Below are 53,380 nucleotides of genomic sequence, written 5' to 3' on the forward strand. Positions count from 1 at the left end.
AGCCGATTTCCGTCAGCCAGATCGGCTTGCTGCGCGGAACCCATGCCGTCGAACTACCGAGCTCCGCATAACCGACGCGCTCGTGATGCGCATTGCCCCACCAGTTCCAGAGATCCTTGACGCGATGGATCCACGGCTTGCCGATGCCATCGGTGATCGCGACGCGCGCCTGCGCATCGCGCGCGTTATCATCCGGATAGTACCAGTCATAGGCTTCGCCGCCCGCCACATTGCTGCGCAGATAGGCGCGGTCATAGATCGTGTCGGAGAGATCACGATCGAGATGATCGGCTTCATCGCGCCAGTCGGATAGTGGCGCATAGTAATCGATCCCGACTGCGTCGATCGCAGCCGAGGCCCAGAGCGGATCGAGCGGAAACCTGATCTCCGATGCATCCGCGCCAACAACATGCGCGCCATATTCGGTCCAGTCCGCGCCATAGGTCACCACCGTACCGCCCCCGACGATCGTCTTCACGTCGGTTGCGAGCGCAATCAGTTGAGCGACAGCGGGATAGACGCCGAGTGCCGAACGCACGCGCGTCAGGCCCGGCAGTTCCGAGCCGATCAGGAAGCCATCGACGCCGCCGGCAAGCGATACGAGCTGCGCATAATGCAGCACCATCCGGCGATAGTTCCAGACACCTCCGGCGAAGAAGTTGTCGACCTGCGCGCCGGCCGTTGCGGTGCCATCAGGCGAGCCCGGTCGTCCCGGCGCGGGATCGCAGGTGATGCGGCCGCGCCAGGGATAGGCCGGTTGCGAGCCCGCCCCGCTCCACGGATCTGGCAGGCCCTTGCCATCAGGCACATCCATCATCACGAACGGATAGAACGTGATCTTCAGCCCGCGCGCTCTCAGCTCGCCGATCAGATGCACGACGCTGTCATCCGACGGCGTACCGCCGAACGCCGCGCGTCCATCGATTTGCGACACCACATAGGCGGAGGGTCGTGTGACGCCAGCCACTGACCACGACAGCGGGCTGGTTTCCTTGGCGGGATTGTCGATGCCCGGCCGCACCACGCAGTAGTCGGCGCGCAGATCCGAACCGAACCACGCCACGACAATGGCGACACGTTGCAGGTTCGGGCACAGGCCCTGCAGATCGTCCAGCGCCGCCACCACATCGGACCGCGCCGAACCGTGATGGCGGTTCTCCGGTGCGGATTGTCCGGGACCGAGCAGTTGCACCACCGTGGACGGTTCATAGCCGAATTCGGTGGTGCCGGGGATCAGCGTCACCGCGCGTACCATCGCTTCGAGCAGACCGATCGGCCGGATGATCTCGAAAGACAGTTGCGGAATCCGGTTGCCGAAATTCGCCAGCGGCAGGTGCTCGAACACGACATAAGCCAGCCCGCGATAGGCCGGCGCGTTGCCCGCGCCCTCTTTGGCAACGATCAGCCCGTCCGGCATCTGGTCTTCGGTGCCGCGATAGACGCGAAAATTGATACCGTCGAGATCGAGCGGCTTGCCATCGGCCCAGATCCGCCCGACGCGGCCGATCACGCCGTCGCAAAGACCCACCGCAAAATTTGCGAAGTAACTATAGGTCGTCGTCGTTGTCGTCGGGCCGCCGCCCAGACCCTTGCCGCCGTCGGTCGGCACCGTCTCCGACGTCCCGACTTCCTCCAGTGGTGTTGCCCAGATCACCTGCCCGCTCAGCCGCGCACGGCCATAGACGCGCGGGACTGGCGCCCCTTCGGTCGACGCCATCACATCGAGATCGGCCAGTTGCGGACCGCTTGTGGTCTGATCGCCGGAACCGAATAGCGCGCTATCGATCGCACCGCCGAGCGCCGCGCCGGCGAGCTGGCCCGCGATCGCGCCGATCGGCCCGAACATCCCGCCGATGGCGCCGCCGGCCGTGGAGAGAACCAGTTGCGACATCAGCTCACTCCGGGAAAGCGAAACGCATAGGCCAGACGACGACGCCACCACGGTGTCAGCGCGACCTCGCACACGGCGGCGCCGTCATGGGCGTGAATCATCGTGCCCTCGCCGCTCGCAATCGCCGCATGTTTGGCAACGAAGCCGTCGCGCCAGCGAAACAGCAGGACATCGCCACATCCGAACCCATCGATTCCGATGGGCACGAGATGACGCAACGCCGCCTGTGCCAGTGCCTCCTCGCCCCGCGCCTCGGCCCAGTCCGGTGCATAAGGGGGCGGTGCTTCCGGCTCGCTGCCGATGCAATTGCGCCAGACGCCGCGCACGAGGCCGAGACAATCGCATCCGACGCCCTTGAGCGACGCCTGATGCTGATAGCGCGTGCCGATCCAGCTCCGCGACTCGGCAACAATGACAGAGGGCTTGAGCGTTGCGACCATGAGGTGAACTCCATGACGTCAGCGACTGCGCGACCGGCCACATTGCGGTCTGGTACGCGTGTTGCATCGACACATCTTGTGATGCTGCCTCATCCGATCGCATGACGCTCCGGCTTGCGCGTCCCTGCTAGCAGGACGCGCGATGCCCCGCTTCGCGGCGAGGCGCGATGCACGAGCAAGAGGAAACGAGATCGATGACACATGTTGGGAAGTGCTTCTGCGGCGCAGTCGAACTGGAAGCGGATGGTGCCCCGGAAGCGATGGGATATTGCCACTGCAGTTCATGCCGTTCGTGGTCCGGCGGGCCGGTCAATGCCTTCAGCCTGTGGAAGCCGAACGCCGTGCGGATCACCGCGGGCGCCAAGCATGTTGCAAGCTTCCAGAAGACACCGCTCAGCCAGCGCCAGTATTGTAGCAAATGCGGCGGACACCTGCTGACCAATCATCCGACGTTCGGTCTGGTCGATGTCTTTGCGGCGACCATCCCGACACTTCGTTTCGAACCCGGTGTCCACGTCAATTATGCCGAGACCGTACTGCCGATGAAGGACGGCCTGCCGAAGTTGAAGGACTTTCCGGCGGAGCTCGGCGGCTCCGGCGAAGCCGTCGCTGAATAGACATCACGCGCGAGGTCCCATGAACGATCACATGACTTGCAAAGTGAAGTGCAGACTGTTCGGGGCGGCGCTCATCGCCGCCCTCGCCGCGCTGACGCATGCGGCCGCGGCTCAGGTGCCGTCCGAGATTGCCGAGCCGGATGCCACCATCGTCGCGATCTATCACGCGGAGGGCGCGCAGGTGTATGAGTGCATGGCCGCCTCCGACGGCAAGCTCTCCTGGAATTTCCGCGAGCCGATCGGCACACTGCTGTCCAATGGACTGACCGTCGGCCGCCACTATGCGGGCCCGCATTGGCAACTCACCGATGGCAGCACGCTGGGCGGCAAAGCGGTTGGTCGCGCACCAGGTAAAACCGCGAGCGATATCCCGTGGCTCAAATTGACGGTGACTGACCGGCATGGCGACGGCAAGCTCGCAATGGTCGACGTGATCCAGCGCATCAACACCAAAGGCGGCGTTGCCGCCGGCCCCTGCGATGATGCCGGCCAGTTTCTCAGCGTGCCCTATTCGGCAGACTACGCGTTCCTGCACAAGGATTGAGTGTTCCGCATCGGTTGAATTTGGTTCAAGTGACGGCGCCGCAAGCGCCGTCATTTTGCTATCAAAGACCGATCGGTGCACGTCCGCGATTTTCGATTTATTCCGCGCATCATCCGGAAAATATTTCGCATGCAGAAACACAGCTTCTGCGCGTTCGGCAACGACATCGCCGCCGGAACCACATAGCTTTCCAATCACGCATCGTCGGCGTGCCGGCATAGGCACGCATGCAAAGGTGCATGCTCACCTTCCCGAGAGATAGTTGCAAATGACGTCAGTGACTCCGCTCTGGCCGATGGCCGCCCGGCTCGCATCGCCTGATCTCGCAGAAGGCGCAGAACAGCTCAGCGTCCTGATCGGCTGCATCTACGACACCGTCCTCGACTCGTCGTCCTGGACGAATGCGATCGAGCGCGCGATGCAATTCGTCGGCGGCGTCGGCGCCAGCCTCTATACCAAGAATGCAGCCATGCCGTCGGGGCATATTCTCCACGTGGTCGGCATTTCCGCGGACTATCAAAACTCCTATTTCGACAAATATGTTGCGCTCGATCCCACCACGACCGTGCAGTTCTTCGCAGAGCTCGATGAACCGATTGGGATCGAGGACATCCTGCCTTACGCGGAGTTCAGGGAAACCCGCTTCTACAAGGAATGGGTGCAGCCGCAGGGACTGGCGGATTGCATCAATTCGGTGCTCGACAAGTCCATCACCAATGTCGCCATGTTCGGCGTGTTCCGGCATGAGCGTGACGGCGTGGCCGATGAGCGCGCACGTCACCGGATGCGACTGATCGCGCCGCATATCCGCCGCGCCGTGATGATCGGACGCATGTTCGATCTGAAAGCCGCCGAGGCCGCGACGCTGGCGGATACGCTGGACGGGCTGAGCGTCGGCCTGTTCCTCGTCGATTCGGCTGCGCGCATCGTTCATGCCAACTTTGCCGGCCATGCCATGCTCGATACAGCGGACGTCCTGCGCGCCTCCTCCGGCCGCCTCAGTGCTCGCGACAGCCAGGCCGATCGCGCCTTGCGGGAGGCCCTCGCCGTCGCCGGTGAAGGCGACAGCGCGCTCGGCACGCGCGGAATCGCCATGCCGCTCGTCGGCAGCACTGGCGAACGATACGTCGCACATCTCCTGCCGCTGACATCGGGAGCACGGCGACAGGCCGGACTGGTCTATTCGGCCACGGCGGCTTTGTTCGTGCGCAAGGCGGATATCGACGCCACCTCGCCGCCCGAACTCATCGGCAAGACTTTCCAGCTCACACCGTCAGAGCTTCGCGTGCTGCTGGCGATCGTCCAGGTCGGCGGCGTGCCGGAGGTCGCTGCAGCGCTCGGCGTCGCCGAAACGACGATCAAGACGCATCTCAGCCGTCTGTTCTACAAAACCGGCACCCGGCGGCAGGCGGATCTGGTCAAGCTGTTCGCCGGCTATGCGACGCGCATGATCGGATGAGCGCCAGATAGTTTGCCGCGAGTATGTCGTATCGGGTCGCGAGACGCCGATAGCGCAAAACGGCGTGAGGCCTTGCTCGAAGGGCTGGCGACGCCGCGGTCACCAGACGATGCGGAAGCCGCCAGTGCCCTTGTAGCTGCGGTTCGCCGCCGCGTCCTCAAGGCTCGCGCTATAGGAGACCTCGCCGAACACAGCGTAGCGACCGTTGGCCCAGCTATAGGTGCCGCCGCCGCCGATGCTGCCCCACAGCCGGTCTTGCGCGCTGGCGAAGCCGGTGCCGGCGACATCGACACGGGTGCCCTCGAGGAACTCGTAGCGCAGGTTGCCGATGCCGTAGATATCCGAGCGCACGATGCCTGCGCCGTCGTTCCAGGTTTTCTGGTGGTTGAGCGCAAGGCCGGCGCGGCCGAGCAGGCTGTCGCCGTCGCGCAGCGACACCGGGGCGCCGAACCGATCGGTGAAGCGATCGAACTCGGCCTTCGAATAGGACAGCTGCGCCTGCGGCGTCAGCGACCAGCCGTTGCCGACAAAGAACCGCTTGCCGGTTTCAGCGCTGAAAGCATAGCCCACCCCTTCGTTGCCGTGGGTCATGCTGCCGGCCAGCACCGAAGAGAGATCGCTGCGGTAGAACATCGATTGCGCCTGGCCGTCGACATAGAAGCCGTTGTCGCCGAACCATGTCAGCGTGCCGCCGACACCCGAACCTTCGACGCGGATCCGGCCATTGCCGAAGGCCGATGCGATATTGGCGGTTGTCAGGCCATATTGCCCGGTGAGACCGACGATCAGCCTTCCGCGCTCGTTCTCCATCAGGAGACCGTCGAGGCCCGCCTGCACCTTCAACTGGTCGGCTTTATAGGTCGAGCCCGTGGTGGTGGAGGGCTGCAAATCGGATTGGCCGCCCTCGATGCGGCCCCAGAACGCCGTGGGCGCCGAAGAGCCATCGCCTGGTGCCGGTGCGACACCTGCGCGCGCCATGGCATCGCTGCCGCCCCAATAGCGATTGCCGACGCGCTGCTGCATGGTCGGCAATTCGTTCATGCCGAGCAGCACCTGCGCATAGTTTTCGTATAGCGGGACGCCCGGCTGATACAGCGGCATAGCCGACATCGGCGGCGGCGGATTGACCAGGCTGGAGCGCAGATACCAGTCGCCATCGGTCGGCGTGCTCACGCCGTTCTTCTGCAGCGTATAGGCATAGGCGCCGCCGACCACGGCCTGCTGGCCCTGGATCACATAATCGCCGAGCAGCGAGAACGCGCCGTTCGATGCGCCGGCGACATCGACGATCTTGATGCCTTCGACGGTCTGCGCGCCGCCGCCGCCGAGATTGTTGACGCGCAGCGACGATGAGCCCGACGTCGCTCCCTGCACCCGCAACAGGTCCGTCGGCGAGCTGTCGCCACCGAGCCTGCTGTTGAGCTGCACGGTGCCGCCATTGCCCACATAATTGCCGGCAACTGTCAGCGTGGTTCCCGGCGCGCCGCCGAGCATGACCATGCCGGCATTGTCGAGCGAGGCGAGCGTTTGATTGAAGCCGGCAAGGTTGAACGTGCCGCCGGAGGCGACGGTGAAGGCCGACGTCGTACCGAATATATTGGCGGCTCCGGCGCGCAGGGTGCCGCCGTTCACATTGGTCGCGCCGGTGTAAGTATTGGCGCCCGACAACGTCTGCGTGCCGCCGCTGACCGTCAGCCCGCCGGTGCCGGAGATGACGCCGGAGAACAGATCGTTCTTCGCATTGGTGATCGTCAGATCCTTCGTGCCCAGCGTAACGGCGCCGCTTCCCGCCAGGCTCTGGATGTTGGTGCCGGCCGCCGTGATACCCGAGACATTGAAAGCGCCGTCCGCGATGACCCTGCTGGAATTGGCGATGGCGCCGGCGCCTGACAGCGCGAGGCCGCTGCCGGCCACGATCCGCGTTTCGCCGGCATAGGTGCTGTTCGCCTGCAGGCCGAACACGGTGCCGCCGGTGATGGTCAACCCGCCGGTGCCGCTGAAACCGGACGTCGCGTCGGTGCCCACGGTGAAACCGTTGGTATTGATGGTCAGCCCGCCCGCGAGAAGGTTGAGCTCACCGGGATTGAATCCGTTGATGAAGGTCGCGCTGCTGGCCCCGGCGCGCAGAATGCCATTGTCGAAATTGGCCTGGCTCGCGCCAGGGCCGCCCCGAAAGAATGTGGTCTGCAGCGTGCCGCCGCCGCTGATGTTGACCGTGCCGGAAGACGAGACGCCGTTGCCCACGGTTATGCCGGCTGCCGCGACGACTTGGCCGCCGTTCTCGATGTTCAGCGTGCCGCTGCCTAGAAAGCCGAGAGACACAAGTCCGTTGACCAACCATTGCGACCCGGGTCCGGTGACAGTGAGGATGCCACCGCTTGTGGCGTTAAGTCCGAACCGCGCGATGCTGCTGGTGGTCAGGGTGCTGCCGTTCTGGATCGTCAGGTTGCCGAACGTTCCAGCCGTCGCGCTGCCGAGAACTAAAATCCCCGTCACCCCGATTGCCGGACCGCTGACGCCGAGGACGGTCGCATTTGGCGACGTCGTTACAATATTGAGCGTACCAGTGCCGATGGGAACGGTTCCGCCAGACCAGTTGCTCCCGACCGTCCAGTCATTGCTGGTGGTGCCGGTCCAACCCACGGTTTGGGCCGAGGCAGCCCCCGCGGACAGCGCCATCAGCGCCGCTGCCGACGCGCTCGTCAGGAGCAAGCGAAGCAATTCAGTTTGTTTGCGCGCGGCGGGGAGCCGAGCCCGTTCCGGACTCATACGCCGCGTGTCATCTGGTTGTCGTCGGATTGCTACTTCAACCACGCATTCGCGCATGATGCTCGTTCCAGTTTCGCTCGGGTCCGCAAGGTTCGAGGATGCGAATCTTGAGGCGTGCAATCCGCGAAGAATAGTTGCGACGGTAAATGAGCTAAATCAATCCGACAATAACTGGAGCGTGTTCTCGCTGACAAACATGCGGCGTGTGTCGCTCGCGCAACGAAAGACGCTTAACAAAGCCTTTCGAGATCGGCACGCGAAGCCGGTGATATCACCGATTGGCACATTGCATCATTCGCTGCGGAGCAGAATTTCGTTACTACCGAAGCACAGCGGACATTGGTCACGCCCGCACAGATCAAGCTCAATCTATCAGTGCGTGCGCTGGTTCGATGTCTCTCGCGTCAGAACGTGGCAACGCACGCAACAGACGAATGTGAAGTCGCATCAGCCGTTCGTAGGACGCTTGATATCACTGCGCCATCGATGATGAGCCACGACAAGCGCGCCTCTCATCCGGATGGACCACCGATGGCATTGCTCGAACGTCTGCTCTACGCCGCCGCGATCGCCTGTTTCGTGATCGTCCACTACATCGCCCTGCAACGAATCGATGCCGCCGCATCACATGCGACCCACCCGCCATCCGTCACCCTGCAGGGGACGGATTGATCGTGCTCATCCCTACCCGTCCCTGGCGTCGGGTAACTCATGACGAAATCGTTGCCGGGAATATCGGGGAAGCCGCGGAAATGATCGACATTGCCGATACACCAAGAAGCTGTTCGGGGCCGGAGAGCGACCGACGAGTAACCCTGATCTTCATCGCGTAGCGATGCTGCTCCTCAGCGAGTGGCGACAACACGCCACCCATATTCTCGTGGTGTTCGTCATCAGATAAGTTGCGACGGATCGAGCTCTTTCGAAACGACGCGATGTGCCCGAAGCAGACTTGTCCTTCGATGGGTCAGCTTTTCTGTCGTTTCAATTTGTCGCGCCAATTCTAGTACCGGTTGATTCTCTCTTCTCGGTGTCGCAAGCTGTGGGCCACGAGTTAAGGAGGCACCCGATGAAAATCGACGACTCCAACACAACGAAAATGCGAGATAATTTTTCGAACGATCGCACAGCCGTTGGCCGCCGCGATCTATTGCTGGGCGGTAGCTGTGCGCTCGCGGCGTCAGCCCTCATTGGCGAGGCATTGGTCCATGCAACGCCAGCCCGAGCGCAAGCGCTTTCGGCTCTTGCTTCGGATGAGATCGGCGAGGTGGCCATCAGCGCCTATATCTACGCCTATCCCTTGATCCTCATGGAAATAACGCGCCGGGTCAGCACCAATGTCGCCGATGCAAGCCATTTCGGTAAGGCGCCCATGAACCAGTTCGCGCATCTACCCGCATTCCCTGACGCCACCTTTACCGATGTCGTTCGTCCGAATGCTGACACGCTCTACTCGCTGATGTGGTTTGACGTGTCGGAAGCTCCGCTGCTGATCAGCGTGCCTGACTCGGGCGGGCGTTACTATCTACTGCCAATGCTGGATATGTGGACCGACGTGTTCGAGTCCACTGGCAAGCGAACGACCGGCACAAGCGCACAATACCTTCGCATAACGGGGCCGGATTGGCGAGGCGACGTTCATCCCGAGGCCATCTCCATTCGAAGCCCGACCGCAATTGGCTGGATCATCGGGCGCACACAGACCAATGGCAAAGCTGACTACGACGCCGTGCATAAATTCCAAGCCGGACTGGTCGCTACGCAGCCGGGGCGCTTCGCTAATCAGCCGCCCAGCAAGATCAACCCCGATTGGGATATGAAGACGCCGCCCACGGAGCAAGTGGAGAAGATGACTCCAGCCACCTACTTTTCGTTGTTTACGGAGCTGGCGAGGACCAACCCGCCCCACGCGAACGACTATCCGATCCTTGACCAGATGCGGCGCATTGGAATCGAGCCAAGCAAACCATTCGACTTCAAAAGCGCATCACCCGAGGTTCAGCGCGCCTTGACCGAAGCTGGCCCGGCAGCAACGAAAAAGATCAAAGCTCAGTTTTTGCGCGCCGGCACGGCGAATGCTGGATGGCGCACAAACCTCTCGGCGGTCGGGACTTATGGCGCGGATTATCTCAGCCGGGCCGGAGTCGCTTTTGCCGGTCTCGGTGCCAACACCATCGAGGATGCCGTTTATCCGACGGCGCTCACCGATGCCGATGGCAAGTCGTTCAGCAGCGACAATCGATATGTCCTGCATTTTGAGAAGAACCAGCTTCCCGCGGTGCGTGGCTTTTGGTCCCTTACAATGTACAACGAAAAGCAAGCCTTCGCGGCCAATCCGATTGACCGCTACGCCATCGGAGATCGCGATAAACTTTCGTTCAATCCCGACGGCTCGCTCGACCTTTACATCCAACGTGAGACGCCCGGCAAAGAGAAGGAAGCAAACTGGCTACCGGCACCTGCAAGTGGCCCATTCACAATGAATATGCGTCTCTATTGGCCGAAACCCGAAGTTCTCGACGGAAGCTGGCAACCGCCGGGCGTAAAGCGCGTGTAAGTCTGCTCTGAGTCCACCTGGGGTCATTTGCTACATCATTTGCTAAAGAGGCAAACGCTTCGTCCGCCATCGCACATCATGCAGGCGACAGACTGAGGATCATCCCCCACCCGTCCCCGGCGTCGGATAACTCATGACGAAGTCGTTGCCGGGGATGTCAGGGAAGCCGCGGAAGTTGTCGACATTGGCGAAGCGATCACGGCAGGTCGCCAATGTCTTGTCGCAACCGGCGGTGACGGTGAAGCCATCGCCGACATTGATCGGCTCCGCCATTGCCTGCCACAGCGACAGCCGCACATGACCCGGCGTGACGCGATGCTGCTTCACTTCCATGGCCAGCCCCGTATTGGCGCCGCTGGTCCAGGTCAGGCGTCCCGCGGTGAACAGATCATCGGCAAACGCATCGAGGCCGCTGGCGGAGAACATCGAAGCGCCCGCGAGCGCTCCGACCGCGCCGGTGCCGCGCCAGCCGGCGAGATCGACGCGGCATTTGCCATCGCCGAGATCGGCGCCGCAGCGCGCCGTGTAGAGCCGTCCGCTTTCCTGCGACAACAGAGCTGCGAGCCCGCGGAGTTCGGCCACGAACGCCGCCCCTTCGCGCTTGACCTCGCCGAGCGTGCCGCGCGCCGTCAACACGCGCAGCGCAACGTCGCTCCAGTCCACCAGCCAGGTCTCGACCTCCGCTGCATCGTAGCGCCCGGCAGCCAGATCGGCATCGGTGAGCGTCTCGTCATCGAGCGCACCGGCAATGTCGCCACCATCGACCGACAGATCGAACCGGCTGGTCGCTTCCGACGCCGCGAGGCCGGTGCCGGCGCGATAGGTGACGCCGTCGATGACGAGGTCGCAGTCGTGATCGGTGAAGCCCGCAACGACGCCATCGCGCCGCGTCAGCTTCCAGACCTGCGCCAGTGTGGTGACGCCGGAATCCAGTTTGACCTGAAGTGCGGGCGGGATGCTGCGCATGATTGGATCCTGAAACGTTGTCGTTGCGCGCGAGCATCCTTCGCGTTCTAATTGCTCGCACAATACCGGCATGCAACAGGCCGGGCACAGGGAGCGGACGGATGCTGCGACAACGCCTTGCCGGGATCGCCGTGCTCGCGGCAATCGTCACATCGATCGTTAGTCCTGCGAACGGCGCGCCAGACGCAGAGCGGGCGGCGAATACGCCATGGCCAACCAAGGGCTGGCAGGTCGCAACACCGGAATCGCAAGGGATGGATTCCGGCAAGCTGGCCCAACTGATCGATACCGTCGGCGCACGCCAGCAGGACAGCCTGCTGATCGTGCGCCACGGCCGGCTGGTCGCCGATGCCTATTACGCGCCCTATGTCGCCGGCCTGCGCCACGATCTGCGCTCGGTGACCAAGAGCGTCACCGGGACACTGATCGCCATCGCATTGAAAAACGGGATACTCGACAGTGTCGATCACCCGGTCGTCGATCTGTTCGCCGACAACCAGATCGACAAACTGAATGATCGCAAGAAGGCCATCACGATCCAGCATCTGCTCGACATGACTTCCGGCATCGCCTGGAAGGAGGAAGCCTATACATCCGACGAAACGCTTGACCGGATGTATCGCAGCAAAAATCCGACCGAATTCGTGCTTGGCCAGGAGATGAGCCGGGCGCCGGGCGAGCGGTTCTATTACAATAGCGGTAATCCCTATCTGCTCTCCGCGCTGATCAACAAGAAGACGGGACAGAACGCGCTCGAATTCGCCAAGCGCGAATTGTTCGGACCGCTGGGCATTACCGACATCGACTGGGGTCGCCCCGATGCGCAGGGCGTGACCGATGGCGAAGCCGGGCTCTATATCCCGCCGCATGACATGGCAAAGATCGGCTATCTCTATCTGCAAAACGGTGTCTGGGAAGGCCGCGAGATCATTCCGCCGTCATGGGTCGATCGCACGGCCGAGGGCAAGATCGTCGCAACTGCCGACAATCATTATGCCAATCTGTGGTGGTCGATCCCTGAAAAAGACGCCTATATGGCGCGTGGTCTGCACTCGCAACTCATCATGGTTTTGCCGAAACTCGATATCGTCGCCGTGTTGACCGGCAGCATGCGCAAGGATGAATTCTATCCGACCCGCCGTCTGATCGACGACATCGCCGGCGCAGTGAAATCCGAGAGCGCCCTGCCCGACGATCCCGTCGCGCAGGCCCTGCTGGCCGCATCGATCCGCAACGCGGCAACGCCGCGGCCGTCACCGCTCGGCCTGACGCCGGATCTGGCCAAAGACGTCTCCGACAAGACCTACCGCTTCACCCAAAATGCAATCCGGGTCGGGACGTTCAGCCTGACCCTGGTCGGTGACAGCCCGTCATGGGAGATCACCACCGTCACCGGCAAGCCCGAACAGACCCGACGCTTCACCGGTCCACTTGGACTTGACGGCAACTTCCGGACCGGTTCTCCCGTCAGCTACGGTGTCGATGCGGTGCGGGGGCGATGGACGAACACCAATACTTTTGTCGTCGAGCGCCGTATTCTCGGCCACAGCGAAATGCAGTCCTGGACGCTGGCTTTCGAGGGCAAGAAGGTCACGGTCAATTTCGAGAACACCGACAGCTACAAGCTCGAGCTGCACGGCGAGACTACCGACTGATAGTCCGCCCCCCTCACGACCGATGCGCCTCCTAAATTCTGATCTCCACCAGCGGAATTTTCGGGATTGCACCGGCGGCGAAGGCCGACAGATCGACTTCGAGATAGTCGGTGTCGAAACGCACCGGCACATCGAACTGGAAGCCGGCGGTGATCGCGGTACCCGCCCCAGGAATATGCCCGCTGGCGAATGTCACGAGGCCCGTCGTCACATCGCAGCTGAATGCACTGCCCGCGATCTCGTCGCCGCCAACGGCGATCCGCACGCTGCCGTCGACGGGCTTGGTGATCGGCCGCTGATAGGGCGCAAAAGCGCTGCCATAGGTCTTCATCAATTGAAACGAGGCGGTCGCACCGTCGCCGATGCCGATGCCCTGATCGCGGGGCGAGATCGCTTCGCCCGATATGTTCGACGTCTGATCGAGCCTGTCACGCCAGCGAAAGCCGTGCAGCCGTCCCCGCCGCTCCTCGAAGAACGCCACCACGCTCTGCAGCGCCGCCAGCGTCCTGATGCCGTAGCCTGCATCGTAGCGGCGCCGCGAATGCGCCCAGCGTGCGTTGCGCTCCTCTCGGCCTGAGCCGAACGACACGATCTCGGTGCGTCGCTCCGGGCCGCCTGCGCTCTTCAGCGCGATATCGAGCGGAAACAGGATGTCGTGAAAGACTGTCATGAGACTCTTCCTTCACCCTCCCCTGGAGGGGGAGGGTCGACGATCAGCGCGCGAAGCGCGATGAGAGACGGGGTGGGGTAAAGCCACAAGTACCGTCGATGAACAGTCACCCCACCCCGTCACGCGCTGCGCACGTGACGACCCTCCCCCTCCAGGGGAGAGTAAGCAGATCGCACGCTATCCATCACAGACTGCGCTGGCCGCGCGCGACCGCCCGGGCGATCTGGCCGGTGACATAGCTCTCCGAACGACGGAAGCCGTCGAGATCCGGCGTCGCGATCTGCACATTGATGGTGTTGCCACCGCCCTGCGTGGCGACGCCGAGGCTGCCACCCGCGGTGCGTTGCAATGGCATGATCGCTTCCGGCCCGGACTCGCCGGCCAGACCGGTGCCGCCGCCGAGCATCGGGAAATAGCTGGGCGTGCCGATCACGCCGCCCGACGCGAACGCCTTCACCGTATCGCTCACACCAGCCTTGCCCGCGCCGCCGAACAGGCTCGAGACCAGCGAGGAAATGCTCGATGACATCGCGCCCGCGCCGGCCTGCAGCGCGGATTTCGTCGCCAGATCGGACATTTTCAGCGCCAGCGATTTCAGCACGTCGTCGAACTTCTGGCCCGACGCGACCGAACTCGAAAAGGCCTGGGTCATCACTTTGGAGAACGTCGTCGCGGCTGATGTCAGGCCGGCGGTCTTCGTGGTCATGCTGTCGAGCGTGCCGGACGCCGCACTGAGGTCGCTGGTGTCACTCATGGAGAAGCTCCCCGGAATCCGGAAACTGTTTCATCAGGTCATTGAGCGCGCCGCGATCCATCGGCGTGGATACAGCGCCGCGCACCGCCGCGATGGCATGCGCCAATTCGCGCGGCGTCATCCGCCAGAACGCATCGGGCGACAGCCGCAGCACGCCAAAGCCGAACTGCATCGCCTCGGCCCATGGAAACGGCGCGGGCCGCGTCATCGTGCGGCCTGCGCTGTGTCGGTGAAGGTCGCTGATATCAGTTCGGCGGCGATGCCGACAAAGCCTGCGGCGCCGCCCGGCACGGTCATGGCCGCAACCTCGTCGTCGCTGATCGCCTCACCTGCCCCGCGCAGTCCGGCGCCGATGATGCGGATGAGATCGCGCGCCGACATCCGCCCGGAGCCGAAACGTTCGGCGAGTGCTGCGAGATCGTCGGCGCCGAACGCGCTTTCGAGCTCCGCCAGCGCGCCGAGCGTCAGCACCAGCGTGCGGCTGCGTCCACCGAGTTCGGCGGCGATCTCGCCGCGCAATCTGTTGGGCATGATGATCTCCGTTCTTACCCTCCCCTGACGGGGGAGGGTCGGTGAGCAGCGCGCGAAGCGCAATGCGAGACGAGGTGGGGTGAAGCCACAGGCACCGTCGATGAACATTCACCCCACCCCGCCACGCGCTACGCACGTGACGACCCTCCCCCTCCAGGGGAAGGTAAGGGTCACACCGCGGCAAAGGTCAGCGCGCCCGCAGACTCGAGCGCGAGATCGAAGCTCACTTCGCCATTGTGCTCGCCGGCGAATTCGAGACTGGCGATCTGGAACAGGCCGGTGATGGTGCCGAAATCCGGTACCAGCACCTGACAGTTATTGATCGTGCCGTCGAAGAACGCCTGCCGCACCAGCGCGTCGGAGGCGCCGTCCTTGAACAGCCCGCGGCCGGAGATCGAGGCGCGCCGCACGCCGGCGCCGGCCAAGAGCTCGCGCCAGCGATCAACGGATTCCGCATGGGTGATATCGACGATCTCCGCATTGAAGGCGATGCGCCGGCTGCGCAGCCCCGCCACCGTGACGAAGGTGGTGCCGTTATGGATCTTGATCAGCAGATCCTTGCCCTTCTGTGCGCCCATCGCGTGCTCCTTCAATCCTGCGGTTCGGTGACGGCGCGAAACCGCACCACGGCGTGATAGGTCCGGCCATCGGCCTCGCGCCGGATGTCGGCGATGGCAAAGCGCAGATTGACCAGCCGATGGCCATCCGGCGTCAGCGGCGCATCATCCAGCGCCTGCAGCAGCGCGCCGGTGATGACATGCGCCTCCTTGTGGCCGCCCTGCCGCGACCAGGCATGCAGCGTGAGCTGATGCTCCTGCACCTGGCCGTCATCGGCGGAGACATCGACGATCCGCGCATCGCCGAGCGTGACATAGGGAAACACCACATTGGCCGGCGGCTCGTCATAGACGCGGTGACCGCCGAGCGCGAAACCCAGCGCCGTGTCGGCCTTGAGCGCATCAAAGATCGCCGCGCGCAAGGCGACGTGAGCTGCGGGCATGATAGGCTCCGTGAAAGCAAAGCGTTTTCGAACGAAGTGGATGCCGGTTCGCGTGAAGAAAACGCGTCAGGAAAAACGTCAGTCGATGCGCCACTCGGCGTCGATCTCGACGAATCTGCGCTCGTCGATCTCGCGCAGCGCGGTGATGCGATAGATTTTCGCGCCGTCGATGAAGCGATGCCGCAGGGTCAGCGCGAAGCCGCTGCGCAGGATGATGCGCAGATGCACCAGCGCGCCGTCGGCGTCGGCCTCGACCTCGCGAGTCATCCGCGCCGGCAGCACCGCGGCCCAGACGGTGGCAACGGCGCTGTAGCTGCGCGCGACGCCGCCCTGCCCGTCATCGGCCTCGTCGGGCGCCTCGATCACCAGGCGCGTTTTCAACCGTCCGGGATCGATCATAGCGACAGCCCCCGATACGGCGCGATCAGCGCGTGCAGACCCGCAGGCTGCATCGCAGCGCCGCCGCCGATCGCCGCGAGACCGCGATTGTCATACCAGTGCGCCAGCAGCATCTTCAGCGCATGAATGAGATCTGCCGGCACGTCGCTCGCGACAGCGCCGAAGCCGCAGATCACATCGAGCTCGAGGCCTGCGACAGCGCGCCCCGGTGCGGGCAAGGCCCAGCACGGCGCGGCGATGACATTGGCTGCGGTGTCGACGACGAAACTCTCGACCTCCAGCGCATGCGCCGCGCCGGCCGCGTCGAACATGCGCGCCGCGAGCAGTGTCTGCAGCGGGCCGATGCGCGGTGCGATGCGTCCATTCGCGGGCCACGCGTCCAGCACGAACCGCCAGGTCTGCGTCAGCAGCGCACGGCGTGTCAGCGCTTCCACATGCGCGCGGGCGGCGGCGATCAGCGCGGTGATAACAGCGTCATCGTCGGCGTGCTCGACACGCAGAAATTGTCTGGCCTCGGCAAGCGACAGCGGTTCGCTGGCCGGCGGCACCAGCAGAATGGCGGACATGGGGATCTCCGGGAGGCTCGTGTGACCAATCAGGGAATTGACATCGCGGGTCCGCGGGGCTGACATCCCCGCCATGATTCAGACAGGTTCCCGCATGCCGCCGCGCGCTCGCGTGACGCGGCGTTCTCTCGCCATTGCCAGCATTGCGCTTGCATCGCTCATCTCAATTCCCGCCTCCGCCCTGGTCGGCGGCGCCAGCCTGCGCGATGACGAGATCGGCCGCGCAGTGATCACCATTGTCGGCTCGCGCGGCAATTTCTGTTCGGGCGCCTTGATCGCGCCGACTTTGGTGCTGTCGGCGGCGCATTGCGTGACGCCCGGCGCCAGTTACAAGATCGTGCTCTATGACGCCCAGCGGCAGCCGCAACTGCTGGCGGTGAAGCGCGTCGCCGATCACCCGCAATTCAATGCGGAAGGCATCAAGGCGCATCGCGCCAGCGCCGATGTGGCGCTGCTGCAGCTTGCCGAGCCACTGCCCGGCAAGACCGCGCTGCCGCTCGGCGTGCCCACCGAGCCCTTCGCCGCCGGGCAGAATTATCTCGTGGCCGGCATCGGCGTTGCCGCGCGCGGCGACGGCAAGAGCGGCGGCACCGTGCGCGCGGCGCAGCTCACCTCCACCAGCCATCCCGGCAAATTGCAGATAAGACTGGTCGATCCCGCGACCGACAACACACGCGACGGCCTCGGCGCCTGCACCGGCGATTCAGGCGGGCCCGTGCTGCAACAGCAAAATGGCCGCAACATCGTGATCGGCGTGGTGTCGTGGTCCACCGGCGCGAAGAACGCCGCCGGCTGCGGCGGCCTCACCGGCGTGACGCCGCTGACGCTGTATCGCGACTGGATCCTGCAGACGGCACGCGCCTGGGGTACGCCGCTCTGATCGCAGGCGCCATTCAGGCAATGCTGTGCAAGCAAGCGCCGCGCAAGGCAGGTGTCGTTAAGATCCGTGAAAGGTTCTCCGCTATGATCCGCGAATCATGGAGACATCCCGCATGCTGCGCCTGCTCACTCTCACCGTCGTCGCGATGGCCCTGATCGCGGGCGCGCAGGCCGCTGACATGGCCGGCCAGGGCCGCATCGGCCGCCTGTTCGACGAGCCGGTGGTGAAGAGCCGCCGCGTGGTGGTGGTCAAGGACGAAAAGCCGATGGAAGAGCCGATCGTGCAATATGCGCCGGAGGTGGATGTGTCCTCCATCGTGCACGGCTATTACGGCAAGCCGAATTCCTATTATTACCGCAACTATTACGGCACCCCGTCCGAGACGATCTTCAGCCGCGCGCCCTATGGCTGCGGCTATTACGGCTATTGCTGAGCGCCGCGCGGAACAGGCGCGCCGCGGACGTCTCAGCGACGGCATTGTCTTGCGACAACATTGCCTGCGACATTGTGATAGTGGCGTCTCTCATTCTTGTGAACTGCATTTCCGAAACGCCTCCCTAGCTAGAGGGGTGCTTCAGAGCATCACGGGAAGCCGGTTATGGGAAAAGAAGAAAAGACCGAAGCCGAACTTGAGGAAATGATCGCCCAGCGCATTGTTGTCGGCGGCGTCTATGTGTCGGTCCGCAGGGATGCCCTGCTCGGCTGGCGGCCGATGGTGATCACCGCGCCGAAACACGCCACCTATGCGCAACAGCTCGCCGACGAAGTGGCCGTGGAACTGCGCAAGAAGTTCGTGCTGAAGGATTGACCCTGTCCGCACCAGGAATTCCGGGCGCATGGTCCCATGCAGCAGTATCGCCTGCGGCAGCAGCCCATGCGCCCGTATCGGCTAGTCCTTCTTCTCCGTCACATTGCTGATCGTCTTGACGCCATTGCTCTCGGTATAGGTCACCGTGACGCGCTCGCCGGCATGCAGCGACTCCGGAACCGTGCGCAGCCTGAATTTCTCCACCGCGCCCGGCGTATTCGCGCCGACGGTTTCGCCAGCCGGCGCCTGCTTGATCACCACTTCGCTGGTGGTGCGATCGAGGATGGTGACGACCCCCGTGAAGGTCTGGTCAGCAGCCTGAACTGCAGACCCCGCAAAGGCCCCCATCACGGCAATCACCGCCGCACACGCGACGCGTTCGGTCAGTCTCATTGTCGTTCTCCCAAAGCTTGCGTGAATGGAGGTAACGACGGCAGCGGGGGAATGGTTCCGTGGCTTCGCGCGATTGTCACAGCAGCCGTATGCGCGGCCCACCGCTGGTGAAACTGCTCATCAGCGAGGTAATCCCCCACACCATGGCGTCGAGCCTGTCAGGCGAACGCCCGCTCGACAGTCCCTCGACTCCGAAGTCGCACATCTCGTCTTCGAGGTCGGGGAAGCAGCCGACGTGTTTCACCTTGCCTTGCTCATAGAGCGCCGCCACCGGCTCGGCGCGCAGATATTTGCCGCGCGTCGCATGCACTTCCTTCAGCGGCACCGTGTGATCGACTTCGCGCAGCACCGCGCGCACCATCTCGCCGCCCATATTCACTTCGGCAATGATGGTGTTGGCATTGAGCCGGCGATACAGCGCCACCGCCTTGCTGGCCCAGGCCGAGGGCGACAGGCCAGCCGCCGAGGCATCTTCCAGCACATAGAACCAGCCGCTCTCGGAACGCCCCACCGCGACGATGCCGCAGGCATCGGCGCCCTTGCGCGAGGTGCCCGGTGGATCGATCGCCACAACGATTTTCGACAGCGCCGGCGGCTCCGTCACGCGGCACGCCTCGATCAGCGCGCGCGACCATAGCGCATCCGGCCGATCCTCGATCAGCTCGCCATCCAGCTCCTGCCGTCCCATCCGCGTCCCGGCATAGCGACCGACCACCGCATCGAGAAAGGTCGGCGACAGATAATGCTTGTTGGCTATTGTCGGTGCCCGCGTCACCCGCGTGCGCGGGTCGACCAGCAGCCGCTTGATCAGTGGCAGCGGGCGCGGCGTTGTGGTGATCAACTGCCGCGGTCTCGCGCCAAGCCGCAGCCCAAACTGAAGCGTATCAAACGCCGCTTCGCCATAGCGCCACTTGGCCAGTTCGTCACACCACGCCGCTTCGAATTGCGGACCGCGCAGGCTCTCCGGTTCATCGGCCGAGAACACCTGCGCGACGGCGCCATTCGGCCATTCCAGCCGCCGACGGGACACGGTCCAGAGCGGCCGCTCGGCCTGTGGTGATGTGTGCAGGATACCGGACTCGCCCTCCACCATCACCTCGCGGGCGTCCTGCCAGGACTCCCCGACCAGCGCGATCCGGCGATGCGCGTGGTCGGCATATGGGGGAATCCCCAGAGCCATGGCCCGCACCCATTCGGCGCCGCAGCGGGTCTTGCCCGCACCGCGCCCGCCGAGATTCAGCCATGTCGTCCACGGCCCGCCATTGTTGCCGACATCGGCATGCTCCTGATGGCGATGAGCGAGGACGGCAAAATCATGATGGAGACGAAACTGCGCCGGCAGGTTCGTCTGGCTGAGCCAGGCCTGTGTCAGACCGGCTGCGGACAAACGCGTCAATGCGGCGCGCAAGCTCTCGACGGAATTCATCGGCATCGGAGGGCAATTGGTCGTGTTCATCGGCGATCGAGCTCCCGGGCTCACGCAGGCGGCGCACCTTGAACAGCGTTTGCGTCAGCGCCGACAACGTGCGGGCAATCCGCTCTGCTTCAATGGTGCGGCGGGAGGTGCTGCCAGTTTCCGAACGCAGCCGTTCGACCTTTTCCAATTCCTTGGCAACCGCCAGCTCCAAGCGCAGCGCCAAGGACGGCTCGACGAGCGGCGTTGCCGCATCGGCAACGGAATTTTCCGAGACCGGCCGCTCATCGGAGTTATCGCCATTCGTCGCAGCATCCAGAGCATGCGCGACCGCCAGATCAAGCTGCAACGCCGCCGGCAGATCCCGCGCCACCCGCTCCTTGCGAAGCAGCCAGCCATTTACACGCGCCAGTCGCTCTATGGTGCTGCGATGCACACCAAAATCGGCGGCAATGGCCTCCAGAGACTCATTGGATTCCTCGTAGCGCTGCCGCACATTCTCGGTAGCCGCGGCGGTGAAGCCTCGCGCGCGCTGGATGGGCGGTTTGTTGACCATCTGCACGACCTGAGCAAGCGTGAGCGACATTAATTGATTGATGGGTAACCGTGATGTACTCAGGACAGGGTAAGCCCGCACTGTTGCAAATTGCAGACCTTATCGCCTACGTCAGTCAACGCTGCGCAAGCGGTGGGCATACACCAAACGATTCAAGAAGCTCTACGACCAGATCAAAGCTGAACAGAGCAAGCTTGGAATAGCGCCAGACGGCGGAATTGGAATTAACGTTCCAAACAGCGTTCGAGACTACATACCAGCAAGCTCAAGCTCGTAATTAGGCGTTTTGGATAGCATGCTAGAAGTTTTCAAAGCTTACCCATTGGCCTATGTACTGCTGGTGGCGGCGCCTGTCATCGTCGGAATTTTTGGCGCCTTAGTTGGTCATGAGAACCTCGCAACCCGCCTAAGAAATGATAAACAAATAGATCGGATTGAGGCTCGCCAAAACGACGTGGCTACAGATGTAAAGCACCTTCGCGTGCCTGTTGAGACGATTCGACGTTACGAAGCACAGCTATCAGCTGCGGGGCAAGACTCTGAAGTATTGAAGCGTTTACTTATGCAATACGATCAACTTACATCGTCGATAACGAATTGGGAAAAATCTATCGGCCGAATTGATCAGGCGGAGCGAATTGCGACGGCTGAGCACATTGTTAAAGAGATGCAGACCGTATTGCGGACGACCAAACTTAAACCTGGCCCCGGTGGAGACTTGCTTATAATTCAAACGGGCACCAACACTTTTCGGGTTACTTTTGGAGTGCCTATGCGAGTCGCGCCAGATCTCAAATTTACAGATATTCCATCAGGGTCGACAGCGAACGTACTCGAGAAAACGAACCTTGGATTTGTCGTTATTTTCACTCCTAGCAACATTCTTGTTGAAACACTCAATTTTACAGCAAGCGCGGAGCTTTGAGCAGACGACGTTTCTTCAACTATAATCTTGAGTAGCGGTGGCGCTTGTTCCTGACCAAATGAACGATTCCGGCGTCTTTCTCTCAGCATACAGGAGCGGCGTTGATGGCATCAAACTCCACGGTCGGGCTCGGCATACTCGCATTAGCTATATTCACTCACTTCGCGAACCATACTCGCGACATGTACAAGGAAGGTCGCACCAAAAGCGTCTTTGGCGCACTTTTCCTCGCTACAATTCCCCTCTTCGCGTTTCTTTTCATATGGACAGCAAACGAAGGCCCTAGCGACATGCTACGGAATATAGTTCTTGGCTTAATAGGCGCGATTGCGGGTGCTTCCGCCTTAATTTGGCTAGGTTATTTCGTCGACAACAAAGCCAAGACTACGGTTGAAAAGGATGTTGCCAGCCCGCCCGTCAGCGCACCGGCGGTCCCGCCGACGTTGCCAGCAGCTGCTTCGAAGCAATTCACCACTCAGACCATACGCTCTCTCAAAGCGTTATATGATGGAAGGACGGCTCTCCAAGCGGACGCACTAGTGAGACCTTATAAAGGCCTCTGGATTAACACTACGGGAGAGGTGATACTCATTAATAGCAATCCCGCAGCCCTTCTGAAAAACGGGGATGATACAATAGAATGCTGGTTCGGAAAAGAATGGGCAAATGTTCTTGGGCGCTATGGGAAGTCTGATCCGATGCAGGTAATTGGAAAAATTTCTGAGGTACAGAATGGTGCTCAGATTTATCTTGCCGAGTGCGAGATTGTCGGCACTACACCTAACTAACTAGCCCGATATTTTCGGAGGAGAGCGAGCACTCCATCGGAAGCCCCCCTTTGCCCCCCTCAACTCACAGCAAACTTTAGCACCTTGATCGCATCGAAGTCCTGTACCCCACCCCCGACCCGCTTGGTCGTGTAGAATAGCACATAGGGCTTGGCGCTGTAGGGATCGCGCAACACCCGCACGCGCTGGCGGTCTACGATCAGATAGCCGCGGCGAAAATCGCTGAATGCGATGGACAGCGAGCTTGCGGCGACATACGGCATGTCCTTTGTGTAGGCCAGCGGAAACCGATCAGGCCTGAGCGATCCCCGGCTGCGACCAAAGATCGCTCAAGCGTTCGTGCGACATTTCTTAAAACGTCAGCTTCCAAACAGTGTCTTCGCAGACTCGTTGACCGTCTTATAGGTCGAAACCAACTGCCCCACGGTCGCAGCCAATGCTTCGGCTCCTTTGGCAAAATCCTCTTCCGTCTGCGCAGCAACCATCATATTGTTCGCTTGGCGTATTTTTTCAAATGCAGATTTTTCAATGTGTGGAATCTTATTCAGATAGTTTCTGTACTGCGTTCTGAACGTATAGTAGTTGCTATCGAGATCCACGACAGAAACCGGCTTTGATGGTTGAGCCATATAATCACGGATATAGATGAATTTTTCTCGCGTACACTCACGCCAGGCATTGACGTAGAGTTGTGCGCGATCTCCCACGATATGAAATCTCTCTTTCAATCGAGTAATCATCGCGTCGACCTTCGGCTGCATATCACGAGCCGTCTGCATGATTTTCCTGTTCGTAACGTTACTGTCGATGTCGTTAGCCAATTGAATGACCGCACTCGATACCAAACTTACCGCCTTTGCTTCCTTTTCAAACACAACGCTATAGCCCGCGATTTCAGCTCCAGCAGCGATGATTCGATTGACAGCCGCGCGTTGGGCAACCCGCTTGCTCTTGTCTTGGTCAAACTGCGCAAGAGTATCGGCATAGGCGGATAGATTGTAGAGATCCGCTAGTCGAAGTTTAAGAAGAGCGGCTTCTTGCCGCTCGATGTCCTTTTTCTTGGTGTAGACTGGTGTGAGCCCGTCATTGTCAAGACAGGTTTCCTTCTTGTTAGACAAAAAATATAGCGTGGCGGATTGTTTGGCGAACTCGTCAGCGAGTTCCTGATCGAGCGCTGCGGCATCCGATGCAGTGGTCAAAAGTGCAGTAATCGGTGAACTAACGCCGGCAAGATTTGGTGAAGCACACCCCGACAGAAATGTTGCCGCAGTCAAAGCAATAAAATTTCTCATAATATGGTCCTCCCCCGAAAACAATCTTCGCGAGCTTTCTCCAATCGGACCAACTAAAAGTAATGTTATTACCGTTATGCACAGCCCACGGCCGTACCTCGCACGGGTTCAGATCCCTTCAGATGCAAGTCGGCGCACCGCGCCGCCTTGCATACACTTCTTCATCCAATGCAACGCCTCAACTCACCGCAAACTTCAGCACCTTGATCGCATCGAAATCCTGCACCCCGCCGCCGACCCGCTTGGTCGTGTAGAACAACACATACGGCTTGGCGCTGGTGGGATCGCGCAGCACCCGCACGCCTTGGCGATCTACGCTTAGATAACCGCGCTTGAAATCGCCGAAGGCGATAGAGAGCGATCCGGCGGCAACGCCCGGCATGTCTGCGATACAGGCCGCGCACATCAGATCAGCCTCGCACAAGCTCAGTCTGGCAATCATGCATCGCACAACCGTCGCCATCGCTCTCGCGCAGCGACGCGCCGATCAGAAGGAATGCCCGTCGTGCTGCGCCCGCTCGCCTTCGCCTGCATCGCTGCTGCTGTGACGCTGCCGGCGGCAGCCGCCGATCTCTCGGGCACTCCGCGCTATGGCCGTGGTCAGGTGGTGGAGCCGGCACCGCTTGTTGGCGGCGGGCGTTTCCTTGCCGTCGAATCCCCGCCATTCGACAAGGTCACCACCTATTCGTCCCCGGGCGGAGCTCCAATTCAGGTTCACCGTTATTTCGGCCCGCCGCAGGTTTCCTATTACTACAGCCACTATGGTGTGCCGCCGGAGCTGCTTGTTGGCCGCCAGCAATTTGGCTGCAACTACCGCTATTGCTGAACCAGGCAATGGCGGACGACAACACATCGCCCGCCCTCAGCTCACCGCAAACTTCAACACCTTGATCGCATCAAAGTCCTGCACGCCGCCGCCCACCCGCTTGGTGGTGTAGAACAGCACATAAGGTTTGGCGCTGTAGGGATCGCGCAGCACGCGGACGCCAACGCGGTCGACGATGAGATAACCACGCTGGAAATCGCCAAAGGCCAATGCGAGCGCATTTGCCGCGATGTCCGGCATGTCCTCCGCTTCCACAAGCGGGAACGTCATCAGCGTGGCGCGCCCTCCGGCCTGCGCCGGTGGCTGCCAGAGATAGGCTCCGGTGGAGTCCTTGAACTTGCGGATGGTCGCCTGGGTCTTGCGATTCATCACGAAGCTGCCGTTCTGGCGATAGCCCGCTTTCAGGCTGTAGATCAGATCGATCAGCACATCCGATGGGTTGGAAGCCGCAAACGCTCCCGCCGCGCCGGAGGCGATGTAACCGAGATTACCCCAGCTCCAGGATGCATTGGCCACCGTGGTGTAGCTGAGAAATCCCTTCGGCTTGTTGACGCCGTCGCCTGCCACGAACGCCGCGCCTTCCTGCATGGCGAAGACCAGTTCGACTTCGGAGGCGATCCACTGGTCGAGATCGACCGCGCTATCATCGAGCAGCGTCGCGGTCGCTGCCGGCATGGCGTAAAGCTCCATCGCCGGAAATGACAGCGCGTCGAATGTCGCCGACGTCGTCTGCGTCCGCGCGTCGGTTTCGCCAACCCAGCCCGTCGCCGGTCCTGCCGTCATGAACGGCTTCTTGTAGACATTGCCCGAGATCTCGCGCACCGACGCAATGCTGCGGATCGGCGAGATCGCCATCACGCGCTGGTTGATCGCGTGTTCGAGCTCCACCGGCACCAGATAGCCACCGTCGGCATTGCTGCCGACCGACATAGCCTTGGTCTCGATCTGGCGCAGGCCATCGACATCGCCGGCACGCACATAGGCATCGAAGGCACTCTTGTGCTCGCGCGCCACGCCATCGCGCGGCTGCCGCCGGATGCCATCGATCGAGGGCCGCGCCTGGCGCAGCGCCAGATCATCGAGCCGCCGATGCTGCGCATCCAGCGCCCGGTTGATGCGATCGACTTTCTCCTCCAGCAGCACGTCGCCGCGCTTGTGCTCGATAACAGCCAGTCGCTCATCATTGGCGGCCTTGAATTCCTCGAAGGTGTGTCGCAACTCGTTATAGTCGTCGCGCGCGCCGGTCGAGAAGCCGGCTTTGTGCTCGGGAGCAGTGTCGGTGATATCGAAATTCACGGTGTTCTCCGGGGTTGAAGACGTCAGTCGTCTGGGTAGAGACATGGCGAAGCTGCACGCGCAACGACGTCGCGGACGTTCACTGGTCCTGAACGATCGGCTCAGGGCCGATGGAACGGCCTAGCAGCGACATGAAATTTGATCTGGAACAGGGAACCCACTAGCCTGAACGGCGTTTAGGCTCGTCCGATAGAGTGACACACACGGAGTTGGCGATGACGAAGCATGCGCAACCACCGATGACGAAATACGACCAGTTCCTGCAACAGGCACAGCAGGAAATGATCGCCTTCGAACAGCGCGAGAGCGCGTTCCGCAGGCAGGACCGCGAAGAACGCGCCGAGCGCCTGCATCTGCCGATCGATCGCGCTGAACTGCATTAGAGCCGACTTGCTCTAGAGCGGTCCGCGCGTAGTGCGCGCTCCGCGGAGCGCAGCGTCGCAGCCGATTTTTCCCAGCGCCATTTTCCTTCCGGCGCGAGAGCGTAGCGAACAGGCCTGTGCAGGCCCGCGCGCTGCGCTCCCGCGCCGTGTCACCGACGCCGGTGCATCCGCGGCGCCGGCAAGACCTGTCCGATGTGAGCTTGCGAGGTTTGTCCATTCGCGCGCGGCAGCGCAAAGGCCGCCTTGTGCTCGGGCGCAGCGTCGGTGATGTCGTAGGTCATGGTGTGGTTTCCGTTGGGGGTTCGTGAACGTTGGAGGAAATCGGGCACGCGAACGCGCCGCGCGCGGCGTTGATTGGCGATGATCGAGGTCACTTGTCTCGGACGCGGCGGAACTGTGCGGAATGGCACAGACCCGCCTCCCCCGCTCTGCCTAGGCTGCTGCAAGCGGGGATTCGCCCCCGCCGCAAAGGGGGGAACGACATGCGCAACATCACCATGACTGGAATGCTCGCCGGCCTGGTCGCGGCCGGAGCCGCGCAAGCGGCCGATGTGACCGTCAAGGCACCGCGGCTGCCGCCGGCCGAGACCTCGTGGGTGCCGCACTCCGGCTTCTTCGTCGGCATCGGCGGCAGCGCCAATACGCTCGATTTCGGCACCCAGAATGTCTATGCGGTGGGGACGTCGGACGTCTTCACCAACGGCGTGCTGACCTCCTCGGGATCGGCCGCCGGCCCGGCGACGCTGTATCCGGACGACCGGGCGCAGATCGCCTTCTCGGCGCAGGGCGGCTACTTCTCCCGTTTCTCCGGCAGCGACTGGCTGTGGGGCGCCAAGTTCGGCTACAGCTATCTCGGCGCCAGTTCCAACATCCGCGCGGCGCTGCTGCCGCAGGTGGGATCGTTCACGCCGACCGGCACGAGCACGGTGGTGCCGTTCACAGGCAACGCGCTGGTGCAGTCCTACCAGATTCATATCGATCACCAGATGACGTTCGTGCCCTTCATCGGCCACGCGTTCGACCGCGGCTTCGTCTATCTCGGCGCCGGCCCAACGCTGACCCGGGTCCGCACCGACCTCAACGGCTTGATCGGCTTCGCCGACCTCAACGGCATCCGCACCGACGTCTCCGGCGCGCCGATCAACCTGACCAGCAAGAGCTGGGTGCTCGGCGGCGCCGCCATGATCGGCGCCACCTACTTCCTCGATCCGACCTGGTTCGTGGATGTGAACTACATGTTCGCCATGACCGAAAACAACACCGCGAACTATGCGAGCCCGTTCACCAATCCGAACGGCACCGGCGGCACCACCAACCAGGGCACCATGGTCGGCACCGCCGCCGCGCGGACCCAGACCCAGGCGATCACGATGACGATCAACAAACTGTTCTGAGCGCGCATCGCGGCGCGGCGCGTTGTCCTTAGCGCCCGGCGAACCGGGCGTGGGCGGCGACGCCGTGCAGCGCGCGTTTGCGATCGGCGCGGGCGCGCAGCGAACAGGCCTGGACAGGTCCGCCCGCTTTGCGCCCACGCCGGATGACCAGCGCCGGTGCATCCGCGGCGCCGCTCAAATCGGTGCAATATGAGTCGATGACGTGTTGGCCGGTGAGCTGGGTCCAGTCGCGCTCGGCCTGATCGCGCAGGCGCGAGCGCGGCGCGTCCTTCACGGCACTCACCCGCGCGCCGTTCAGCAGCGGGAATGTGACGATGGACACTTCCCAGAGATCGACCTGATAGAGTTTGCGCACCCGCGTCTTCGGCTCGATCTGGCCACGCTGGGTGCGATAGCCGATCGACAATCCGTCCACCGCACCGGCCTGCAGCAGCGCCAGCAATTCGCGGGCGCGTGTCACATCCGGGATCAGCCGGCCCCGCGCCCATAATCCGCGCAGGTCTTCCTTCATCTCGAGCCAGACGCCGACGGGCTCGGAGGGATCGTGCTGGAACAGCATCGGGATCTTGCGGAGACCCCGCTGCTTCAGCGTCTGCGTGAAGGCGCCGGGCATCACCATGTCGCGCGCCTGGTCGATTTCGCCGAACAGGCTGGCATAGCCCTCGATCACGCCGTCCGGCGTAAGTGCGAGGCGCGCGGAGAATGGCTGGGGGGATGGCCAGGGAGATGGCAACGGGGCATGCATCGGCGGCCTCGCAACATGCGGGGGAAGAAGAGAGAGGAGAGCAACAAGCTACGGCGGAGATGTCCCCTCTCCCCCGGGCGCAGCGCAGCCACGCGAAGGCGGGGTCTGACGGACGAAGTCGTCCGCCATGGGTCAGGGAGAGGGGGCGCGACACGCGACGTCGCTTGCGGCGCCCTCTCCCGTCTCGAATGCACGATGTGCATTCGATCCACCCTCTCCCGCGGCGCACGGCTGCGCCGTGCTGGGGGAGAGGGGAAGAAAGCGAACTACACTTTCGCGCGCCGCGGCGGCTTCCGTCGCGCTGCCGGCTTCACCCGCGACTTCACAGCCAGGGCCTTGCGCTGCAACTGATCGAGATGGGCGAGAAATTCTCTGAAAACGCTGAGATGATCCCTGCCCGCTTTGGTCTCCGGGCGGATCGAACGCATCACGTCGTGCAGACTGTCCATGGATGATCCCTTTCAGATGTCGTCGGTGTCGTCGCGCATGCGGTGGCGGCGATGTGCGCGGCGGTTGAAGCGTGCGAGCTGCCGCACGAATTCGTCGAAGCGGCGCGAGGCGCCGGCAAGTTCGCGCAGCGCGAACAAGGCCGCAGCGCTGGCCACGCTCGCCCACAGAAACAAAGCGAGATGCGCGAGGTCGCCGCGCTCGGTAAAGATGCGGATCAGTTCATCCATGGCGATTGTACTTCCATCTTGCGCGCCCCCGCTGCCGCGTTCGCGCGTGCCGTCGAACCTTTCGGCTGACGCCGCCGACCAAGCAGCAACGCCGTCCCGGCTCCCTCGCCATCCGAGCACGACACATGTACCCGAACGCACGATCTGGCCTGTCCTTGCGCCTATCCTTGCGCCTGCCGTTTTGCAGCACGCTGATGGCAATGGCGCTGGCCGCCAGTGCCGCCGCAACGCCGACTTATGCCACTGCTGCCACACTGGCCGGCCCGGGCGGCGATTACGCCATGTGCCTGAAAGGCCGCAGCGTGAAGGCGATGGCCGCCTGCGACCGCGCCATCGGGCTCGACTATTACCGCGGCGGCGATCTGGCGGCGCTGCATCGCAGCCGCTCGCTCTTGCATGAGACCTATAGCGAAACGGATGCAGCCATCGCCGACGCCGACGCCGCCATCCGGCTCGAGCCGGACGACGCATCGGGCTACGCCATGCGCGGCCACCTCTGGCAGGTCATGAAAGTGTATGACCGGGCCATCGCCGATTTCAGCGCAGCCATTCGGCTGCGGCCCGACGATGCAGACTTCTACAAGGACCGCGGCAGCATCTGGTTCGACACCGCCAAACCGGACCAGGCCATTGCCGATTTCGATGCCGCGATCCGCCTCGCGCCGGACGACGCCTCCGCCCATGAGAGCCGCGCCCGGGCCTGGAAAGACAAGCACGATCTCGACCGGGCCATCGCCGATTACAGCGAAGCGATCCGGCTCGATCCCACCAATGCCGTGACAGTCTATTGGCGCGGCCGCACCTGGGACGACAAGGGCGACAGGGACCGCGCCATCGCCGATTTCGAGACAGCGATACGGATCAGCCCGGACTATCCCAGCGCCTATAACAGCCGCGGCGTCATCCACTACATGCGGAACGATCTCGACCGCGCCATCGCCGATTTCGGCATGGCCATCAAGCTCGACCCCGAGTCCGAGCTCTATCTGTTCAACCGCGGCGCGGCCCTGATCGACAAGCACGAGCCGCTGCGCGCTATCGCCGATTTCGATGCCGTGCTGACGCACACGCCCGACAACGCCAAGGCGCTGTATTACCGCGGCGTGCAGAAACGCGTGACCGGCGATGCCGAAGGCGCACTCAACGATATCGCCGAGGCGAACCGCATCGATCCCGACTGGGTCGCGGCACAAACCACACACTAGACGCCTTTGCAGGGGGCTGTTGCACGCAGCGCGATACGCGCCGATATCCGTCAGCGATCGCGGTGGACGTCCCAGTAATTGGTCACGCCTTCGTCGTGATTCCTGCCGCTGGGCGGCGCCCGCGGTGTGTGCAGGAAGGCGCGATATAGAACGGCGAGGATTCCGATCAGCAGCAGCAGCGGCAAGATCCAGTCCGGCATCGGCATGTCCCTTCGTGTGTTACTAGGCCGCAAACAGCGGTTCCATCGGCTGGCCGTGGAGATCGCGCAGATCGTAAGCGGCGCCGAGCGTCACCAGCGCATGATGCAGCAGGCCGAACGGATCGGCGGGAATCCCGAGGCCGAGCTGTCGCTGCAGCAGCGGGCGATTGGTTTCGATGGCCGGATCGTTATCGATGGCGTCCGCGTCCAGGTCAGCGCCCTCGTCATCCAGCATTGCGCGCATCGCGGCCAGATCACCGTCGCAGCCCGATGCGATCTGTTCCCACCAGGGATGTTCGACAACGAGTTCGAGGAATTCCTGCAGGCTGGCGGCGACGATGCCGGCCTGCCCTTCGCTCGTCAGGTGCAATACATGCTTGATATCGCCGACCAGCGCGAAGACCCCGCCCGATCCGTTCTGCCCGACGACCTCGAACGGCTGCAGCGCGGTGACATCGATCCAGACCGGACCGTGGGATTGATTGTCCGTGACCGTGAATTCGAACGGCCACAACATGTCGCGCAGCGCCTGGCTGGCGCCGAGCATCGCCGGTGTCACAGTCATGGCGATCACTCCGTCCGCGTCGCCGCCGCGCGGCGCAGGCGCCAGAACCACACCAGTAGCAACCCACCAGCACCGATGCCGACAAGACCACCGATCACCAGTGCCTGCACGCGCTCAGTGCCGGATGACGACAGTGCCACGACCGCGCCGGCCACGAGGCAGGTCGCTCCTACGGCGTCCCCGACCCATGGCCATCGCGCTGTCACCCAGCCCCAGACGAGCTCGGCAAAAAATTCGACGACGGTTTCGATGATCGAGGACATGCCAGCGTGCCGGTTCAGTTGCGTTGCCGGTTAGGCGTCGCGGCGCGGTCTTTGGTTCAAGAGGTCATATCCGCCTCAAGGCGCCGGCGGCGCGGTGATCTCGATCAGCTCCACCGGCCCGCCCGGCAGCGCGTCATCGAACACGCCGATCACCAGCCGGCCTGTCTTCCAGGCATAGGTGTCAAGATTGCTGCGGCCCTGTTTCAGCAGCGGCCCATCGGCATGGCGGTCATGGCCGTGCACCACATGGCGCGCGCCCTCACCTGCGTCATGGCCGGACGCGTCATCATCCGCATAGCGCTTGGTCATCAGCAATACCGGATCCTGCTGCGCCAGCGGCAGCGCGGGATCGACGCCGGCATGGACATAGACGCGATGCGCATCCATGTGCCACAGCGGCCGGCCATCGAGCCAGTCGATGTCATGCACCGGCACATCGGCGATGTCGCCGCCATAGGAGGCGAGCGCGGTATCGCCGCCTTTCGTCAGCCAGTTTGCCATCGCCACATCGCCGCGCAGCGCGGCGACCATCAGCGCATCGTGATTGCCCTTGAGCATCGCCAGCCGCAGGCCCGGCGCCACCCCTGCCCGCAGCCGCGCAATGACGCGGCGGGAGTCCGGCCCCTTGTCGACATAGTCGCCGAGCACAATAAGCGTGGCGTTTTCACCGGCCCGATGCGTCTCGATCCGCAGCAGTGCCGCATCGAGCAAATCGCGTCGGCCGTGCAGATCAGGAATGACGTAGGTGCGGGGCATCGCGCAATCATATCCCAACTGGCGCGATCTCTCCACCGGCGCAACTGGGCAGCGGTGATACGTCCCGTTCTCTGTCATTCATGTGACATGAGCCGCACGCTCCGTGCATTGCCAGAGAAAAAGCCCGGCACAAGGCCGGGCTCTTACGTTTTCGGGATAAGATCTCAGGTCATCAGTAGCGCGCAACCACCGGGCTGCCGAACTTGTAGTTCAAACCGACGCGCACGGTATGGAATGTGAAATCCTGCGAGATGTTCTCGCGGTAGTTGAAGCCCGGCGGAGCGAAGGTGCTGCCCGGAATATAGGTCGAGTTATAGGAGATGCTGCCGAGGTCGGTGTAGAGATATTCGAGTTTCACCGTCCAGTTCGGCTGGAAGGCATGCTCGACGCCAGCGCCGACCGTCCAGCCGACCTTGGTTTCGCTGCCCGAGCCGGTCTTGTTGTAGCCATTGCTCGACAGCAGCGTCCAGCTGCCCTGCACATCGCCGACCGCCAGACCGCCGGTGGCGTACCACAGCGTATTGTTCACCGCGTAACCCAGGCGCGGACGCACGGTGGCGAACCAGTCGCTCTTGGTGGTCTCCGTGAAATTGCGGGTGATGAAGCCACCATTGAGGCCCGACAAGGCAATCGTCTTGCTCATGCCGGACGCGTTGATATCGGCCTCGAGGCCAAACACCCAGCTGCCGACCTGATAGTTGTAGCCGACCTGCCCACCGCCGACCACGCCCTGCGGGCTGTAGCGCTGGTTGCTGAGGCCGATCAGTTCGTTGCGGAAAGCAGGCGATTCAATGGCCCAGCTGCTGGTCGGATCGAGAACCGTATCGGCTCCGCTGCGACCGAAGCCGTAGCCGACATTGCCGCCGATATACCAGCCGGTCCAGCTGTAAACGGGATCGACCATCACCGGCGCTTTCGTGTATGGGCGCGGCGCCATATCAGCGGCCCATGCAGAGGTTGCGCTCAAGGCGAGAACCGAAGCTGCCAGAATGATCTTGTTCACGAGAATCTCCCAAGTCTGTCGTCTTATTATGTCAGCGATCCTAGGCCGCCCACGGCCCGAATGCTGTCACGCGACGGCAACACCCACGGTCAAACTCAACCCCTGATTGTGAACAAATGCGCAATACACTCCAGTACTGTTCGCGTCTGTCCATAACGTCGGGCGGGTCCGTCCGCACCGCTTGGAGAACGCGTTGCAGTCAGGCCCCTATCCCAGCCTGTCCCCGCCCTCCACCGGCGCATAGCCCACCGCTTCGCGTTTCTCGTTCAGCGTCAGGAAATCCGCGCTGCTGACGCGCTCCCATAGCGCGGTGCGATCGGCGGCGAGTGCATCCACGCGGTCGGTGTCGATGTCGATGCGGATGCCGTCGCCGAACGCGGGCGCCAGCCATTGCGCCAGCGCGTTGCCGGTGCGCGCCGCCAGCGGCAGCACGGTTTGGCGAAAGAACACGCGGTTGGCTTCCTGGAAATTCGCGAATGTATTGTCGCCGGGAATCCCCAGCAGCATCGGCGGCACGCCGAAAGCCAGCGCGATCTCGCGCGCGGCATTGTGCTTGGCCTCGAGGAAATCCATGTCCTTCGGCGTCAGCGACATCGCCTTCCAGTCGAGCCCGCCTTCCAGCAGCAGCGGCCGCCCGGCATTGGCGGCGCCCTGATAATTGCCCTCGAGTTCGCGCTTGAGGCGATCGAATTGCGGCTCGGACAGCACCGATCCCTCCGGTCCCGCATAGACCAGCGCCCCCGACGGCCGCGCCGCATTGTCGAGCAGCGCCTTGTTCCATTTCGACGAGGCGTTGTGGGTGTCGAGCGCGGTCGCGGCGGCGTCGATCGGCGCCAGACCATAGTGATCGTCGAGCGGATGAAAGAAGGTCAGATGCAGGATCGGCGGCACGCCGGACGCCTGCTGATCGAAGCGCACGCTGCGGCCGCCGACGCTGTAGTCATAGGCCTCGGCCCAGCCATCGCTGCCAGGCACGACTTTCATGCGGTCCGGCCGCAGCGCGTAGAGTTCGCGGACCTCGTGCTGCCGCACCTCGTGCTGTCGCACCTGCGTGTCGAGCGTGACGGCTTCGACATAGGCATTGCCGGCGAGCAGCAGATGCGCATAGAGCGTCTCGAAGAACACCCCGCCATCCTGGCGCGGATTCGGCCGCGTCAGCAGCTGCGCCAGCGGATGCGCCTCGCGTTCCTGCGCGCCGTCGAAGACGAGAAAGCTGCAGGCCGCCGCATTCTCGGCGATCAGCCGGACGGCGCGGTGCACGATGGCATTCGACAGATAGCCCTCACGGGCGAGCGCCGCAAAATCCTTGGGTGTCCAGCGCGCACGCCCGCCGCTCTCGAATGCGAGCACGCGCGCGGTGCGCGACGCCTTCACTTCCGGCGCCGCCAGATAGGCTTTCAAGCGATCGAACATGATATGATCCAATTCAACTGTGCACGGGACACGAGGTCACAACACCCTGATCCTTGGCCCATCCCCGCGCGGCACCAGCGCCAGCGAGGCGACAGCCCAGACCATGGCGTCGAGACGATCCGGCGAGTGCCCCGACGACAGCCCCGAACTTGCGAAGTCGCACATCTCGTCTTCGAGCGCGGCAAAACTGCCGACGTGTTTGACGCGGCCCTGCTCGTATAAGGTCGCCACCGGCTCGGCGCGTAGCCACTTGCCACGCAAGGCACGCACCGGCGTCACCGGCACGGTGTGATCCACTTCGTTGATCACGCTGCGCACCATCTCGCCGCCCTGATTGACTTCCACCACCAGCGCATCGGCCTCCAGCCGGCGCCACAGTGCGATCGCCTTGTTGGCCCAGGCCGTCGGCGTCACCGACGAGACGGTGTCGTCGGCCAGCACATAGACGATGCCGCCCTCGGCGATCCCCGCGGCAACGATGCCGCAGCAGTCTGCGCGCTTGCCGGACGACACCGGCGGATCGACCGCCACGACGATGCGTCGTAGCGGCGGTGCCTCGCGCACGCGGCACTGTTCGAGCAGCCCCCGCGACCACAATGCATCGGACCGATCCTCGATGATTTCGCCGTCGAGCTCCTGTCGGCCGAGCCGTGTGCCAGCATAGCGATCCATCACGCTCTGCAGAAACGTCGGCGCGAGGTTGAACGCATTCACTACGGTTGCGGCGCGCGTCGTCACCGTCGTCGGATCGCCCATCAGGCGTTTCAGCAGCGCCGTCGGCCGCGGCGTCGTGGTGATCATCTGCCGCGGCCGGTGGCCCAGCCGCAGCCCGAATTGCAGCATGTCGAACGTGGCTTCGGCATAGCGCCACTTCGCCATCTCGTCCGACCATGCGCAGGAGAATTGCGGGCCGCGCAGGCTCTCGGGATCTTCCGCGGAGAATACCTGTGCGACGGCGCCGTTGCTCCATTCCAGCCGCTTGCGTGACGGCATCCAGACCGGGCGCTCGTGATCCGGATGCACACTGAGCAGCCCGGACACTCCCTCGATCATCACTTCACGCACGTCGTGTTCGGTTTCGCCAACAAGCGCAATACGACGGGCTTTTTCGTGCGCTAGTGGCGCCTGACCGAGCGCCTGCGCACGCACCCATTCGGCACCGGCGCGTGTCTTGCCTGCGCCTCGTCCGCCAATCATGAGCCATGTCAGCCACGGCGCACCATTCGGCGCGATGTCAGGCGGCACCTGATGCGCATGCGCGAAGACATTCCAGCACTCACTCAGGAAGCCTCTCTCGCCCCGCGTCATTCCCGTCGACAGGAATTGGCGGTCGCCCGCCAAGCCGTCTTGCAAGACGTTCAGCAATGCGTCGACGGAGTTCGTCGAGGTCTCGGGGGCGGTCGTCATCTTCGGCGGGCCTCTGTTCGTTGCCGCCCTGCACTTTCTTCAGTTCGGTCAATGTGCGCGCCAGGGAAGCCAGCGTGCGGGCGCGGCGCTCGGCCTCTGTGCGCAACGCTTCATTCAAGCGCCGGCGGCCAACGATCTTCTGGATCGAATCGAGTTCGCGTTCGATGGCTTGGGTAACGCGATCGGTCAGCGGCGCGTCAGGCGGCAAATCATTGAACCGATCGACGGCCGTTCGCCGTCTTGCACGCGGAGCGCTGGACCGCTTCTTGGTAACAGCTTTCATTGCGGCCGGTCGCTTCTTGATTTGAGTTGGAGGTATATCAACTTCAGCAGCGGATGCTGGTTTCGGCCTCCCCGGTCCGGCGAAGATGGTCGTTGCCGCAATCGTCCTCTTCCGGGCCGCCACGCTGGCCCGGATTTTTTCAGCGGCTGCTGCCATGGTGGCCGGGTCAACGGCGCTCCATGTTTTCTGTGAATTCTTTACTTTCGAGTTCTTGGAGCTCTTCTTCGCCGCCCTTGGTTTCCGCGCGGCCTTCACAACGACAGCAGCCCGCGCCGGCTTTCTCGCCGGGCGGGCTATTGGCTTTCTGACCATGTTGGGAACTCGTTGCTGCTGTCAGTCGATCATGCCGGACTGACTGAAATTGATCGGCCGATCGCCGAAACCGATCACGTCCTGAAGAACACAAACCAGACCACGCCGAGGATCAACACAGCGAGGCCGAGGCTGATCGCCAAAAGCGCGAGGATCGACGGGCCCGGTTCGGCCTGGCGTGCCTCCGTCGCGGATTCGACGATCTGCTCTTTTTGCTTGGTTGCCGAATTCCTGATTATCATGGCACCCTCGTTTGGCTTGCTGTTGGATGCCGATGAGATTCCTTGCGGCACCGTATGGAAAGCAACGCAGGATTTGGATCGATGTTCCGGGTATTCACCGCACACCGGGCTAAACAGCGCGGCGCAGATTCGCCGCCAATCAGCAGCGGCGTTTCCTGCGAACCCAATTGTGGAGCATGCCGCAAACCTACTTCGACAGCGCAACGCTGTCAAGGCTAAAAATCCTAGAATTTGAATTTAGTCCTGAAATCGGAATTTTGTCCGCGCGATCAACGCGCTGGCTATCGCGGCGGCTGCGACCACGCCGCTCCCGGCGCACCGGTGATCTTGCCGGGATAGTCGATATTGACCACGCAATTGCCGCGCAACGCAGTCGCGGCCTGCAGGCACTGCTGATAGTCGAAGAACCGGCAGATCTGCGGCACACTCCCCGGCCCGCGGGGGCCGCCGGTCAACACGCAGAACGGCGGAATACCGGAGCTGGCCGCGACCGATGGCCGCGCCTGCGCAGAATCCACAGCCGGCAACGACGCCGACGCGATTGCAATCGCGGCCACAGCCCATAGGAGCCTGCGAATCCTTGTTGTCATCGATGCGTCCTTCACGAGCGGACGATCACTCACCGCGCGCGCCGGCGACGTTGTGGCGCCGGTTCCGCAGCAGCGCCGGCGCGATACTCGACGTTGCCCACGCAGTTGCCTCGCGTACCGACGGCAGCATTGATGCATTGCTGGTAGTCAGAAAAGATGCAGTTGCTGACATAGGAGGATTCGCCGTTGGCGCCACTCTGGGCGATGCAGAATTGCGCACCAGCCGCCGAGGCCGGCGTCGCTCCCGCGAGGATGAATGCCGCAAATCCCAAACCGGCCAATGCCGAAAGCTTCAAACGCGAATTCAATGTCATGATGGTCATCCATATGAAAATGCGCAGGCTCGAGGCCCGCGCACGATCATATAGGGTGCAGCACCCCAATCGATAGGACATTCACGACATTGCGTTTCGACAAGACAGCCATGTCTTTTGTCGATTGCAATGGCGGCGCCCGGCACCGGCCGGTCTTCGCGGCCCTATTTCAGCGAGGTATTCACGGCGGCGTAGCGCCCGTTCAGCGTGGTACCAAGGCCCTGCACAGCCACGATGATCGCGAGGCTGATGCCGGCAGCGATCAGCGCATATTCGATGGCCGTCGCACCAGACTCATCGTCGATAAATTTCGAAATCAAACGCAACACGAAAATCTCCTCATACGGCTGCGGATTTCTTCCACGCCGTCCCCTGAAAACTGAACTCAACCTAAGCGGCAGAGGTTGCAGGAAGGTTCACCAACAGGCTCAATTATGAATTAATCGTGCGGTAACTATGTGTGCGCTCGCCCGGAGCAACGGGACTTGGGAGTATCGTGGGGCCGGGTATCGTCTGCATTTCAGCTTGCACTTAACCAGAAGTGTCGAGGCTTGTCCCAATGGCATCTGAACCTGTCGCATGCTGCCAATCCGTCGCGGCGTTCATTCCCGAATTCGAGCATCTTGTCGTAGAGGTCATGAAGGAGTGGAAGGTCCCGGGCCTCGCCGTCGCTATCGTGCAAGACCTGGAGGTTGCGTTCGTTGGGACCTATGGCCTTCGCGATATCGCAGCCGGCCTGAACGTCACGACGGATACGCAGTTTCAAATCATGTCGGTCTCGAAGTCGTTCGCCGCTACGGGCCTGGCCCTCTTGGTTGACGAGCGGCGCATGGATTGGAAGAAGCCGGTGCGGGAATACATCCCGGAATTCCGGCTCTATGACGCCGTTGCGAGCGACCGCGTCACGGTGCGCGACCTGCTATGCCACCATTCCGGATTGCCACGTCACGATTGGATCTGGTTGCCCGGCGATCTGTCACCCGCCCAAATGCTGGCAGCGCTGCGCTATCTCGAACCGAGCGCCGACATTCGCAGCGCCTTTCAGTACTCGAACCTCGGCTACCTCATTGCGAGCATGGTGGCCGAGCGCGTCAGCGGCCAGAGCTGGGCCGAATTCACCCGCTCGCTGACCGACAAGCTGGACATGAAGGTGACGTTCACTGTGGAGGAGCTTGCCGCAGCTACCGACGCGGCCGTGCCCTACGGGATGATGGGAGACACTTGTCAGCGCACGAAACTCTGGCCCATCAGCGTGCCGGCTGCGGGCGGCATGAGCACGTCGATTGCAAGCTTCGCGAACTGGCTTCGTTTTCATCTCGGCCAGGGCGCGTTTGAAGGACAACGTCTTCTGTCATCCAGCCTGATACAGGAGCTCCAGAAGCCGCGGGTGCATGTCGGGGCAACCGGATTCGCCGACTACAGCGATGTGCATTACGGTTTCGGCTTCCGCTCGCACTGGTATCGCGGAGAACGCGTGGTGTGGCACGGAGGCGGCTTCACCGGCACGAATGCGCTGATGATGATGTTGCCCGATCGCGGCGTCGGTGTCGCGGTGCTCGCCAATAATGGCATGACTCCGATACTCGCTCCGCACATCCTCGCGAATTATGTCTTCGACCGAGTCTGCGGCAAGGAACCGGTACCCTGCTTCGATCGCTTCCGCGAGCAACGCCGCAACTTCGTGACGCAATACGAGGCTTGGCTGCAGACCGGGAAAGCCGCGCCGACGCCGGCCACCGAGCCGCACCGTGACCTCGCGGATTACGCCGGTGACTACGCGCATCCCGGCTACGGCCGGATGACGATCACGCATGCCCAAGGCAAATTGCATTGGGCGTTTCGCGGCATGTCGGAGCCGCTCACGCATCGAAACTCGGACACGTTCGAGCTGCCAGAGACACCTGCGTCGCCCGGCGGCCTGATGCCGAGCCGGCTTTCCCTCTCATTTTCCACCGGCGAAGACGGGAATATTGCGAGCGTGGCAGTCCCGCTCGAGCCGCTGGTCAAGGACATCGCCTTCACACGCGTGGCAGCGGAACATTTCTGAAGTCGGATGACGGCTTCGCCTACTCCGAAACCAGCGACGGCTTCGCCTTTGCCGGCCCTGCCAGCGGGCGTTCTTCCATCAGCAGCAGGAACAGTGTCGACAGCGCCAGCAGGGCTGCCGCAGCTTCGAACACATAGCGGAAGGCGCTGACCATATCGCTGGCCGCGATCGGATGCGTGCTGGCGGCATGCTCGCCTGAGATCGAGATGTCCGTGCCGAGCGCCATCAGGAGAATGGTGGTGAAGGCGGCGACGGTGAACGACGCCATCAGCGCGCGGAAGAAGTTCATGGCGCCGGTCGCGGTCCCGATCTGCGGGCGTGGCACGGCGTTCTGGATCGACACCAGGCTGACCGGAAATGCCGTGCCGAGCCCGATGGAGAACAGGCCGAGCATCGTGAGCAGCGCCCAGAGTGGCAGCGGCGTCGCGAGCGCCAGCAGCAGACCCATCAGCGCCGACATGGCGGTGCCGGCGATCGCCACGCGCTTGTAGTGTTTCGCCTTGGTCATCATGTGGCCGGCAAAGGCAGCGCCGCCGACTGACACCGCCGCGATCGGGATCAGCGCAACGCCGGCTTGACCTGCAGTCAGGCCGTAGACCACTTCGTAATAGAGCGGCATGTGTACGGTCAGCCCGAGCATCGCACCCATCGCGCAGCCGCCGGCGGCCATCGCGAAAGGCACCACCGAGCCCGACATCAGCGGTAACGGCAGGAACGGCTCATCGTGATGGATCGCATGCCAGATGAAGGCGAAACCCATCACCGCTGCTGCGCCGATCATCGCGACGATGGTCGGCGACGCCCAGGAGAATTTGGTGCCGCCCCATGTCAGCACCAGCATGAAGACGACGGCTGAAGCCATCAGCAGCATGCCGCCGAGCCAGTCGACCTTGCGGCGGCGATGAAACACCGGAAGCTTTTTCATCTTCGGCAACAGCAGCGCCAGCGATCCCACACCGAGCGGAATATTGATCCAGAAAATCATCGACCAGTGCAGATGCTCGGCGAACAGCCCGCCAATGATCGGGCCGCCGATGCCGGCCGCGACCCACACACCGCTGAAATAAGCCTGATACTGGCCGCGCTCACGCGGCGACACCACGTCGGAAATCACCACCTGCACGATGGGCAGGATGCCGCCGCCGCCGAGGCCCTGCAAAGCGCGCGCGATAATGAGCACGATCATGTTCGGCGCCAATGCGCACATGATCGAGCCGACCATGAACAGCGACATCGCGGTGATGATCATCGCGCGGCGACCATAGATATCGCTGAGCGTGCCGAACACGGGCGCCACTGCAGTCGATGCCAGCAGATAGGCGGTGATCACCCAGGACAGATTGTTCACATCGGCGAATTGCCGGCCGATGGTCGGCAGCGCGGTGGCGACGATGGTCTGGTCGAGCGCTGCCAGGAACATGGTCAGCAGCAGGCTCATCAGGATGGTGCGGACTTCGGCGGGGGTCAGCGGCGCCTTCACGACAGCAGGCGCGTCGCCGGGTTCGATTACTTCTGTGGGAATCCGCGACAGTTCCTGCGCGATTTCGTCCGACAGGAGCTCATCCGACGAGATTTCCTCGGGCAATACCTGATCATCGGCCGCTGACCGGCTCTGTCGCTCGAACTTGTTCATGAAACTTCGGATTCAAGGGATTTGGGAGGTAACCGGAGAGCCAGAACGGCGCGACCTTCCGCGCGCAGACTCTCTTTGGAAGAAATCTATTCCCCTGCCCCGTGCAGCAACAGTTGTTTCCTTGCATGGGAGCGTCCCGCGGCGATCATCTGACCGTCATATGCGCGTGATCGAACACCGCGCGCCGCGGATTCTACGCCGGCCGCTTCTTCAGCTTCGCCTTGCGCGGCAGCAGCGCCGGCCAGGTCACGATGTGATCCTGCAGCTCGTCGTCGGAGATCGTGTCCTCGCTGCCCTCGACCCGCCCGCGGACCGATACGCCGGCTTCATGGACGGTGTCGGCGCTGCCCGAGATCAGCGGGTGCCACCAGTAGAGATCGCGGCCCTCGGCCGCGAGCTTGTAGCCGCAGCTCGGCGGCAGCCAGCTCAGCGTGCGGACATTGTCGGGGGTCAGCCGCACGCAATCGGGAACATGGTCGGAGCGGTTCGGATAATCCTTGCAGGCGCAAAGACCCGCATCGAGCAATCGGCAGGACACATGGGTATAATAGATCTTGCCGGTATCCTCGTCTTCCAGCTTTTCCAGACAGCAGCGCCCGCAGCCGTCGCACAGGCTTTCCCACTCGGCGCCGGACATCTCTTCCAACGTCTTGGTTTTCCAGAACATTCCCTCCTGTGCGGAAGGACGCGGGGGACGCGCGGTCATGCGATTTGAATCAATCCAGGTTGCGGCGAAACGCCCTTCTAGGAGTTGCGGTGCAGGCTCTGCAAGCAACATCGTGTCGGCCGGCTCGCAAACAAGGGCAAAACCGGCAAGCTGTTAGCCCTGTCGTGCAAATGATAAGCAATGCCATTGGTTTATCCGCCCTGCTCGGCTAGAACTTGAACGACTCTCCGGCGGCCGCAAACCTGCCGCCGGGTTGCCGCATTATTTCAGCATGACGTCCGCGCGGTGCCGGTGGGTGCACGCGAGCGCTGCAACAAACCAAGGGCCCCTGTGCCTCAGATCGTGCCATCCCGTTGGAAGACCAAGTTCCGGCATTTCCTGCTGGATCTGGATGCGCGCATCGATTCCGGCCTGTTCTCGTCCGGCCGCGGCACCCGCGAACTCTGGGAACGCTACTCGACCTTCATGGATCGCTTCTATGTCGGTCGCTGGAAGCGCTGGGTGTTCATCGAGCCACTGTCGGAAATGGCCACCATCGGCCTCGGCGGTCTCATCCTCATGCTCGCTTTGGCGCAGCCGGCGTTTCGCGAAACCGCCGATGAAGACTGGCTGAAGAAATCCGACCTCGCGGTCACGTTCCTCGATCGCTACGGCAATCCGATCGGCAGCCGCGGCATCAAGCACAACGACTCCATTCCGCTGGAAGATTTCCCGGACAATTTGATCAAGGCCACCCTCGCCACCGAGGACCGCCGCTTCTACGATCACTTCGGCATCGACATCGCCGGCACCGCGCGCGCTCTGGTCACCAATGCGCAGGCCGGCGGCGTGCGCCAGGGCGGTTCGTCGCTGACGCAGCAGCTCGCGAAGAACCTGTTCCTGTCGAACGAACGCACCATCGAGCGCAAGGTCAACGAAGCGTTTCTGGCGATCTGGCTGGAAACCCGCCTGACCAAGAACGAAATTCTGAAGCTCTATCTCGACCGCGCTTACATGGGCGGCGGCACGTTCGGCGTCGACGGCGCAGCGCATTTCTATTTCAACAAATCCGCGCGCGACGTGAACCTCGCGGAAGCCGCGATGCTCGCCGGCCTGTTCAAGGCCCCAACCAAATACGCGCCGCATATCAACCTGCCCGCCGCGCGCGCCCGCGCCAACGTGGTGCTCGACAACCTCGTCGATGCCGGCTTCATGACCGAGGGTCAGGTGTTCGGTGCGCGGCGCAATCCCGCCGTCGCCGTCGATCGTCGTCAGGAAATCTCGCCGAACTACTATCTCGACTGGGCCTTCGACGAGATGCGCAAGCTCGTCGATACATTCCCGAAATCCTATGTCGAACGCGTCTTCGTGGTCCGCACCGCCATCGACATGAATGTGCAGCGCGCCGCCGAAGCCGCCGTGGAAAACCAGCTTCGCCAGTTCGGCCGCGACTATCACGCGACGCAGGCTGCCACCGTGGTGTCGGACCTCGAAGGCGGCGTCCGCGCCATGGTGGGTGGCCGCGACTACGGCGCAAGCCAGTTCAACCGCGCGGTGGACGCGATGCGCCAGCCCGGCTCCTCGTTCAAGCCCTATGTCTACACGACGGCATTGCTCAACGGTTACAAGCCGACCTCGATCATCCTCGACGGCCCGGTCTGTATCGGCAACTGGTGCCCGCAGAACTATGGCCACTCCTATTCCGGCAATGTCACGCTGACGCAGGCCATCACCCGTTCGATCAATGTCGTGCCAGTGAAGATTTCGATTGCGCTCGGCAAGGGCGCGCAGAATCCGGCCAAGGCCGGCCGCGTCAAGATCGTGGAGACCGCGCGCCGCTTCGGCATCACGGCGCCGTTGCTCGATACGCCGTCGCTGCCGATCGGCTCCACCGAAGTCACCGTGCTCGAACACGCCGTCGCCTATGCGACTTTCCCGAACAAGGGGCGCTCGTCGAAGCCGCATGCGGTGCTGGAAGTGCGCACCGGCGCAGGCGACCTCGTCTGGCGCTTCGACCGGGATGGTCCGAAACAGTTGCAAGCCATCCCCGCCTCCGTCGCCTCCGATATGGCCGGCATGATGAGTCACGTGGTCAGCGAAGGCACCGCGCGCCGCGCTGCACTGGACGGCATTCCGACAGCAGGCAAGACCGGCACCACGAATGCGTATCGCGACGCCTGGTTCGTCGGCTACACCGGCAACTTCAGCTGTGCAGTCTGGTACGGCAATGACGACTACTCGCCGACCAACCGCATGACCGGCGGCTCGCTGCCGGCGCAGACATGGCACGACATCATGGTCGCTGCCCATCAGGGCATCGAGATCAAGGAAATCCCGGGTGTCGGCGCAGGTACCAAGAATCCTGCCGCAGCCGCCTCATCCGTCACGGCCGCCAACGCGCAGGATGCTAAGCCCGGCCCGCCGCCGGTGCTGACGCGCCGCGGCGCCGACGTTCTGCTGCGTGTCGAGAAGCTGCTCGACGACGCCGGCAAGACCGCCGGCCGCACATCATCCAACGAACCGTTGAAGCCCCGCGCCTCCTCCGCGTTGGCCTTCCCCGAGAGCTACGCGTCGGCGAATGATGCACCGGATGCCAAAACGACCACATCCGCAACCGCCCCCGCGTCGCGCAAGAACTGAAGCTGCTATCATGACGGTGCGCACGTGCGGCTGATCTTCCTCACGCTTCTGGCGCTCGCGATCGCCACTGCTGTCGGTCTCGGCCTGACCTGGACCACCGCGACCCGCGGCACAGACCTTGGCACACTCACCATCGGTGCATGGACGGCGCGCCCGCGCACCGGCACCAGCGAGATCGATCCCTATGCGCGTGCGTCCATTGCACGGTCGGGCGAATTGCCGATCGGCACGGGCGACGGCGTCACCTTCACTGCCACCGCCGACGACAAGAAAAAGCCGCTGGACGGTCGCTGCGATATCGTCGTGTCAGGCGTGACACCGGCTGCGCGTTTCTGGACGCTCTCGCTCTATGACACCAAGGGCCGTCTGGTGCCCAACACATTGCAGCGCTACGGCTTCACCAGCCAGGAAGTGGTGCGCAATGCCGACGGCGCGTTCGAGATCCGCATCGCTGCACGCTCGCGCGCGGGCAACTGGCTGCCGACATCAGCGCTGGAACGCTATGTGTTGATGCTGCGGCTGTACGATACGCCGGTTGGCGTTGCCACCCGGACGCAGAAAGACGCACCGATGCCCGCCATCGCCACGGTGAGCTGCCCATGATCCGGCTGATGTTCGCGCTCATCGGTGGTGTCGTGCTTGGCGGCATCGTGCATCTTGTCAGCGTGCTGGCGCTGCCGCGTATCGCGACGCAGGACGCCTATTCGCGCCTCGCTTCGGTAACGAAAGAAAATGCGGTGACAGCATTGCCGCAGACCGAGCCGGCCAATGCGCTGCTGCCATTCATGGACCCGGCCTTCGCCATGGCGGTCTGCCGCTACGACCTGGCCAAAGGACCGATCAAGCTCACCGTGCCGGTCAGCCAGTCCTACACGTCGGTGTCGTTCTATACCCGCAGCGACGTCGCTTACTACGCGATCAACGACCGCTCCGCCGGCCGCCGCGTCATCGAGCTCGATCTGATGACCGAGGCGCAGCACGAAGCCCTGCCCGAGGAAGAGGACGTCACGTCCGCCGACCGCCTCATCATCGACTCGCCGACCGCGACCGGCCTGATCGTACTGAAGGCGCTCGCCGCCGAACCCGGCCTGATGATCCAGGCCCAGGCATCCCTCGCCGCATCGAATTGTCGGGTGCAGACCGATCCGCCGGCTGCGCCGGTGAAAGGCAAGCGCTGATAAGCGATCGTCATCGTAGGATGGGTAGAGCGTCTTCGCGAAACCCATCATGTCGTCGTGTGTATTTGATGGGTTTCGCTGCGCTCTACCCATCCTACGTGCGCTATCCCGTAGCCAGCGGCGTGCCGATATCCGCCACGAGCTTCACGAGATCGGCCTGCCGTGACCTGCCGGTCTTGGCGTAGATCCGGTTGAGATGTGTCTTCAGCGTATTCTCCGAGATCCCGAGCGAAGTGGCCGTCTGGGACGGGTTGAGCCCCTTTCCGGCGCTCACGAGCACGCGCGCTTCGGCGGGCGTGAGCTCGAACAGCGTTGTCAACACGGCCTCCGGCATTGGAGAGGCCGAGGTCGTTGTCGAGACGAAGACGGCCGCACATGCGGGGCGAAAAGCGGCGCGCGCCGTACCAGCGGTCAAAGGCAGGACATAGGCGACCGCGGGCGGTTGTCCTGCCGCCGACACCGGCAAGCCAATGCCTTTGGCGCCGAGCGAGAGGTCCGAGGCAGCGCTTGCGATCGCCTGCAGCAAGGCGTCGCCCATCAATGCGTTCTGTGCCTGAATGGTTCGCCCCTGACGCAGGATCGGACCATCAGTTGCGAACATGCGTTCGGCACTTGCATTGGCATGGAGCACCGATCCGGCCGCGTCGGTCAACACGACGGGCACCGCGAGGTTCTCAAGCGATTCACGAAACAGCTGCGCGGTCACGCGCACGTCATCGAGCAGGTCGCTGATCATCGCGGCCCTGCGCAAATGCGGAGACAGCAAGGTCAGAAACCGTTGATCCTCGGCAGATACGGCAGCCTTGTCCGCCCAGGTGGTGCAGCCGAGCAGACCGATGCGGTCCGGCGTGTGGACGAATTTGACAATGCACCCTTCCCGCAATCCCTGCGGTCCGGCCCAATTACGAAAGAAAGCGGTCTGCTGCAATTCACTTTCGGGCATCAGTGAGAGCGTGGATACGGGCGTATCGATATCGCCGACCACTGCAGCCTTCAGGCCCGGAATATCATCGAAACTGTAGTCCTGCAGCGCGCGCATGCGCTCGGCATCCCAGGGCGATTGGGCAGCAAACCGGCCGTGATTGTCCGACGTGCCAGCGAGCGCAATCGTGGTGTAGGCCGCATCCATCGTCTGTGTGATGCGGGTGAGAACACGCGACCATCCCTCACGGTTCAGAACGCAGTCGTAGATATCTCCGATGATTGAAGAGAGTACGTCATTGTCGACAACGTCCATGAACATTCCAAATCCGTGATTGCGCGCGCTCTGGTGTGGCAGAGCGAGATCGAAGTCAATTTCCGGACGCGCACACGCAGCATATTTTACCACATCATACTTCAGGGTGACGACACGAAATCCCGCAGCGCTTAGCAGTAGCGATGGCGACTCTGGGCTGTTCGGAGGGCGCATATGGGGGCCTGCTTGCCTGATCGCCCCCGCATGTCTGGAATTCTCGTCTCGAAGTGCTGGAGAACTCAATGTCGAAATCCGCTAAGTTGGCCTGCGTAATCGGCTGCATTCTGCTTGCGTCAACGCCCGTGCTGGCCGCGGACAATCTCGCTCAACCGCACTACAAGGCGGCAGTGTCCCCACAAATCGTGACATGGACAGGCGCCTATATCGGCGCCACCTTGGGCTATGGCTGGACCGAAAGTGCGTCCACCATTACGGCCATCGACACGATCATCACGCCATTTTTCCTGTCGCAGGGCACGATGCCCCGGTCGCTCAATTCCCGCTTTGATGGATTCATCGGTGGCGCTGAGATCGGCTACAACTGGCAGATCGACCGTTGGGTAACAGGTCTGGAAACAGACTTGTCCTATTCGAAAATGGGCGCGGGCGTCACTTATTACGCCCCGGAGATTGGTGCCAATCCGGAAACCCTGACCAGCCATAACACCGAGCTGAGCTGGTTTGGTACCGCGCGTGCACGATTGGGCTATCTGGTGACACCGGAGACATTATTCTTCGCTACCGGCGGTCTGGCCTACGGCCACGTGAAAGTCTCGTCCACTCTTGTGCCGGAGCCGACATTTCCATGTGCCCGGAACGCTCTCTGCTCCGCAGGGTCTGCATCGGAGACACGGATCGGCTGGGCGATCGGCGGCGGCGTGGAATCGAAGATCGCATCGAACTGGACAGCGAAGGTCGAATATCTGCATTTCGATCTCGGAACGATCAGCGATACGACGTTAAGCAAGGCCACCTTCGCGGCATGGCCAGGAAAGCCGATCATGGGCGTTAATTCGGACATCACAGGCAATATCGTCCGCATCGGCGTGAATTATCAGCTGTAAGACGACCTCGGCGTGACGTTTTTCCGCATAGAAAACGTCCAGAGAGCCCTCTGGCGTAATCTGCCTGCAATCTCCCGCAGCGAAGCTCCGCATCCATCGTCGACCCACGAATCGGCGCGAATGCGGAGCCTCCATGCAACACGACCAAGAGCCGTCCGATACGGCCGTCGGCCATTTCCTGTCCCTGATCTGGTGGCCGCTGCTGTATTTCGGCGCGCTGACGGGCGCATGGTTTGCCTTCGCGAGCACCGCACCGATCCTCTGGTTCAATGTCGTCTATGCAGCGCTGCTGCTGACGATTGTGCTGCTCGAACGCATGACGCCGCATCGCGCCGAATGGCTGGAGCATGATGGCGAAACGCTGAGTGACATCGGTCACACGCTGCTGACCAAGGGGGCGGCGCAACTGGCCGTCGCGGCCACTGCGATCGTACCGATGGCGGTGGCTACCGTGACGCGCGCGGACGATCATGCCTCGCATCTGTGGCCCACGCACTGGCCGCTGATCGCGCAGATCGTGCTCGCGCTGGTGGTTGCCGAATTCGGCCTCTACTGGTCACACCGGATCGCGCATGAAAACCTGTTCTTCTGGCGCTTTCATGCGCTTCATCACAGCGTGGTCCGGCTCTGGGTGGTGAATACTGGACGCTTCCACGTGATCGACTCGCTGATCAAGATGGCGCTCAGCCAGGCGCCGCTCTATCTGCTAGATGCGCCGCTGCCAGTCTTCCTCTGGGTCGGCGCCGTGACGGCCATCACCGGCCTGCTCACCCATTGCAACGTGGAGACGCGCACGGCGCTGTTCGATCCGATCTTCGCGACGCCAAAACTGCATCGCTGGCATCATTCGAAGACGCTGACGGAAGGCAACAGCAACTATTGCGAGAACATCATGGTGTGGGACCATGTGTTCGGCACCTATCTCAATCCCGCCAAGGCGTCACCGGACCGGCTCGGCATCAGCGGCAAGGTTGCATCGGATTTTCTGGGACAGATCGTGCAGCCGTTTTCGCGCAAGGGCGCGCGGCAGATTCTTGGCCGTCAAACCGTGCCGGACGATCAGGTGAAGCCAGTGGAAAAGTCCGACGCCGTAGCGCGGATCAGCGAAGCGTAATCCGCCCTACACTTCCAGCCCTACACGTCCAGCTATCCGCCGACCTGGAGCACCTTGCCGGGGCGCACCGGCGTGAGGCTGCCGGCCATTGCCGTGGTCTGCGCCGCCAATTCGCCGATCAGCATATCGGCGCTGGACGCCATGCCATCGGGGGCGTGGATCACCATGCGTTCCAGCGCCCACTTATAGGACGACACCCGGCGCTGCAGGCATTGCTCGACCCACTGCACGATCAGCGCGTTCTCATCCATGCGTGCGATGGCGTCGGCGCGCTCCTTCGGCTCCAGCGCCGACACCAGCTTCAGGCTGGCATTACGTTTGCGATCGAGTTCGACGACCTTTGCAGCCGTCGCATAAAATCCCTCGAAACGCAGGATGTCGTCGCGCGCGTCGTCCATCAGCACGCTGTAGCGCGACGTATGCGAGCGATGTGGCTCGTCGATCAGCAGCCGACCATAGGCCGTGCGATCGAAGGTGACGTTCTGCCGCCATGGCGACGCGATCGGCTTGTAGTCGCCGAACACACTCTTCCACAGCGGGCGCGAATGCGGCGGCTCGATCAGCGGATAAGCGAGATCGCGCATCTGGCGCTCGAGATCGGTGAGCTGGAATTCCGACGACTTCAGGCCGACGCTGCCGGTTGCCTCGACGCCGATCCAGCGATGCATGTCGTCGGTCACCGCATTGTTGCGGGTACGGCCGAAATCGCCGCCGGCGCAGCCGCCGAGCGTGCTGCCGATCAAACTCGCAAGTATCAAACACGGCGCAAGAAACGACGTCTTGCGCCGAAGCCGTATCCGGTTCGGATGGGATATCGCCGACATCAGGATCAATCCGGAATCAGGAACGGGCGCGGCGCTTGCGGCGGCGTCCCGGCGCAGTGCCCTCTTCCGGGCCGCTGCCGCCATTGCTGTCGTCGATCTGACGCTCGATTCGGATCACCGGCAGGATCAGGATTTCGGCGGAGGTTTCGCGGGGAGATGGCGCCACATTCACGCCCAGCCTGCGCGCTGCCGCATCCGCCGGGAACTTGATGATGGTGCTCATTATCCAGTCTCTCCGCGCCGCTTCGCCCGTTTTGCCGACGCATGGTCATTAAGGACATTCATGGTTAACAGCATGTTAACGCCACAGGTATCGTCGAAGCAACGGTTCGTTGATGCCGCGCGATGTCAACGAACGCGCGCTCCACTCGCACCCGCATCGTTGAACCGACTCGTCGGAATCAGATCTGCCTCGGTCAGAGGCCCATGGTTAAACACATATTAATGCGTCCGCGATAATTTGAGGCAAGGTTCCCTTAGTAAGCGTATGACATGCCTGCCTCACCTCCAATGTTTCCGGGCTTTGACGGATTGCTGACGCTCTCGCGTCGCGAAGGTGTGGACGTGCGACCGACCTTGCTGCGCGTGCTGACGGATCTTTATGTCCAGGCACCGAACCATACGATCGACGAAGAGAAGCAGTTCGTCGAACTCACCGCGCGCCTGATCGATCAGGTCGACGACGCCACCCGCGCCGCGGTGCGTGCGCGGCTGTCGATCTATCCGAACACCCCGCGCGCAATCCTCAACCGGCTCAATCTGCTCCCGACCGAACCCGGCCAATCGGTGCCGCTCGCGCAGCCCATTTCCGCCGCAGAATCTCCCGCGCCGCCCGTGAAGCAGCCGAGCGAAGCGCAGATGCGTGTCGCCGCCAATATGGCCATGGCGCCCAGGGACGCGTCCGAGATCAGTACGCTGTTCTTTGCCGCATCGAGCAGCGAGCGTGCGCAGATCCTGCATAACCTCGCCGAAACGCCGCTGCGATCCTCCGCCCGAATTCCGCAAGCGCGCGCCGCGCGCGCCATGCACATTCTTGAAATGGCCGCCTTCGCCGAAGACCGCGACAACTTTGCGCGCGAGCTGAGCGAAGCCTTGATGCTGCCCGCCGCCATTGCCGAGCAGGTCGTCAGTGATCCCGGCGGTGAGCCCCTCGCCTGCTGCGCCAAGGCGCTCGGCATGCGGAGCGACATCTTCCAGCGTGTCCTGCTGTTCCTCAATCCGGAATTCGGCACCTCGGTGACGAACGTCTACCGGATCGCGCGGATGTATGACGTGCTGAGCGAACGCTCGGCGCTGATCATGGTGGCCGCCTGGCGCGGCGCGCATATGGCCGCGACGCGCGCCAAGTTCCGCCCCGCGCTCTATGACGACGAACGCCAGCGCGCGCGGCCGAGCGTGCAACAGGCAAGGCTGAGCGTTCAGCCGGGTGTCGATATCACGCGCGTGACGCGGAATTCGTCGGGCCGTTAAAATTGAAGCTTTGAAGGCGTCGGGAAAGATACGCTTTTGCGGTAGTCTGCCCCGATGAGCGTTCTGCCACTGCCCAAATGGGTTCGAAACACTCGCAGAACGATCCTATGCGTCGGCATCGGATGGCCCGCGATTGCCTACATGATTTCCCTCGGCCATCCCGCAGGCGGAATCTGGTTCGCGATAGGCAGCATATTTCTGGCAATAATCTTTCTTCCGGGGGTCCTGCTTCTAACGTTCGTGCTCCCGACCTACAGAAGCAGGATCATCGCAATTCCCCCGCTTCTACTTTTTATCTTCTGGCTGATATCCCGCCAGTCACACACCTATGACGGCTTCTCGCTACCGGTCCCAATGCTGCTTTGGATCTGCACTTTCATGGCGATTGCGATGCTTATTCCGCAATGGTCGAGCATTGAGCTGGCAGCCCGACGGCTTTTTCGCCGGCAAACCACTTGGTATTGAAGAGCTGATCCTAGCCCTTCGCCAGCTCCAGAAAATGCCGTCCGGCTTTGTCCTCAGTCTCGACGATCCAGACGTCGGGATCGAACGAGATCTCCTTCTGCAGGCGCTCTTCGATCTTGCGTTCTTCGACGGGCTGCGGCGGTGAGGCTGCGAAGACGCGATCCACAGGGCGGCTCTCGTCATAGGCGCTTTGCGGCGCCGGCGTGTAAAGCATCGCGGTGCCATCCAGCAGCGCGACCTTCACGAACACGGCGCCTGCTTCCTCTGCACCACGACGGCGCACGGCGCCGAACACGCCCTCGGTCTGGCAGCGGCGCAGATAGGCTGCGACCCAAATGGCTGACTTCAATCGTGACATCTGAGCCCTTGATTACTCCAAAGAACGAGATTGCGAGGTGACTTCGAGACCGAGGACCAAGCCCGAAATGCGCAATTGACGCGACGCCCATTTATAGTATTATGACTATAATGCGCAACGTCGCCCGGCATCAATATCAGAATGTCACCCACCGACACACCCTTGGAATTCGTGGGGTCGTCGAAAGACGATCTTTCGAAGTTTCCGGTGCCCGTGAAGGTATGCATTGGTTTTGCTCTGCGTGCGGCCCAGAAAGGCAAGAAGCACCCGGATGCGAGGCCTTTGAAGGGCTTCCACGGCGCAGGCGTTGTGGAGATCGTCTCTGATTTTGATGGCGATACGTTTCGCGCGGTCTACACCATCAAACTGAAGGGCATAGTCTACGTTCTCCACGCGTTTCAGAAGAAGTCGAAATCCGGGATCCAGACCCCTAAGACCGAGATTGACCTGATCAAATCCCGTCTAAAAGACGCAATGGCGCTTTACGAAGAAGCCATGGAGGGCAGCAATGAAAAAGCCAGCAAGCACAAAGAGCAGCGGCAACGTATTCGCCGACCTCGGCCTGCCAAACGCTGATGAGCATCTCATCAAGGCAGAGATCGTTCTCGGCATTGCCGCACGCATCAAAAGCAAGGGACTGACCCAGGCACAGGCATCCAAGCTGATTGGCCTTGCCCAGCCCGACGTCTCTAAGCTGCTGCGCGGACAGTTCAGCGGCTACTCTTATGAGCGCCTGTTTGGATTTCTCGTTGCCCTCGGCGAGCGCGTCAAAATCGAGGTGTCGGACGCGAAGACGAAGAAGCAGGCACGCGTCGAACTCGAAATGTCGTGAACCGCATCGCCGGGCCAGCAGCCCGGCAGCGCTAGTCGATCGCGCGCCCGGTGACGGTGGCGAGTTCGCGCACCATGCGATCGGACACCTGCCCGGTCACCGGCAGCTTGCGTTCGCGCTCGAA

The 53,380-nt window shown here is 62.5% G+C and carries 65 protein-coding genes and 2 pseudogenes (2 of these 67 running past the window's edge); 26 read left to right on the forward strand and 41 right to left on the reverse strand.

Annotated features, from left to right (window positions below; translation table 11 throughout):
• Both HP556_RS14200 and HP556_RS14205 read right to left on the reverse strand, forming a co-directional pair.
• Positions 1-1,891, reverse strand: partial view of a baseplate multidomain protein megatron gene (locus HP556_RS14200; RefSeq protein ID WP_175367439.1) — the beginning only. The gene continues 1,964 nt to the left of window position 1, outside the view; only the first 1,891 of its 3,855 coding nucleotides appear in the window; its start codon is at positions 1,889-1,891; the stop codon falls past the left edge of the window.
• Positions 1,891-2,331 (reverse strand): NlpC/P60 family protein, encoded by a 441-nt coding sequence (locus HP556_RS14205; RefSeq protein ID WP_175367440.1) that lies wholly within the window; start codon positions 2,329-2,331, stop codon positions 1,891-1,893. The genes HP556_RS14200 and HP556_RS14205 overlap by 1 nt, the downstream gene beginning before the upstream one ends.
• Positions 2,332-2,525: 194 nt before the next feature.
• On the opposite strand from HP556_RS14205, the gene HP556_RS14210 reads away from it, so the two are divergent.
• From HP556_RS14210 to HP556_RS14220, 3 genes are all read left to right on the forward strand, one after another.
• The gene (locus HP556_RS14210; protein WP_175367441.1) at positions 2,526-2,948 is read left to right on the forward strand and encodes a GFA family protein; all 423 of its coding nucleotides are present in this window, start codon (positions 2,526-2,528) and stop codon (positions 2,946-2,948) included.
• A gap of 31 nt (positions 2,949-2,979) precedes the next feature.
• Positions 2,980-3,492, forward strand: a complete 513-nt coding sequence (locus HP556_RS14215; RefSeq protein WP_175367442.1) for a DUF3455 domain-containing protein — start codon at positions 2,980-2,982, stop codon at positions 3,490-3,492.
• Positions 3,493-3,760: 268 nt separating this feature from the next.
• The gene (locus tag HP556_RS14220) at positions 3,761-4,951 is read left to right on the forward strand and encodes a helix-turn-helix transcriptional regulator (RefSeq protein WP_246297691.1); all 1,191 of its coding nucleotides are present in this window, start codon (positions 3,761-3,763) and stop codon (positions 4,949-4,951) included.
• 99 nt (positions 4,952-5,050) lie between these two features.
• On the opposite strand, the gene HP556_RS14225 is transcribed toward HP556_RS14220, so the two are convergent.
• Positions 5,051-7,663: an autotransporter family protein gene (locus tag HP556_RS14225; RefSeq protein WP_175367443.1), complete on the reverse strand. Its 2,613-nt coding sequence runs from the start codon at positions 7,661-7,663 to the stop codon at positions 5,051-5,053.
• Positions 7,664-8,251: 588 nt separating this feature from the next.
• Between HP556_RS14225 and HP556_RS14230 the strand changes: the two genes are divergently transcribed.
• A complete protein-coding gene (locus HP556_RS14230; protein WP_175367444.1) occupies positions 8,252-8,392 on the forward strand; it encodes a hypothetical protein in 141 nt (46 codons plus the stop codon).
• A gap of 397 nt (positions 8,393-8,789) precedes the next feature.
• A complete protein-coding gene (locus HP556_RS14235) occupies positions 8,790-10,277 on the forward strand; it encodes a DUF1254 domain-containing protein (protein ID WP_246297693.1) in 1,488 nt (495 codons plus the stop codon).
• A 99-nt stretch (positions 10,278-10,376) separates the two neighbouring features.
• Here the strand turns inward: HP556_RS14235 and HP556_RS14240 are convergent, their stop codons facing one another.
• Complete coding sequence (locus HP556_RS14240; protein ID WP_175367445.1) at positions 10,377-11,243, reverse strand: DUF2163 domain-containing protein; 867 nt, start codon at positions 11,241-11,243, stop codon at positions 10,377-10,379.
• Positions 11,244-11,344: 101 nt separating this feature from the next.
• Between HP556_RS14240 and HP556_RS14245 the strand changes: the two genes are divergently transcribed.
• Positions 11,345-12,898 carry a serine hydrolase domain-containing protein gene (locus HP556_RS14245; protein ID WP_175367446.1) on the forward strand — a complete coding sequence of 518 codons (1,554 nt, stop codon included), beginning with the start codon at positions 11,345-11,347 and terminating at the stop codon, positions 12,896-12,898.
• Between the two features lie 31 nt (positions 12,899-12,929).
• Here the strand turns inward: HP556_RS14245 and HP556_RS14250 are convergent, their stop codons facing one another.
• The 8 genes from HP556_RS14250 to HP556_RS14285 all read right to left on the reverse strand — a co-directional run bounded on the left by HP556_RS14250 (position 12,930) and on the right by HP556_RS14285 (position 16,818).
• Complete coding sequence (locus HP556_RS14250) at positions 12,930-13,568, reverse strand: DUF2460 domain-containing protein (RefSeq protein ID WP_175367447.1); 639 nt, start codon at positions 13,566-13,568, stop codon at positions 12,930-12,932.
• A 184-nt stretch (positions 13,569-13,752) separates the two neighbouring features.
• Positions 13,753-14,322: a phage tail tape measure protein gene (locus HP556_RS14255; RefSeq protein ID WP_175367448.1), complete on the reverse strand. Its 570-nt coding sequence runs from the start codon at positions 14,320-14,322 to the stop codon at positions 13,753-13,755.
• Positions 14,315-14,530 carry a rcc01693 family protein gene (locus tag HP556_RS14260; RefSeq protein ID WP_175367449.1) on the reverse strand — a complete coding sequence of 72 codons (216 nt, stop codon included), beginning with the start codon at positions 14,528-14,530 and terminating at the stop codon, positions 14,315-14,317. The genes HP556_RS14255 and HP556_RS14260 overlap by 8 nt, the downstream gene beginning before the upstream one ends.
• Positions 14,527-14,853: a gene transfer agent family protein gene (locus HP556_RS14265; RefSeq protein WP_175367450.1), complete on the reverse strand. Its 327-nt coding sequence runs from the start codon at positions 14,851-14,853 to the stop codon at positions 14,527-14,529. Before HP556_RS14265 ends, HP556_RS14260 begins: the two co-directional genes overlap by 4 nt.
• Positions 14,854-15,023: 170 nt before the next feature.
• The gene (locus tag HP556_RS14270; RefSeq protein ID WP_089267052.1) at positions 15,024-15,431 is read right to left on the reverse strand and encodes a phage major tail protein, TP901-1 family; all 408 of its coding nucleotides are present in this window, start codon (positions 15,429-15,431) and stop codon (positions 15,024-15,026) included.
• Between the two features lie 11 nt (positions 15,432-15,442).
• Complete coding sequence (locus HP556_RS14275; protein ID WP_175367451.1) at positions 15,443-15,853, reverse strand: DUF3168 domain-containing protein; 411 nt, start codon at positions 15,851-15,853, stop codon at positions 15,443-15,445.
• 78 nt (positions 15,854-15,931) lie between these two features.
• A complete protein-coding gene (locus HP556_RS14280; RefSeq protein WP_175367452.1) occupies positions 15,932-16,252 on the reverse strand; it encodes a head-tail adaptor protein in 321 nt (106 codons plus the stop codon).
• Positions 16,249-16,818, reverse strand: coding sequence for a head-tail connector protein (locus HP556_RS14285; protein ID WP_175367453.1), 570 nt, complete (start codon positions 16,816-16,818; stop codon positions 16,249-16,251). The genes HP556_RS14280 and HP556_RS14285 overlap by 4 nt, the downstream gene beginning before the upstream one ends.
• A gap of 94 nt (positions 16,819-16,912) precedes the next feature.
• Here HP556_RS14285 and HP556_RS14290 point away from each other — a divergent pair, with 94 nt between their 5' ends.
• The 3 genes from HP556_RS14290 (at position 16,913) to HP556_RS14300 (ending at position 18,506) form a co-directional block, all read left to right on the forward strand.
• Positions 16,913-17,698, forward strand: a complete 786-nt coding sequence (locus tag HP556_RS14290; RefSeq protein ID WP_175367454.1) for a S1 family peptidase — start codon at positions 16,913-16,915, stop codon at positions 17,696-17,698.
• Positions 17,699-17,810: 112 nt separating this feature from the next.
• Positions 17,811-18,131: a hypothetical protein gene (locus tag HP556_RS14295; protein ID WP_175367455.1), complete on the forward strand. Its 321-nt coding sequence runs from the start codon at positions 17,811-17,813 to the stop codon at positions 18,129-18,131.
• A 165-nt stretch (positions 18,132-18,296) separates the two neighbouring features.
• Entirely contained in the window at positions 18,297-18,506 is a 210-nt protein-coding gene (locus HP556_RS14300; RefSeq protein WP_089267048.1) for a hypothetical protein, read from the forward strand.
• Positions 18,507-18,587: 81 nt separating this feature from the next.
• Here HP556_RS14300 and HP556_RS14305 read toward each other — a convergent pair whose 3' ends face one another.
• The 3 genes from HP556_RS14305 to HP556_RS14315 form a co-directional block, all read right to left on the reverse strand.
• Positions 18,588-18,899: a hypothetical protein gene (locus tag HP556_RS14305; RefSeq protein WP_175367456.1), complete on the reverse strand. Its 312-nt coding sequence runs from the start codon at positions 18,897-18,899 to the stop codon at positions 18,588-18,590.
• A 76-nt stretch (positions 18,900-18,975) separates the two neighbouring features.
• Positions 18,976-20,325 (reverse strand): DNA-packaging protein, encoded by a 1,350-nt coding sequence (locus HP556_RS14310; RefSeq protein WP_175367524.1) that lies wholly within the window; start codon positions 20,323-20,325, stop codon positions 18,976-18,978.
• On the reverse strand, positions 20,213-20,899 hold the full coding sequence (locus HP556_RS14315; protein ID WP_175367457.1) for a hypothetical protein: 687 nt from the start codon (positions 20,897-20,899) through the stop codon (positions 20,213-20,215). The genes HP556_RS14310 and HP556_RS14315 overlap by 113 nt, the downstream gene beginning before the upstream one ends.
• Positions 20,900-21,164: 265 nt before the next feature.
• Between HP556_RS14315 and HP556_RS14320 the strand changes: the two genes are divergently transcribed.
• Positions 21,165-21,794 carry a hypothetical protein gene (locus HP556_RS14320; RefSeq protein WP_175367458.1) on the forward strand — a complete coding sequence of 210 codons (630 nt, stop codon included), beginning with the start codon at positions 21,165-21,167 and terminating at the stop codon, positions 21,792-21,794.
• Positions 21,795-21,898: 104 nt separating this feature from the next.
• Positions 21,899-22,582 (forward strand): hypothetical protein, encoded by a 684-nt coding sequence (locus tag HP556_RS14325; protein ID WP_175367459.1) that lies wholly within the window; start codon positions 21,899-21,901, stop codon positions 22,580-22,582.
• 59 nt (positions 22,583-22,641) lie between these two features.
• On the opposite strand, the pseudogene HP556_RS14330 reads toward HP556_RS14325, so the two are convergent.
• From HP556_RS14330 to HP556_RS14340, 3 genes and pseudogenes are all read right to left on the reverse strand, one after another.
• A pseudogene (locus HP556_RS14330) lies at positions 22,642-22,869 on the reverse strand (phage major capsid protein); the annotation flags it as partial.
• 72 nt (positions 22,870-22,941) lie between these two features.
• Positions 22,942-23,874 (reverse strand): hypothetical protein, encoded by a 933-nt coding sequence (locus HP556_RS14335; RefSeq protein WP_175367460.1) that lies wholly within the window; start codon positions 23,872-23,874, stop codon positions 22,942-22,944.
• A 178-nt stretch (positions 23,875-24,052) separates the two neighbouring features.
• Positions 24,053-24,259, reverse strand: a pseudogene (locus tag HP556_RS14340) (phage major capsid protein); the annotation flags it as partial.
• 120 nt (positions 24,260-24,379) lie between these two features.
• Here HP556_RS14340 and HP556_RS14345 point away from each other — a divergent pair.
• A complete protein-coding gene (locus HP556_RS14345) occupies positions 24,380-24,700 on the forward strand; it encodes a hypothetical protein (RefSeq protein WP_175367461.1) in 321 nt (106 codons plus the stop codon).
• Between the two features lie 36 nt (positions 24,701-24,736).
• Here the strand turns inward: HP556_RS14345 and HP556_RS14350 are convergent, their stop codons facing one another.
• Positions 24,737-25,996: a phage major capsid protein gene (locus tag HP556_RS14350; RefSeq protein WP_175367462.1), complete on the reverse strand. Its 1,260-nt coding sequence runs from the start codon at positions 25,994-25,996 to the stop codon at positions 24,737-24,739.
• A gap of 215 nt (positions 25,997-26,211) precedes the next feature.
• Here HP556_RS14350 and HP556_RS14355 point away from each other — a divergent pair, with 215 nt between their 5' ends.
• The gene (locus tag HP556_RS14355; RefSeq protein ID WP_175367463.1) at positions 26,212-26,379 is read left to right on the forward strand and encodes a hypothetical protein; all 168 of its coding nucleotides are present in this window, start codon (positions 26,212-26,214) and stop codon (positions 26,377-26,379) included.
• A 149-nt stretch (positions 26,380-26,528) separates the two neighbouring features.
• On the opposite strand, the gene HP556_RS30390 is transcribed toward HP556_RS14355, so the two are convergent.
• A complete protein-coding gene (locus HP556_RS30390; protein ID WP_276509738.1) occupies positions 26,529-26,660 on the reverse strand; it encodes a hypothetical protein in 132 nt (43 codons plus the stop codon).
• 201 nt (positions 26,661-26,861) lie between these two features.
• Between HP556_RS30390 and HP556_RS14360 the strand changes: the two genes are divergently transcribed.
• Positions 26,862-27,773: an outer membrane protein gene (locus HP556_RS14360; protein ID WP_175367464.1), complete on the forward strand. Its 912-nt coding sequence runs from the start codon at positions 26,862-26,864 to the stop codon at positions 27,771-27,773.
• A 28-nt stretch (positions 27,774-27,801) separates the two neighbouring features.
• Here HP556_RS14360 and HP556_RS14365 read toward each other — a convergent pair whose 3' ends face one another.
• From HP556_RS14365 to HP556_RS14375, 3 genes are all read right to left on the reverse strand, one after another.
• Positions 27,802-28,518, reverse strand: a complete 717-nt coding sequence (locus HP556_RS14365; protein ID WP_175367465.1) for an HK97 family phage prohead protease — start codon at positions 28,516-28,518, stop codon at positions 27,802-27,804.
• A gap of 266 nt (positions 28,519-28,784) precedes the next feature.
• Entirely contained in the window at positions 28,785-28,967 is a 183-nt protein-coding gene (locus HP556_RS14370; protein WP_175367466.1) for a hypothetical protein, read from the reverse strand.
• A gap of 12 nt (positions 28,968-28,979) precedes the next feature.
• On the reverse strand, positions 28,980-29,195 hold the full coding sequence (locus tag HP556_RS14375) for a hypothetical protein (protein ID WP_175367467.1): 216 nt from the start codon (positions 29,193-29,195) through the stop codon (positions 28,980-28,982).
• 194 nt (positions 29,196-29,389) lie between these two features.
• On the opposite strand from HP556_RS14375, the gene HP556_RS14380 reads away from it, so the two are divergent.
• On the forward strand, positions 29,390-30,400 hold the full coding sequence (locus HP556_RS14380) for a tetratricopeptide repeat protein (protein ID WP_175367468.1): 1,011 nt from the start codon (positions 29,390-29,392) through the stop codon (positions 30,398-30,400).
• Positions 30,401-30,450: 50 nt separating this feature from the next.
• Here the strand turns inward: HP556_RS14380 and HP556_RS14385 are convergent, their stop codons facing one another.
• The 8 genes from HP556_RS14385 to HP556_RS14420 all read right to left on the reverse strand — a co-directional run bounded on the left by HP556_RS14385 (position 30,451) and on the right by HP556_RS14420 (position 36,290).
• Positions 30,451-30,600, reverse strand: coding sequence for a hypothetical protein (locus HP556_RS14385; protein WP_158596823.1), 150 nt, complete (start codon positions 30,598-30,600; stop codon positions 30,451-30,453).
• A gap of 22 nt (positions 30,601-30,622) precedes the next feature.
• Positions 30,623-31,165 (reverse strand): hypothetical protein, encoded by a 543-nt coding sequence (locus tag HP556_RS14390; RefSeq protein WP_175367469.1) that lies wholly within the window; start codon positions 31,163-31,165, stop codon positions 30,623-30,625.
• Between the two features lie 5 nt (positions 31,166-31,170).
• Complete coding sequence (locus tag HP556_RS14395; RefSeq protein WP_089267034.1) at positions 31,171-31,428, reverse strand: hypothetical protein; 258 nt, start codon at positions 31,426-31,428, stop codon at positions 31,171-31,173.
• A 75-nt stretch (positions 31,429-31,503) separates the two neighbouring features.
• Positions 31,504-32,184 (reverse strand): metallophosphoesterase, encoded by a 681-nt coding sequence (locus tag HP556_RS14400; protein ID WP_175367470.1) that lies wholly within the window; start codon positions 32,182-32,184, stop codon positions 31,504-31,506.
• Between the two features lie 172 nt (positions 32,185-32,356).
• Positions 32,357-33,187, reverse strand: a complete 831-nt coding sequence (locus tag HP556_RS14405) for an outer membrane protein (protein ID WP_231077348.1) — start codon at positions 33,185-33,187, stop codon at positions 32,357-32,359.
• 207 nt (positions 33,188-33,394) lie between these two features.
• Positions 33,395-34,600: a phage portal protein gene (locus tag HP556_RS14410; protein ID WP_175367471.1), complete on the reverse strand. Its 1,206-nt coding sequence runs from the start codon at positions 34,598-34,600 to the stop codon at positions 33,395-33,397.
• A 36-nt stretch (positions 34,601-34,636) separates the two neighbouring features.
• Entirely contained in the window at positions 34,637-35,908 is a 1,272-nt protein-coding gene (locus tag HP556_RS14415) for a DNA-packaging protein (protein WP_175367472.1), read from the reverse strand.
• The gene (locus HP556_RS14420) at positions 35,877-36,290 is read right to left on the reverse strand and encodes a hypothetical protein (protein WP_175367473.1); all 414 of its coding nucleotides are present in this window, start codon (positions 36,288-36,290) and stop codon (positions 35,877-35,879) included. The genes HP556_RS14415 and HP556_RS14420 overlap by 32 nt, the downstream gene beginning before the upstream one ends.
• Before the next feature lie 85 nt (positions 36,291-36,375).
• On the opposite strand from HP556_RS14420, the gene HP556_RS14425 reads away from it, so the two are divergent.
• A complete protein-coding gene (locus HP556_RS14425; protein WP_175367474.1) occupies positions 36,376-36,645 on the forward strand; it encodes a hypothetical protein in 270 nt (89 codons plus the stop codon).
• On the forward strand, positions 36,615-37,079 hold the full coding sequence (locus tag HP556_RS14430) for a hypothetical protein (RefSeq protein WP_170849707.1): 465 nt from the start codon (positions 36,615-36,617) through the stop codon (positions 37,077-37,079). The genes HP556_RS14425 and HP556_RS14430 overlap by 31 nt, the downstream gene beginning before the upstream one ends.
• Positions 37,080-37,125: 46 nt before the next feature.
• On the opposite strand, the gene HP556_RS14435 is transcribed toward HP556_RS14430, so the two are convergent.
• The 3 genes from HP556_RS14435 to HP556_RS14445 form a co-directional block, all read right to left on the reverse strand.
• Positions 37,126-37,434 (reverse strand): hypothetical protein, encoded by a 309-nt coding sequence (locus tag HP556_RS14435; RefSeq protein WP_175367475.1) that lies wholly within the window; start codon positions 37,432-37,434, stop codon positions 37,126-37,128.
• Positions 37,435-37,463: 29 nt separating this feature from the next.
• Positions 37,464-37,748 (reverse strand): DUF3551 domain-containing protein, encoded by a 285-nt coding sequence (locus HP556_RS14440; RefSeq protein WP_175367476.1) that lies wholly within the window; start codon positions 37,746-37,748, stop codon positions 37,464-37,466.
• Positions 37,749-37,912: 164 nt separating this feature from the next.
• A complete protein-coding gene (locus tag HP556_RS14445; RefSeq protein WP_093759013.1) occupies positions 37,913-38,077 on the reverse strand; it encodes a Flp family type IVb pilin in 165 nt (54 codons plus the stop codon).
• A 230-nt stretch (positions 38,078-38,307) separates the two neighbouring features.
• Here HP556_RS14445 and HP556_RS14450 point away from each other — a divergent pair, with 230 nt between their 5' ends.
• The gene (locus HP556_RS14450) at positions 38,308-39,795 is read left to right on the forward strand and encodes a serine hydrolase (RefSeq protein WP_175367477.1); all 1,488 of its coding nucleotides are present in this window, start codon (positions 38,308-38,310) and stop codon (positions 39,793-39,795) included.
• 19 nt (positions 39,796-39,814) lie between these two features.
• On the opposite strand, the gene HP556_RS14455 is transcribed toward HP556_RS14450, so the two are convergent.
• Positions 39,815-41,428: an MDR family MFS transporter gene (locus tag HP556_RS14455; RefSeq protein WP_175367478.1), complete on the reverse strand. Its 1,614-nt coding sequence runs from the start codon at positions 41,426-41,428 to the stop codon at positions 39,815-39,817.
• Between the two features lie 193 nt (positions 41,429-41,621).
• Positions 41,622-42,134, reverse strand: coding sequence for a YcgN family cysteine cluster protein (locus HP556_RS14460; protein ID WP_068730717.1), 513 nt, complete (start codon positions 42,132-42,134; stop codon positions 41,622-41,624).
• 291 nt (positions 42,135-42,425) lie between these two features.
• Here HP556_RS14460 and HP556_RS14465 point away from each other — a divergent pair, with 291 nt between their 5' ends.
• The 3 genes from HP556_RS14465 to HP556_RS14475 are packed head-to-tail and all read left to right on the forward strand — an operon-like array spanning position 42,426 to position 45,892.
• Positions 42,426-44,714, forward strand: a complete 2,289-nt coding sequence (locus tag HP556_RS14465; protein ID WP_175367479.1) for a PBP1A family penicillin-binding protein — start codon at positions 42,426-42,428, stop codon at positions 44,712-44,714.
• A 24-nt stretch (positions 44,715-44,738) separates the two neighbouring features.
• Entirely contained in the window at positions 44,739-45,317 is a 579-nt protein-coding gene (locus tag HP556_RS14470; protein ID WP_175367480.1) for a DUF1214 domain-containing protein, read from the forward strand.
• Positions 45,314-45,892, forward strand: coding sequence for a DUF1254 domain-containing protein (locus HP556_RS14475; protein WP_089267023.1), 579 nt, complete (start codon positions 45,314-45,316; stop codon positions 45,890-45,892). Before HP556_RS14470 ends, HP556_RS14475 begins: the two co-directional genes overlap by 4 nt.
• 103 nt (positions 45,893-45,995) lie before the next feature.
• On the opposite strand, the gene HP556_RS14480 is transcribed toward HP556_RS14475, so the two are convergent.
• The gene (locus HP556_RS14480) at positions 45,996-47,129 is read right to left on the reverse strand and encodes a helix-turn-helix transcriptional regulator (protein WP_175367481.1); all 1,134 of its coding nucleotides are present in this window, start codon (positions 47,127-47,129) and stop codon (positions 45,996-45,998) included.
• A 242-nt stretch (positions 47,130-47,371) separates the two neighbouring features.
• On the opposite strand from HP556_RS14480, the gene HP556_RS14485 reads away from it, so the two are divergent.
• Together HP556_RS14485 and olsE are read left to right on the forward strand one after the other, a co-directional pair.
• Positions 47,372-48,193: an outer membrane protein gene (locus tag HP556_RS14485; RefSeq protein WP_175367482.1), complete on the forward strand. Its 822-nt coding sequence runs from the start codon at positions 47,372-47,374 to the stop codon at positions 48,191-48,193.
• Between the two features lie 133 nt (positions 48,194-48,326).
• Complete coding sequence (olsE, locus tag HP556_RS14490) at positions 48,327-49,307, forward strand: ornithine lipid hydroxylase OlsE (protein ID WP_175367483.1); 981 nt, start codon at positions 48,327-48,329, stop codon at positions 49,305-49,307.
• Positions 49,308-49,339: 32 nt separating this feature from the next.
• On the opposite strand, the gene HP556_RS14495 is transcribed toward olsE, so the two are convergent.
• The gene (locus HP556_RS14495; RefSeq protein WP_175367484.1) at positions 49,340-50,131 is read right to left on the reverse strand and encodes a hypothetical protein; all 792 of its coding nucleotides are present in this window, start codon (positions 50,129-50,131) and stop codon (positions 49,340-49,342) included.
• Between the two features lie 16 nt (positions 50,132-50,147).
• The gene (locus HP556_RS14500; protein ID WP_068730489.1) at positions 50,148-50,354 is read right to left on the reverse strand and encodes a hypothetical protein; all 207 of its coding nucleotides are present in this window, start codon (positions 50,352-50,354) and stop codon (positions 50,148-50,150) included.
• A gap of 269 nt (positions 50,355-50,623) precedes the next feature.
• Here HP556_RS14500 and HP556_RS14505 point away from each other — a divergent pair, with 269 nt between their 5' ends.
• Complete coding sequence (locus HP556_RS14505) at positions 50,624-51,601, forward strand: DUF2336 domain-containing protein (RefSeq protein WP_246297695.1); 978 nt, start codon at positions 50,624-50,626, stop codon at positions 51,599-51,601.
• Positions 51,602-52,076: 475 nt separating this feature from the next.
• On the opposite strand, the gene HP556_RS14510 is transcribed toward HP556_RS14505, so the two are convergent.
• The gene (locus HP556_RS14510) at positions 52,077-52,424 is read right to left on the reverse strand and encodes a DUF1491 family protein (protein WP_175367485.1); all 348 of its coding nucleotides are present in this window, start codon (positions 52,422-52,424) and stop codon (positions 52,077-52,079) included.
• A gap of 141 nt (positions 52,425-52,565) precedes the next feature.
• On the opposite strand from HP556_RS14510, the gene HP556_RS14515 reads away from it, so the two are divergent.
• Positions 52,566-53,000: a type II toxin-antitoxin system RelE/ParE family toxin gene (locus HP556_RS14515; RefSeq protein ID WP_175367486.1), complete on the forward strand. Its 435-nt coding sequence runs from the start codon at positions 52,566-52,568 to the stop codon at positions 52,998-53,000.
• The gene (locus tag HP556_RS14520) at positions 52,933-53,256 is read left to right on the forward strand and encodes a helix-turn-helix domain-containing protein (RefSeq protein ID WP_089267016.1); all 324 of its coding nucleotides are present in this window, start codon (positions 52,933-52,935) and stop codon (positions 53,254-53,256) included. Before HP556_RS14515 ends, HP556_RS14520 begins: the two co-directional genes overlap by 68 nt.
• A 31-nt stretch (positions 53,257-53,287) precedes the next feature.
• Here the strand turns inward: HP556_RS14520 and HP556_RS14525 are convergent, their stop codons facing one another.
• On the reverse strand, positions 53,288-53,380 hold the end of the coding sequence (locus HP556_RS14525) for a peptidoglycan-binding domain-containing protein (protein ID WP_338117569.1). 636 nt of this gene lie beyond the right edge of the window; 93 of the gene's 729 nt are visible here — the last part of the coding sequence; the start codon falls outside the window, past its right edge — the gene reads right to left on this strand; it ends in the stop codon at positions 53,288-53,290.

The sequence above is a fragment of the Tardiphaga robiniae genome (assembly GCF_013359755.1).
GTDB classification, from domain to species: domain Bacteria; phylum Pseudomonadota; class Alphaproteobacteria; order Rhizobiales; family Xanthobacteraceae; genus Tardiphaga; species Tardiphaga robiniae.

Excerpts from the sequence above, each read along its gene's own strand:
- HP556_RS14205 (WP_175367440.1), bottom strand. The coding sequence starts at position 2,331 with ATGGTCGCAACGCTCAAGCCCTCTGTCATTGTTGCCGAGTCGCGGAGC.
- HP556_RS14210 (WP_175367441.1), top strand. The coding sequence starts at position 2,526 with ATGACACATGTTGGGAAGTGCTTCTGCGGCGCAGTCGAACTGGAAGCG.
- HP556_RS14215 (WP_175367442.1), top strand. The coding sequence starts at position 2,980 with ATGACTTGCAAAGTGAAGTGCAGACTGTTCGGGGCGGCGCTCATCGCC.
- HP556_RS14220 (WP_246297691.1), top strand. The coding sequence starts at position 3,761 with ATGACGTCAGTGACTCCGCTCTGGCCGATGGCCGCCCGGCTCGCATCG.
- HP556_RS14230 (WP_175367444.1), top strand. The coding sequence starts at position 8,252 with ATGGCATTGCTCGAACGTCTGCTCTACGCCGCCGCGATCGCCTGTTTC.
- HP556_RS14235 (WP_246297693.1), top strand. The coding sequence starts at position 8,790 with ATGAAAATCGACGACTCCAACACAACGAAAATGCGAGATAATTTTTCG.
- HP556_RS14240 (WP_175367445.1), bottom strand. The coding sequence starts at position 11,243 with ATGCGCAGCATCCCGCCCGCACTTCAGGTCAAACTGGATTCCGGCGTC.
- HP556_RS14245 (WP_175367446.1), top strand. The coding sequence starts at position 11,345 with ATGCTGCGACAACGCCTTGCCGGGATCGCCGTGCTCGCGGCAATCGTC.
- HP556_RS14250 (WP_175367447.1), bottom strand. The coding sequence starts at position 13,568 with ATGACAGTCTTTCACGACATCCTGTTTCCGCTCGATATCGCGCTGAAG.
- HP556_RS14255 (WP_175367448.1), bottom strand. The coding sequence starts at position 14,322 with ATGAGTGACACCAGCGACCTCAGTGCGGCGTCCGGCACGCTCGACAGC.
- HP556_RS14260 (WP_175367449.1), bottom strand. The coding sequence starts at position 14,530 with ATGACGCGGCCCGCGCCGTTTCCATGGGCCGAGGCGATGCAGTTCGGC.
- HP556_RS14265 (WP_175367450.1), bottom strand. The coding sequence starts at position 14,853 with ATGCCCAACAGATTGCGCGGCGAGATCGCCGCCGAACTCGGTGGACGC.
- HP556_RS14270 (WP_089267052.1), bottom strand. The coding sequence starts at position 15,431 with ATGGGCGCACAGAAGGGCAAGGATCTGCTGATCAAGATCCATAACGGC.
- HP556_RS14275 (WP_175367451.1), bottom strand. The coding sequence starts at position 15,853 with ATGCCCGCAGCTCACGTCGCCTTGCGCGCGGCGATCTTTGATGCGCTC.
- HP556_RS14280 (WP_175367452.1), bottom strand. The coding sequence starts at position 16,252 with ATGATCGATCCCGGACGGTTGAAAACGCGCCTGGTGATCGAGGCGCCC.
- HP556_RS14285 (WP_175367453.1), bottom strand. The coding sequence starts at position 16,818 with ATGTCCGCCATTCTGCTGGTGCCGCCGGCCAGCGAACCGCTGTCGCTT.
- HP556_RS14290 (WP_175367454.1), top strand. The coding sequence starts at position 16,913 with ATGCCGCCGCGCGCTCGCGTGACGCGGCGTTCTCTCGCCATTGCCAGC.
- HP556_RS14295 (WP_175367455.1), top strand. The coding sequence starts at position 17,811 with ATGCTGCGCCTGCTCACTCTCACCGTCGTCGCGATGGCCCTGATCGCG.
- HP556_RS14300 (WP_089267048.1), top strand. The coding sequence starts at position 18,297 with ATGGGAAAAGAAGAAAAGACCGAAGCCGAACTTGAGGAAATGATCGCC.
- HP556_RS14305 (WP_175367456.1), bottom strand. The coding sequence starts at position 18,899 with ATGAGACTGACCGAACGCGTCGCGTGTGCGGCGGTGATTGCCGTGATG.
- HP556_RS14310 (WP_175367524.1), bottom strand. The coding sequence starts at position 20,325 with ATGAATTCCGTCGAGAGCTTGCGCGCCGCATTGACGCGTTTGTCCGCA.
- HP556_RS14315 (WP_175367457.1), bottom strand. The coding sequence starts at position 20,899 with ATGTCGCTCACGCTTGCTCAGGTCGTGCAGATGGTCAACAAACCGCCC.
- HP556_RS14320 (WP_175367458.1), top strand. The coding sequence starts at position 21,165 with ATGCTAGAAGTTTTCAAAGCTTACCCATTGGCCTATGTACTGCTGGTG.
- HP556_RS14325 (WP_175367459.1), top strand. The coding sequence starts at position 21,899 with ATGGCATCAAACTCCACGGTCGGGCTCGGCATACTCGCATTAGCTATA.
- HP556_RS14335 (WP_175367460.1), bottom strand. The coding sequence starts at position 23,874 with ATGAGAAATTTTATTGCTTTGACTGCGGCAACATTTCTGTCGGGGTGT.
- HP556_RS14355 (WP_175367463.1), top strand. The coding sequence starts at position 26,212 with ATGACGAAGCATGCGCAACCACCGATGACGAAATACGACCAGTTCCTG.
- HP556_RS30390 (WP_276509738.1), bottom strand. The coding sequence starts at position 26,660 with ATGACCTACGACATCACCGACGCTGCGCCCGAGCACAAGGCGGCCTTT.
- HP556_RS14360 (WP_175367464.1), top strand. The coding sequence starts at position 26,862 with ATGCGCAACATCACCATGACTGGAATGCTCGCCGGCCTGGTCGCGGCC.
- HP556_RS14365 (WP_175367465.1), bottom strand. The coding sequence starts at position 28,518 with ATGCATGCCCCGTTGCCATCTCCCTGGCCATCCCCCCAGCCATTCTCC.
- HP556_RS14370 (WP_175367466.1), bottom strand. The coding sequence starts at position 28,967 with ATGGACAGTCTGCACGACGTGATGCGTTCGATCCGCCCGGAGACCAAA.
- HP556_RS14375 (WP_175367467.1), bottom strand. The coding sequence starts at position 29,195 with ATGGATGAACTGATCCGCATCTTTACCGAGCGCGGCGACCTCGCGCAT.
- HP556_RS14380 (WP_175367468.1), top strand. The coding sequence starts at position 29,390 with ATGGCAATGGCGCTGGCCGCCAGTGCCGCCGCAACGCCGACTTATGCC.
- HP556_RS14385 (WP_158596823.1), bottom strand. The coding sequence starts at position 30,600 with ATGCCGGACTGGATCTTGCCGCTGCTGCTGCTGATCGGAATCCTCGCC.
- HP556_RS14390 (WP_175367469.1), bottom strand. The coding sequence starts at position 31,165 with ATGACTGTGACACCGGCGATGCTCGGCGCCAGCCAGGCGCTGCGCGAC.
- HP556_RS14395 (WP_089267034.1), bottom strand. The coding sequence starts at position 31,428 with ATGTCCTCGATCATCGAAACCGTCGTCGAATTTTTTGCCGAGCTCGTC.
- HP556_RS14400 (WP_175367470.1), bottom strand. The coding sequence starts at position 32,184 with ATGCCCCGCACCTACGTCATTCCTGATCTGCACGGCCGACGCGATTTG.
- HP556_RS14410 (WP_175367471.1), bottom strand. The coding sequence starts at position 34,600 with ATGTTCGATCGCTTGAAAGCCTATCTGGCGGCGCCGGAAGTGAAGGCG.
- HP556_RS14415 (WP_175367472.1), bottom strand. The coding sequence starts at position 35,908 with ATGACGCGGGGCGAGAGAGGCTTCCTGAGTGAGTGCTGGAATGTCTTC.
- HP556_RS14420 (WP_175367473.1), bottom strand. The coding sequence starts at position 36,290 with ATGAAAGCTGTTACCAAGAAGCGGTCCAGCGCTCCGCGTGCAAGACGG.
- HP556_RS14425 (WP_175367474.1), top strand. The coding sequence starts at position 36,376 with ATGGTCGTTGCCGCAATCGTCCTCTTCCGGGCCGCCACGCTGGCCCGG.
- HP556_RS14435 (WP_175367475.1), bottom strand. The coding sequence starts at position 37,434 with ATGACAACAAGGATTCGCAGGCTCCTATGGGCTGTGGCCGCGATTGCA.
- HP556_RS14440 (WP_175367476.1), bottom strand. The coding sequence starts at position 37,748 with ATGACATTGAATTCGCGTTTGAAGCTTTCGGCATTGGCCGGTTTGGGA.
- HP556_RS14450 (WP_175367477.1), top strand. The coding sequence starts at position 38,308 with ATGGCATCTGAACCTGTCGCATGCTGCCAATCCGTCGCGGCGTTCATT.
- HP556_RS14455 (WP_175367478.1), bottom strand. The coding sequence starts at position 41,428 with ATGAACAAGTTCGAGCGACAGAGCCGGTCAGCGGCCGATGATCAGGTA.
- HP556_RS14460 (WP_068730717.1), bottom strand. The coding sequence starts at position 42,134 with ATGACCGCGCGTCCCCCGCGTCCTTCCGCACAGGAGGGAATGTTCTGG.
- HP556_RS14475 (WP_089267023.1), top strand. The coding sequence starts at position 45,314 with ATGATCCGGCTGATGTTCGCGCTCATCGGTGGTGTCGTGCTTGGCGGC.
- HP556_RS14480 (WP_175367481.1), bottom strand. The coding sequence starts at position 47,129 with ATGGACGTTGTCGACAATGACGTACTCTCTTCAATCATCGGAGATATC.
- HP556_RS14485 (WP_175367482.1), top strand. The coding sequence starts at position 47,372 with ATGTCGAAATCCGCTAAGTTGGCCTGCGTAATCGGCTGCATTCTGCTT.
- olsE (WP_175367483.1), top strand. The coding sequence starts at position 48,327 with ATGCAACACGACCAAGAGCCGTCCGATACGGCCGTCGGCCATTTCCTG.
- HP556_RS14495 (WP_175367484.1), bottom strand. The coding sequence starts at position 50,131 with ATGTCGGCGATATCCCATCCGAACCGGATACGGCTTCGGCGCAAGACG.
- HP556_RS14500 (WP_068730489.1), bottom strand. The coding sequence starts at position 50,354 with ATGAGCACCATCATCAAGTTCCCGGCGGATGCGGCAGCGCGCAGGCTG.
- HP556_RS14505 (WP_246297695.1), top strand. The coding sequence starts at position 50,624 with ATGCCTGCCTCACCTCCAATGTTTCCGGGCTTTGACGGATTGCTGACG.
- HP556_RS14510 (WP_175367485.1), bottom strand. The coding sequence starts at position 52,424 with ATGTCACGATTGAAGTCAGCCATTTGGGTCGCAGCCTATCTGCGCCGC.
- HP556_RS14515 (WP_175367486.1), top strand. The coding sequence starts at position 52,566 with ATGTCACCCACCGACACACCCTTGGAATTCGTGGGGTCGTCGAAAGAC.
- HP556_RS14520 (WP_089267016.1), top strand. The coding sequence starts at position 52,933 with ATGAAAAAGCCAGCAAGCACAAAGAGCAGCGGCAACGTATTCGCCGAC.